Source organism: Microbacterium sp. NPDC055665, from assembly GCF_053618035.1.
This window is the reverse complement of the sequence record NZ_JBSHGY010000006.1, coordinates 109,917-160,804: the sequence shown is the minus strand read 5'-3', so window position 1 is coordinate 160,804 and position 50,888 is coordinate 109,917. Positions and strand designations below refer to the sequence as shown.

Genomic DNA, 50,888 nt, shown 5'->3' with positions numbered 1-50,888 from the left:
TCGCGGGCCTTGCGCTCCTCTTCGCGCACCGCTTCGACGGCCTCCTCTTCGCGAGCCTGCGCCTCGGCGACGTCGGCCGCCGCCTGCTTGAGCTGATTGCGAAGGGTCGCGAGTGCGGCGTCGACCTCGCCCTTGTCGTAGCCGCGGAAACCGACGGTGAACGCGCCCTGCTGGTCACGGGGTGAGGTCTCGATCAGCTGGTCGAAGAAGTCCGGCGAGCGCTCGCCGTCGCGGTCGGCGGTTCCGGAGGATTCGCTCATGAGGTTCATGCCTTTCTGGCGTGGCCACACGGCGGAGCTGCGGCTCCATCCCGATGGACGGGATCGTGCGACCGGAGGAGGAGGTCGTCTGGGCTCACGCCACGACCGTGACCCGGCGGAGGTCCGGCAGGGCGAGGCGCGCCTCCCAGCCTAGTTGCGACGGCCGGATATTGTGTGCTCGGTTTCTGAGGACGGGCGTCAGATCGGAGCGATGAGGTGGTCCAGGACCAGTTCGCCGGAGGCGTTGAGGGACTTCATCATCTCGGCGACCAGCCGGGCATCGACGGCGGGCGGCTCGGCGTCGTCGAACCCGAACTGCAGGGGGATCGCGGGATGGATCCACACCGTCGCCCGCTTGTCGGTTCCGCTCGAAGGCCGCCACGTCATCATGAAGCTCTCCTGGCGGCGGAGCTTGGTCGCGATCACGATCTTCAGGTGCGCGAGGGTCTCGTCCTCGATGAGGATCGGCTCCGACGTGCCGTCATACCTGAGTCTTCCCATGACTGCACGCTACACCGTGCGAGGGCGCGGATCCGCCTCTTTCCCGGCGGCGTTCGCGGAAGGATCCCGCAGCACTGGTACGGTGACGACGGAGGGCATCACGTCCCTGGGGCCGCCGAGCAAGAGAGAACTTCGAGATGAAGCGACCGTCCCGTGTGCGCCTCGCCCGCATCGGGATCGCCACCGTGCTCGCGGTCGTGATCGGAGCCGTGGCTCCCTCCCTGTCGGCAAGCACCTCCGCGACCGCAGCTGTCAACGACCAGATGGTGTATCCGTCCTCGGGCAACATCCAGTCGAAGGTCGGCGACGGCTGTCGGGGAAACTACCGCGCGCACGACGGCATCGACATCGGCGGTGGGGGCGGCACCCCGATCGTGGCCTCTTACGGCGGAGTGATCAAGTCCCGCACAGCCAACAGCGGTTACGGCAACTACACCGACGTCGAGCATCCCGGCGGTTACGTCACGCGGTATGCGCACATGGCCTCGCCCGGCAAGTACGCCCCCGGCACCCGGGTGTCCCGCGGGCAGCAGATCGGCGTCGTCGGCAACACCGGGAACTCCCCGGCGTACCATCTGCACTTCGAGGTGCGGCTGAACGGCGCGGTGTACACGGCGATCAACAACGGGTTCACCTGCCTGTCGAACGTGGCCCGCGGCGGTGTTCTCCCGCTCTACTTCCCCGGACTCGGTTCTGGACAGGCGCCGGGCGTCGCTTCGGCCGACTACTCGGGCGACAAGAAGGCCGATCTGCTGACGATCGCAGGCAATGGCGACCTGCGCCTACGCGCGGGGAATGGTTCCGGCGGCTTCTCGGCGGCGAAGACCGTGTTCGGCGGGTGGGGCGGATCCCGCAGGCACCTCACCCATACGGACTTCAACAACGACGGCAAGGCGGACATCCTCGTCACCAGATCCGACGGCGGGCTGGAGTTCTACGCGGGCAACGGCGCAGGGGGATTCGCACCGGCCGCTGGCATCGGCAAGTTCTGGTACAGCCTTCTTCACGTGACGTCGGGCGCCGACTACACCGGAGACGGCAAGCAGGACGTGCTCGGGGTCTCGGCAACCGGTCTGCTCACCATCTACCGGGGAAACGGCACCGGTGCCTTCGGCGGATCGCACATCCCCCTCGGCGGAGGATGGCAAGGGTTCCATTTCCTCGTCGGCGGCGACTTCGACAACGACGGCAGCGGGGACATCATCGCGGTTGACGTGGACGGCGCGCTCCGGTTCTATTCGGGAGTGCCCGGGGGATTCAGAGCGATGCGGGTGGTCGGGACCGGATGGGGTGAGTTCACCGCCCTGACCGGAGGGGTCGACTACAACGGCGACGGTCACGCCGACCTGCTCGCCCGCACCGCGTCGGGACAGCTCTATCTGTATCCCGGCCTCGGGAACGGCACGTTCGGCGGACGAACCCTGGTCAGCGCCGACTGGGCGGACCACCTCGCCATCGAGTAGCGGCGAGCACTCCGTGTCTCGTGAGGAGGCCCGGCGTATCGTTGGCGCATGGCCGACCCGACGTTCGAGGAGATCGCCGCCACGCTGTACAGCGGGCCGCCGGAGTCATTCGTGGCGTCGCGGAAAGCCCGCGCGGGGAGCGTCGACGATCATGAACTCGCGTCCAGGATCCTCGCGCTGCGAAAGCCGTCGGTCGCGGCCTGGGTGGTGAACGTGTTCGCGCAAGAGCGCGCCGGGCAGCTGGGGGAGGCGCTGCAGCTGGCCGCAGAGCTCCGCGAAGCGCAGGACGACCTGGATGCGCCGGCGCTGGCGAAGCTCGGCAGGGAGCGCCGTGCGCTCACGAGACGCCTTGCGGAGATGGCGGCCGAGCTGGCCGGTTCCCGCGGGGAGCGGATAACGCCTGCGACGCGGGATGCAGTCGAAGGCAGCATCTCCGCTGCCTTCTTCGATCCGGCGGCAGCGGGTGCTGTCGCCTCCGGCCGATTGGTTCGGACGATCGAGCCGACGGCGTCGACCGACGAAATCCGGGACGCCGTGGCGGGCGAGATCTCGGAGCTGGAGTCGGTGCCGCAGCGGCCACCGGATGAGCTGCAGGCGCGGCGCGCGCGCCGCGAGGCGGAGCGACTGCTCGCCACAGCCGAGAAGGAACAGACGGCTGCCGAGCGTGAGCTCGAGAAACGAGACGCGGCGCTTCGGGATCTGCAGGACAGGGCGACGGAACTCGCCGATCGGGTGTCGGAGCTCGAGGCCGAGCTCGCTCGCGCCCGCGCCGAGGCGGCTCGCGTGGGGGAGGATCTGCCCCCTGCGAAAGAGCGGCGTGCAGATGCCGCGAAGCGTGCGGAGACAGCGGCGGATGCCGCCGATCGCGCACGCCAGGCCGTCGACGCGCTGTAGCCCGGTCCGACGCCGGATCCTCGCCGTGGCTGCGGACGACACGTCCGGTGAACGGGTGAGAGGCAGGGTGAGAAGCCCTGGAACCTCGAGCGATATGCCCATATGCTGACCGCATCTCGGGCATGCTCAGGGGGGTCGCCATGGAACGGCAACGACGACGGTTCTTCGCGGGGTTCACCGTGGCCGCTCTGGCCGCTGCCTCGATACTCGCGGGCGCGGCGCCCGCGGCGTTCGCCGTCGCTGCGTTCTCGATGCAGAAGACAGCTGTCGAAACAGGACCGTTCGGTCCCGGTGATCCGGTGACCTACCAGATCACGGTCAACTGCTCCTCCACGAACGACCCGGGCTGTTTCAACACCGAGCTGAGCGACGATCTCCCGGAACCGCTCATCTTCAATCCCGCATTCCCGAATCCGGTCTCGGTGCAGATCAATCCGCCCGCGGGACAGCCGACCGGTGAGTACGACCTCCAGGTCGACGCTGCCGGCGGCAGTTTCACCGTCGCCCCCGGGCTCGACCCGGCGGCCGATCCTGTGGTGTGGCCGGCTGGATACAGCATGACGGTCACGGTCAACGCCCAGGTCGACCCCGCCGCCGACGGCACGTGGGACGGTGCGACCGTGACCAACACGGCTACCGCCACCGGTGATAACGCACCGACCACTCCCGCATCGGCCGACATCGTCCTCGATGTCGAGACGACGCTGGTTCCGAGCATCGCCAAAGCAGTCTCGCCTGCCAGCACCCTGCCGGCGCTCCCGGGTCAGCCTGTCGATTGGACGGTCACTCCCGGCAACGCCTCGAACCAGAACGTCGACACGATCGTCGTGCAGGATCCGGTGACGCCGCCCGGACCGTTCGGCGGCTATCTCGACGTGACGGGATACGACATCACGGCTCCTCCGGGAACGACGGACACCGTCACCGAGTACTTCGTCGATGGCGCATGGACGACGACCGAACCCGTTCCCATCTCGCAGGCCCAGGGCATTCGAGTGACCTTCACCGGCACGTTCGCCCCGGGCGCGACCGGCGAGGTCGTGACCCACACCGTGACGAACGACACCGTGACCACGATCCCCGACGGGACCGACGTGGTGGTGACGAACGACGCGTCTTCCGCGGTCGAGCGCGGCGACGACGCAAGCGATCCCGTGACCGCCGACGCCGCCATCACGATCGCGCAGCGGTTGCCGGACGTGGCGATCGCGAAGTCCTTCGACGACAACACCCTGGTGAGCGGTCAGAGCACGACGGCAGACGTCACCGCGACCGTGGGCGCGCAGGACGTGCAGACGCTCACGATCACGGAGCCCTCTGCGGGCAGCGCGACGTTCTCCGAGCAGGGCCTGTCCTTCGACGGCTTCGGCGACGGTGTCGCCTGGCCCGTGGCAGCGACCGCGGCGGAGATCACATACAGCTACAGCGACTGCCCGGCCAGCACGGACTCGACGACGACCGCCGACACCCTCCCCGCACCGGATGACGGCTGCACCGTCGAGGGATTCACCGTCGTCTATTCGGCCGACGCCGACGGCATCGTGTCCGGCGCGTATGCGACCATCCCGATCGAGGTGACGGCGCTGCCGACCGACGACGCCGTCACCGCCACGAACGTCGTCGATACGGCCGTGGAGAACACCGGTGGGCAGACCGGTACGGATGACGCGGAGGCGCCGTTCTCCATCGCCCCGCTGACCCTCGACACCTCGGTGACGAAGTCGATCGCGCCCGACACGATCTGGGGGGCCCCAGGGACGGACGCAGACGTGACGCTGACCGGCAACGTCACCCCCGACTCGACGACGGGGTCGGAGAGACTCGTGATCTCCGATCCCCCCTTCCCCCAGGTGGAGACGGAGTTCTGGAACGCGTTCACCGCCACCGAGATCTCGAACACCGACATCCCCGAGTGCACCACTCTCACGGTGCGGTACTGGCAGAAGACCGATGGGCCATGGACCGATTTCCCCGGAGCGACCGAGGTCCCGGGGCCGGAGTCGCTGTGGTCCTACCAGATCCCGAGCGATCTGCAGGACGATGTCGGCGGAATCCAATTCGAATACCTCCCGATGGACGCGGAAGGGTGCCCTGCACTCCTGCCGCCGGGCTTCACCGTCGCCGCGCATGTCGGAGTGGAGCTCACCGACCCGGTCGACGAGGAGACCACGTTCGACAACGCGGCGCAATCTCTCGTGGACAACCCGGACGCCGGTGGCGAGAAGACCGACATCGCGACCGACGACATCGATGTGCTGCCGATCGACGGCGGCGGGCCCGGCCCAGACTTCCTCGACAAGCAGTGGCTGGAGGACGACGTCCCCGCGCTGTCGGCGGAAGAACGGACAGTGCGCCTGCTGTGGTCGACCGACGGGCTCGAGCTGACCTCGATGACGTTGACCGATGTCTCCGAGACTCAGGATCCCGCGGACACGGCGGCGTCGGTGTACGACGCGTGGGATCTCGTCGGCATCGATCCGATCACGACGGCCACCGATCCGCTGATCGCCGGTGACGTGATCTCCGAAGTGTCGCTGTACCTCGAGGGCGACGGATGGACGGACATCACCGCCGATGCCTGCGCTGACGGGTGCGACGGTGGATTCGGCGGCTATCGCCTCACGGACGAGCAGAGCGCCGACGCCCTCGCCGTGCGCATCGTGATCGCCGAGGGCGCCGACGGCACCGGGGTGGGCTCTTCCTATGACCGGCGGCCGCTCGACCTCGACTTCCGCGTGCGGGACACGCTGCGCAGCGAACCGGGACAGCCGGTGCTCGGCAACTTCCACCCGTACGCGTACAACACCGGCCAGCCCGGCCTGGTCGACAACACCGCCAGTGCGCACGGCGTCAACGACGACACCGGAGTGGACAGCACGGACACGGCGGACGACACGATCCTGATCGTCGACCAGCCGATCAACGCCACCCTCACCAAGACCTTCGATCAGGATCAGCTCGGACTCCCCGCGGTCGACCCCGCCGTGGATCCCGGCGACTATCCGCTCATCAGTGCGACGCTGGTCGCGACCAACATCTCGGCCGCCCGGGTCTCGGGCATGGTGATCGACGATCCCACAGCGGGTCAGCCCCTCACAGACACCGCTTTCGACACACTCGACCTGCACGACATCGATTCCATCGAACTTCCGGCAGGCATCTCCGAGGAGGAGACCGTCGTCACGCTGTCCCGCGGCGGTGCGACCACCGGATACACCTACGCCGAAGCCCTGGCGCTCGCCCCCGCAGCCCTCGCCGACGTCACCGGCATCTCGGTCGCCTTCCGTTCCTCCGACGGGACGCCGTCGATCCCGACGGGCGCCGTGGGACGCGTGACACTCACCTGGCAGCTGCGCGACGCCCTGCGCTCCGACCCCGGACAGCCGGTGACCGTGACTCCCGCCGGCGAGTCGATCGCCAACGACGCCCACGTGCAGCTGGAGAGCCCCGTCCTCGACGACTGCGCTGAGAACCAGTGCGGGACCGGTATCGCCGACGCCGTCGATGAGTTCGCCATCGTCGACGCCAGCTACGCCATCGAGACCACGAAGTCCATCACTCCGTCGTCGGTCTACGAAGACGAGTCCGCGACCTACGTCACCGAGCTCGGCGGGCGCCCGGACGGCACCGCGAGGACGACATCCTTCACGCTGACCGACACCACGCCCACGTTCTGGAACGCGATGGATTTCGTCGCCGCGGAGATCGACGTGCCGGCCCCCGTCAACGAGGTCGCGATGGATGTCTTGGTCGATGACGACGACGGCAGTGACATCGAATACGCAGACGCCGCCGGCACACTCGTCGCCACCTGCAACGGGGTGCCCCTCGCGGGCGACTCCGACTGCTGGCGCGCCGGCGACTGGGTGTCCGCGCCGTCGCCCTCGAGCGTGACGCTGGATCCGCCCGCGTCGGTGGACGAGGAGACGATCGTGGGCGTGCGGTTCCGCGCCAGGCAGGTCGACGCCGACGGTGTCGTGCAGCAGTGGGAGCGGCCGTTCAACCCGCAGCTCGTCTTCGAGGTGACCACGGATCGCCGTGAGTTCCTGCGCAGCGATCCCGCTGTCCTCGTCGGGACCACCCGTCCCGACCTGCAGCCCAACCCGGGTGAGACCGAACTCGGTGTGATCAGCGACGACGTGCAGTCCGAGAGCACCGCCCAGTTCGGCCCTGACCAGACCTTCACACAGACCGGCGAGGCCGCCGACTCCACGATCGTGCTGCACCGACCGAACGAGGTCGAGGTCACGAAGACGCGCGGCGCCTCGTCTCTCATCAGCGCCTCCGGAACCATCCCGTATCGGATCACGGTCACCAACACCGGCGAATGGGACATGACCGGTTTCGAGATCACGGATCAGGTGGAGACGGATGCCGAGGGCTCCCTCCTCGTCGAGCCCGCACCGCCGGCCTACGTCTTCACCCTGAGCGGGTCGGGTGCTCCTTCCGATGACCCGGGGTTCGCGGCGGACCTCGATGAGAGCACCGGTGTGCTCACCATCACCGCTCCCGACGACTTCGTCTTCGAGGCAGGGTGGACCCTGACGGTCGACGCGCCGCTGCTCTTCCGCTCCGACGTCACGCCGGACACCACGGTCGGCAACGAGGTCACGGTGGCCTCGGACCGACTGTTCGAGACCTGCGCGGGCACCACCGTGGTGGACGGAACCGACCTCACACCCAAGGCCCCCGAGTCGGGCGTCGAAACCTGTTCGGCCGACACCGAGATCACGCCGCTGGCCAGCGCGACGATCGCCGCCAAGAAATACGTCAAGGGCGCGCTCGCCGGCGATCCGGCCACCTCCGACGACGACCTCGGCGTGCTGAACGTCGACGGAGACGCCGCAGCGTGCGACCCGAGCACCCCCGGCGTCGTCGACGACGGCTTCTACTCCTACCCGTGCGCCCCGGTGACGCGGCCGGGTGGCGAGGCGACGTGGCGAATCGACTTCACCAACAGCGGCAACACCAGTGCCAGGGTGGTGGCTGCCGTCGACACGCTGCCGACGGTGGGGGACCAGGGCGTGATCGTGCCGTCGGGACGGGGGTCGCAATTCGACGTGACGCTCTCCGGCTCCCTCGCAGCCAACTTCGCGGAGCTTCAGGACAGCGAATACGCGACGTACGGCATCTATCTCTCCCCCGTCCAGCTGAGCCAGTCGTGCAACGACAATGCGATCAAGGTGTTCACGGAGGACGCCGCGCCTGATCCCGCATGCGACTTCGACTGGCAGCTGGCCGACAGCACCACTGCCCCGTCGGTGCTCGCCGCCGCACGCAGCATGCTCTTGATGCTCGAGTACGCCAATCCGGACGCCCTCTCCCCGGCGCCGGGTCTCCGGCCCAACGAGACCCTGCGCTTCACGTACGAGACCCAGACGCCGTTCGTCCTTCCCGCGGCCTCGGCCGTGCCCTCGGGGCTTCCCGTCGCCTACAACTCCTTCGCGACCGCGACCCGCTCGAACGCGACCGTGACCCAGCCCGAGCGTCCGTCCCTCGTGGTCGAGCCTCAGAAGGTGGGTGTGGCAGCTGCGACAGGGCAACTGCTCCTGTCGAAAGACGTCACCGCTCCCGATTACTCCGCCGACATCCAGTTGCCCGACAGCTACCCGCTTCTGGTCAGCTGCACTTCGGGTGGCGAGGACGTGACGCTGTTGCGCGCGGACGGGAGTGACGCGAGCCGGCCGTCGGTCGACGCCGACGGCACCGTGCTCGAGTACAACAGCGTCACGGGCCCGGTGAACCTTCCGCTGTTCTCCACCTGCACGGTGGTGGAAGATCCCGTCATCCCGGGCGTTACGGTGGAGATCGACCCCGTCGACGGCGTGACCGCGGATCGCGACTGGAGCGAGGAGCCCTCGGTCTGGAACGCGTACACCGGTGACCCCGAACAGGCATCCATCCTGATCTCCAACGAATTCGCCGCGGGCGGCTTCGAGGTGACGAAGGTCGTCGACAACGGCGGGGCGGAGACCGCGGACGGTGAGCCGATCGTCTACGACCGCAGCTATGCGTTCGAGGCCAGTTGCGCATACCTCGGTCAAGAGGCGATCCCGGAAGCCGACCGTTCCTTCACTCTTCAAGATGGCGACACGAAGGTGTTCTCGGGCCTGCCTGCGGGCGCCGAGTGCACGGTCGCCGAGACCGACGCGGACGGTGCGGAGGAGACGAACATCGTCGTGACCGAAGACGGCATCGCGGGCGACCCGACCGCCGGAACCGAAGCCTCCTTCGCGATCCTGCCGTACGAGGACGGCTCGACCACGGCGCTGACGCTTCTCACGGTGGAGAACACGTTCGCGACCGGCGCCGTGGAAGTCACCAAGTTCGTCGCCGGCTCCGGGGCGGATCTCTGGGGCGACGGTCCCTTCACCGTCGAGATGACGTGCACGCTCGACGGTGCCAGCCCCGACCCGGTGTTCGAGGATTCTGCGACGCTCACTCGAGATGACCCGACGTGGCTGGTCGACGACCTGCCCACCGGCGCGGAGTGCATCGTGACCGAGACGGCCGATGGCGGCGCGAACTCCTCCAGCGGCACGGTGACGGTCGTCGTCGGCGATGACCCCACGGCGCCGGTGGCAGCCGATGTGACGAACACTTTCACGATCGGCGCACTCGAGGTGCGGAAGGCGCTCGAGGGAGACCCGGCGGCGAGCCTGGCGCCGGCGCTCGAGACCGACTACGAGGTCAGTCTCTCGTGCACGCGCGAGATCGATGGGCAGACCGTCCCCGTGGCGGTGCCCGGCGGCGCGACGCGCACGATCACCGGCGCCGGCACGGCTCTTTACGGCGGGCTTCCCACGGGAGCATCGTGCACGGTCACGGAGACGGATGCGGGACACGCGACCGGAGTCACGATCAGCCCCGACCAACCCGTCACGATCGGCGAGGGGACGACGCCCGTCGAGGTGACGGTGACGAACGAGTTCGCGAACGGCGCGCTGTCCGTCGTGAAGGCGATCGACGCGCCGGATGGGTTCCCCGTGCCCACGTCCTTCACCGCAACGGTGTCGTGCACCTGGTTCGGTGCCGATGTGCCCCTGGCGGACGACGGTGTCGTGACGATCACCCCCGGCGGCCCGCCCGCGGTCGTCTCCGGGATTCCCGTCGGATCGGTCTGCACCGTCGAGGAGGAAGACGCCGGCCAGACCGGGACGACCGTCGATCCCGCGTCGATCACGATCGAGGATGCCGACCAGACCTTCCTCCTGGAGATCGAGAACACCTACGAGTGGGCCGCGCTCGAAGTCGGCAAGGTGGTCGAATCGGACAGCCCGTTCACGCCCACCGACTTCGAGTTCGACGTCGTCTGCACCTTCCAGGGCGAGACCGTGGTCGATGAGACCTTCCTGCTCGACGGCGGTGAGACCGAGACGATCGCTCCCATCCCCGCGCGATCGGAGTGCACGGTCACCGAGACGGATGATCGTGGAGCGGACGACACGGTCACCGAGGCCGAGGTCATCGGAGCGGACGGCGCGCTGGCGCCCCAGGTCGACCAGGCGACGCGCACGGTGGTGATCCCCGAACTGCAGCCGGGCACCGACACGGTCGTGAACACGGTGACCTACACCAACCTCTACGACGCGACCGCCCTCCTTCTGGTGAAGGAGTTCGAAGGCGGCGGCGCCGAACAGTTCGGCATCGACGAGACCTTCACGTTCACGGTCACCTGCCGGTTCGAAGGCGAGGTGGTGCTGTCGGCGCAGGTCGAGCTGAACGCCGAGAACGGGTGGTCCTCGCCGATCACCGACGTCGTCGCCGGATCCGAGTGCACGGTCGTCGAGGACGACCTGAACGGTGCGGATGCCGTCGTGATCGAGCCGAACGATGGGCAGGACACCGCGACCGGCATCGGGATCGTCCCGGCCGACGGTGGACTGGTCACGGTGACCGCCACGAACTGGTACCTCACCGGCTCGCTGGAGGTGACGAAGTCGTTCGCGGGCGATGGAGCCGAGAAGTTCGGCACCGCGGCCTACGAGTTGCGGCTGATCTGTGTCAGGGACGGCGAGGTGGTCGACCTCGAGGGTGGCGGCGTGCGCGTGGTCAGTGCCGATACCCCGACTGCGCTGTGGGAGACCCTGCCCTCCGGATCCGAATGCCGTCTGAGCGAAGTGGATGACGGCGGCGCGAGCACGACCGAGATCCTCGACGCCGATGGAGACGTCGTCGCCGGGGACGGAGAGGCCTACACGTTCACGGTGGAGACCGACCCGGAAATCCTGAGTGTCGATGACCAGCCGCAGCCGGGGCTGGAGGTGCGCAACACGTTCGACTTCGCTCAGGTGTCCGTGACCAAGGCCGTCGATGACGGTGGCGCCGTGGACCAGGACGGCGATCCGATCACCTATGGACCGTTCGAGGTGACGCTCTCGTGCCTGTGGAACCAGGAACGGGTGGAGGCGCTCGAACCCATGACGCAGTCGATCGCCGACGGCGAGACGGTCACCTGGACGGAGCTGCCCGAGGGCGCCGAGTGCACCGTGACCGAGACGGATACGGCGGGCGCGGAGTCAACCACCATGGTCGTGACCGAGGGCGGCACGGAGGCCGAGGCCTCAGCGGGGACCACGACCGTGCTCGCACCGCTGCCCGACACGAGCGCGCCCGACCAGAGTTCCGTGACGATCACGAACTCGTACGGCGCGGGCGACCTGCGCATCTCGAAGATCGTCGACGGCACGGGGGCCTCCGCGGTGACGCGCACGTTCCCTGTCGAGGTGGTCTGCCTTCTCGTCGACCCGTCGCATCCCGACCCCGGCCTCGTCGTCCACGATGCGGCGTACGAGATCGGAGGTCCGGACGGGCTCACGGCCGAGATCGACGATCTGCCTGCCGGGAGCTCGTGCACGGTCAGCGAAACCGATCAGGGAGACGCGACCAGGACGACGATGACCGTCGACGGGCAGGAGCAGCCGGGTGCGGCGGGCACTGTCACGATCAGCGCGGGATCGGTCGGAATCGTCTTCACGAACACGTTCGTCGCACCGCTTCCCACCACCGGCGCGGATCCGGGGGCGATCGGGCTCACGCTGCTCCTGGGCCTCGGCATCCTCGGCGGCGGTGCGCTGCTGGTGGTCGCGGCCAGAAGGCGTCGTCTCGTGCGATGAGGTCTGGTGGCCCGGGGGAGCAGCGGAGAATCCCGCTCTCTCCCGGGCAAAGCAAAACCCCCGCCATGTAGAAGCTAGGCGAGGGTTTCTGGGCTGATTGTAATGATCAGCCTTGTGGCTCCGACCGGCATCGATCCGGTGACCTTTCGATTTTCAGTCGAACGCTCTACCAACTGAGCTACAGAGCCGCGCGACCGGCGAACCTGTCGCGTCCTAGACGAGAGCCCTCTCCGAAGAAAGAGCTCATCGCACGGAGCGACCCTGACGGGACTTGAACCCGCGACCTCCGCCGTGACAGGGCGGCACGCTAACCAACTGCGCTACAGGGCCATACTTGTTTTCAATTGTATCGGAAGGTGTGACCCCAACGGGATTCGAACCCGTGCTACCGCCGTGAAAGGGCGGCGTCCTAGGCCGCTAAACGATGGGGCCGAGTCAGTCCCGGGGGACTTCCTTGCCGACGCTCAAGCATAAGGGATGTTTCGGGCAAATCGCGAATCGAGGGCGCGGCGGCTTCCCCCGGGCGTGTTTCGGGGGGACGATGGACCTGTCCGGCGTGCGTCGTCGACCGTGCGGTCGACCTGGTGCTGATGTGAAGGTTGTTGTTAGTGTGGCATTTGTGAAACCGGCGGAAGGGGCCGTGTGAACGACGACCAGAACACTCTGGACGCTGCGGTCGCCGCGGCTTCAGACGATTGCGGCTGCGCGCCCAGCCCGACCGAACGCCGTGCGTTCAGCAAAGACGGCCTCAGCCGCCGTGGTGCACTCGGTCTCGGCGTGCTCAGCGTCGTGGCACTCAGTGCCTTCGGCATCTCCAACGGGGTCTCTGCCGCCTATGCCGCTTCGTATCCGAGCTGGGACGACGTGCAGCGCGCGAAGAGCAGCGAAGCCGCCAAGGCCGCCGAGGTCACCCGCATCGAGGGGCTCATCCAGTCGCTGACCCAGAAGGTCGCCGAGACGCAGGCGGTGGCGAAGGCCACTGCCGACGAGTTCTACGAGGCGCAGCAGAAGTACTTCGCTGCGGCCACCGAGGCCGATTCGCTTCAGGCCAAGGCCGACGAGCAGTCGGCGAAGGCGGACGAGTCCGCGAAGAAGGCCGGTCAGGTCGCCGCGCAGCTCTACCGCAACGGCGGTGACGACACCTCCCTCGAGCTGCTCTTCACCGGTTCTGCCGACAACGCCGACGAGTTGCTCGCTCGGCTCGGCACGATGGACAAGCTCTTCGAGTACAACCAGTCGGTGTACGACGATGCGGTCGCCGCCCGGAACTCCGCGCAGTCGATGAGCGACCAGGCAGTGGTCGCCCGCGACGAGCGCGATCGGCTGCAGAAGATCGCCGAAGAGAAGATGGTCGTGGCGCAGCAGGCCGCCGACGCCGCTCAGGCCGCGCTCGACGAGCAGTCCGCGAATCTCGCCACGATGCAGGCTCAGCTCGCGGCGCTCAAGGACGCGACGGCGAAGACGGTCGAGGCATACAAGGTCGGCGTCGCCATCGAGGAGAAGAAGCGCAAGGAGCGCGAGGCCCGTGAGGCCGCAGCGGCCGCCGCCGGAAACGGTGGCGGTGGTGGCGGTGGCGGCGGTGGATCCCAGGGCAGCGGCGGCTGGTGCCGTCCGCACGGTGGGGGCAAGAGCTCGGGCTACGGTCCCCGCTCGCAGCAGTGCGGTCCGCAGGGCTGCTCCTCGAGCTTCCACTACGGCACCGACTTCGCGAACGGCTGCGGAGCCGCGATCTACGCCGCACAGTCCGGCACCGTCGACTACGCGGGCTACAACGGCGGCTACGGCAACTACATCCGCATCCAGCACGGCGGCGGGATCGGCACCGGCTACGCCCACATCCGCAACGGCGGCATCGTGGTGAGGTCCGGCCAGTGGGTCCGCTCCGGTCAGGTCATCGCCTACGCGGGCAACACAGGTCGCTCGTTCGGATGCCACCTGCACTTCGAGGTCTACCAGAACGGCAACGCCGTCAACCCGGTGCAGTTCCTCGCCCGGCGAGGCGTCTCCGCCTGATCTCAGGCTCACCTCTGACGAAAAGACCCCCGGACCGCTTCTGCGGGACCGGGGGTCTTTCGTGTCTGGCGATGCAGCGGGTCAGTGACCCTGCTCGCCGAAGCGGACGATCGCCTCGTCGAGGATGCGCTGCGCCTCGGCGGCGTTACCCCACTCGTCGACCTTGACCCACTTGTTGGGCTCGAGGTCCTTGTAGTGCTCGAAGAAGTGCTCGATCTCCTTCTTCGTGAAGTCGGCCACGTCGTCGATGTCCTGGATGTGCGCCCAGCGCGGGTCCTTCGACAGGACGGCGACGAGCTTGTCGTCTCCGCCGGCCTCGTCGCTCATCTTGAGCACGGCCACGGGACGGACCTCGACGACGACGCCCGGGTAGATGGCGTGGTCGAGCAGCACGAGCACGTCGAGCGGGTCGCCGTCCTCGCCGAGCGTGTTGTCGAAGTAGCCGTAGTCGGCCGGGTAGCCGAAGGTCGTGTAGAGCACGCGGTCGAGGTGCACTCGTCCGGTCTCGTGGTCGACCTCGTACTTCACGCGGCTGCCGCGCGGGATCTCGATGACGGCGTCGTGTGCGCCCATGCGTGTGCTCCTCAGGAAAAGTTCGGTTGGATGCCGCGGACTAGCCTACCCGCGGCTCGCTCGGCGCTTTCGGAAGAGGCGATTCAGCAGGCGGCTCATCGGGTCGCTCAGCAGCAGCAGGAACAGTCCCGCGTATCCGTTCGGTGAAGCCGCGACGGCGATCGCGAGCGCCGCGGCGAACAGGATGATCGCGGCGATGTCGCCGATCGCCCCCAGGCGGATGGTCTCGTTGGACACGGTGCCGAGCTCGGGGTGGCGTGCCAGGTAGAGCCATCCGGCGAGGGTCGTCACCTGCGTCATGATCAGCGTGCCGATGTACACCACCGCCTGCAGAGGGTCGGTGTCCATCTGCCCGATCATCGCGGTCGGAACCGGCAGCCACACGATGGTCGCCATCCACGCGACGTTGATCCACAGCAGGGGACCCGTGACGAATTCCACGTCGCGGTACTGGCGGTGGTGCCCCATCCAGAACGTCGCGATCAGGAGGAAGCTCAGCCCGAAGCTCAGCAGCTGACCGGAGTGCTCGTGCAAGAAGTCGGCCGTGCTCATGTGGCCGGATGCGGCTTCGGACACCGACTCCATCAGGGGGAGTATGAGCAGCGTCATGGCGATCGCCACCACGGCGTCGACGAACGCCTTGAATCGCTCGGTCCGGAACGGCCGCGTGCGCGGGATATCGGTCACGGCGTCAGGATAGACCTGTCGTCGTGCCGCCCGCACGGGCGTGGGCGAGAGCCGGAGCGTGCCCTAGCGTGGAACCGTGCCATCACTCTCTCCCGCCATCGCCGAGATCCGCCTGGCCGTGCGCACAGCGCTCGCCGACCTGCCCGAGGGGTCGACCGTGATCGTTGCCCTCTCCGGGGGTGCCGACTCGCTTGCTCTCACCGCCGCCACGGTGTTCGAGGCGCGAGGCCGCGGGATCCGGGTGCTCAGCCTGACCGTCGATCACGGTCTGCAGGAGGGGTCGGCCCTCATCGCCGGCACGGCGGCGGTCGTGGCAGAGGGCATCGGAGTCGATGACGCGCTGCAGACCCGCGTCGATGTCGACAGGTTGTCCGGCGCGGGGATAGAGGCTGCCGCCCGTGATGCCCGCTATGCGGCGCTCGCTGGCACCGCACGCGCCGAAGGAGCGGCCGCCGTGCTGCTCGGACATACTCTCGATGATCAGGCGGAGACCGTGCTCCTGGGGCTCGCGCGCGGCTCGGGTGCCACGAGCCTGCAGGGAATGGCACCCTCGCGCGAGGACGACGACGGGCTCCGCTGGGTCCGTCCGCTGCTCGGCGTCCGTCGCGAGACCACACGGGCGTTCTGCGCGGCATCCGATCTCGAGGTCTGGGACGACCCCCACAATCTCGACGAGCGTTTCGCCAGGGTTCGGGTGCGCGAGCGCGTGCTCCCCGTGCTCGAGGCTGAGCTCGGTCCCGGCATCGCGACGGCGCTCGCCCGAACCGCGGAGCAGCTGCGGGAAGACGCCGAGGCCTTCGACGAGATGATCCACGAGACGATCGAGGACATCGTCGAGCACGCGGAGGCGGGCATCTCGGTGAGCGTCGCGGCGCTCGCCGCCAACCCCGCGGCACTGCGCAACCGCATCATCCGCCTCGTCGTCGACAGCGAGTTCGGGGTGAGCCTCACGAGGACGCAGACCGTCGAGGTCGCGCGGCTGGCCACCGATTGGCGCGGTCAGGGGCCGATCGATCTGCCCGGGTGCTCGGCTGTGCGCCAGGGCGGACGCATCGTCTTCACCGCATCCGGCCGCTGAAGACCCTCCGCCGCAGCGCCTTCGCCTCGCGACCGGATGCGTCGGGCGACGTCCTACTTCTTGCCGCCGAAGAGGCCGCCCAGGATGCCGCCGAGGTCGATGCCCCCGCCCGAGCCACCGCTGTTGCCGCCGCCGAGCAGCCCGCCGATCACGTCGCCGATTCCGCCTCCGCCGGATGAGCCACCGCTGTTGCCGCCGCCGAGGATCCCGCCGATGACGTCGCCGATGCCGCCCGAGCGCTCGGCTCCGGGATCCGCCTTCGCCGTCTTGTCCTTGGTCGCGTTCGCGATGAGGCCCATCACGATCGGGGCGAGGATCGGGAGGAGTTTGCCGAAGTCGATGCCGGGAGTCGCCTTCGACTCGGTGAGCTCCTTCGTGACCTCCGCCTTCTTGGAGCCGAGGATGTGCGAGACGATCTTGTCGCCGTCGGCCTGATCGATGTCGTCGACCTTCGAAGCGCCGGCCCTGCCCTCGTGCTTCTTCAGCGCGTTCTGGATGGCCGCGGAGCCTTCGTCGGTCTCTGCGTTCTTCGCGAGCCCGCCCAGCAGCACGGCGCCGCCCTGCTCGACAGCGACCTTCGCCTCGTCTCGCGAGACCCCCAGCTTCTCGGCGATGTCGTCGATCGGAACCTGCGTGAGGATGTCGTCAAGAGCCATGGTGAATCCTTCCGTCCGGGGCGTCCGCCCACATCACCGCTCACAGTAGTGCGGATGCGGTGGGGATGGGGAGATCAGGAGAACCTTGACCGGAGCACAGGGTTCCGTCACCTAAAATCGATCCATGCGCGCCGCGGAGATCCAGGACGACCTTGCTCAGATCCTCGTCACAGAGGAGGAGATCCTCGCCAAGCTCGATGAGCTGGCGACGCAGGTCGCCCAGGACTACGAGGGCAAGGACCTCGTGCTCGTCGGCGTCCTCAAGGGGGCCGTCATGGTCATGGCCGACTTCGCGCGGGCCCTGCCGTTCCACGCCCCGATGGACTGGATGGCGGTGTCGAGCTACGGCGCCAGCACCAAGTCGAGCGGTGTCGTGCAGATCCGCAAAGACCTCGACACCGACCTCAACGGCAAGCACGTCCTGATCGTCGAGGACATCATCGACTCGGGTCTGACCCTCAGCTGGCTGCTGGAGAACTTCGGATCGCGTGGCGCCGAGTCGATCGAGGTGCTCGCTCTCCTGCGCAAGCCCGAGGCCGCGAAGGTCCACATCGACTGCAAGTACGTCGGCTTCGACATCCCCACCGACTTCGTGGTCGGATACGGCCTCGACTACGACGAGCGCTACCGCAACCTGCGCGACGTCGCAGTGCTCGCCCCGCACGTCTACTCCTGACGCGCGGCACGCTACGCCGTGGGTGAACGTACAGCGACCCCCTAGGGCGCGCGCGATACGCTGATCCGATCATGGATGTGAAGAAGCTCACCCGGAATCCGCTGATCTACGTCGCGCTGATCGGCCTGCTGCTGTTCGGCGGCTTCCTGCTGATCTCGAATCTGGGTGCGCCCAAGCAGATCACGACGCAGGAGGGACTCAAGCTCCTCTCCGGCACCACGGTCACCGAGGTCGTCAACACCGACGGTGACCAGCGCGTCGACATGACCCTCTCCAAGGCGTTCGAGGGCTCCGAGAACGTGCAGTTCTACTACGTCGATGCCCGCGCCGACGAGGTCGTCACCGCGATCAACGAGGCAGCTCCCAAGGACGGCTTCAACGACGCCGTGCCGCGTGCGACCTGGTTCGACGGCTTCCTCTCGCTCCTCCTCCCGCTCGTGCTGCTGGGCCTGCTGTTCTGGTGGCTGCTGTCGTCCATGCAGGGCGGTGGCGGCAAGGTCATGCAGTTCGGCAAGTCGAAGGCCAAGCTCGTCAACAAGGAGACGCCGACCGTCACCTTCGCCGACGTCGCCGGTGCCGACGAGGCCATCGAAGAGCTCCACGAGATCAAGGAGTTCCTGCAGGACCCCGCCAAGTTCCAGGCCATCGGCGCCCGCATCCCGAAGGGCGTGCTGCTGTACGGCCCTCCCGGAACCGGCAAGACGCTCCTCGCCCGCGCCGTCGCCGGTGAGGCAGGAGCCCCGTTCTACTCGATCTCCGGATCGGACTTCGTCGAGATGTTCGTCGGTGTCGGCGCCTCTCGTGTGCGCGACCTCTTCGGTCAGGCCAAGGAGAACGCCCCGGCCATCATCTTCATCGACGAGATCGACGCCGTCGGCCGCCACCGCGGCGCCGGCATGGGCGGCGGAAACGACGAGCGCGAGCAGACCCTCAACCAGATGCTGGTCGAGATGGACGGCTTCGACCCGAACGCGAACGTCATCGTGATCGCCGCGACGAACCGCCCCGACATCCTCGACCCGGCACTGCTGCGCCCCGGCCGCTTCGACCGCCAGATCGGCGTCGACGCTCCCGACCTCAAGGGCCGTCAGAAGATCCTCGAAGTGCACAGCAAGGGCAAGCCGCTCTCGAAGAACGTCGACCTCGAGGTCGTCGCCCGCAAGACCCCCGGCTTCACCGGCGCCGACCTGGCCAACGTGCTCAACGAGGCAGCTCTCCTCACCGCCCGCTCGAACGCGCAGCTGGTCGACAACCGTGCCCTCGACGAGGCCATCGATCGCGTGATCGCCGGACCGCAGCGTCGCACCCGCGTGATGCGCGACAAGGAGAAGCTGATCACGGCGTACCACGAGGGTGGACACGCACTCGCAGCGGCGGCGATGAACTACACCGACCCGGTCACCAAGATCACGATCCTGCCCCGCGGCAAGGCCCTCGGCTACACGATGGTGCTGCCGCTGGACGACAAGTACTCGGTCACCCGCAACGAGCTGCAGGACCAGCTGACCTACGCCATGGGCGGACGCGTCGCGGAGGAGATCATCTTCCACGACCCGACCACCGGTGCCTCGAACGACATCGAGAAGGCGACCTCGATCGCCCGCAAGATGGTGCTCGAGTACGGCATGACCACGCAGGTCGGTCCGGTCAAGCTCGGCAGTGAGGGCGGTGAGCCCTTCGCCGGTCGCGACATGGGTCGTGGCCGCGAGTACTCCGAGCGGGTCGCCGAGCGGGTGGATGCCGAAGTGCGCGCGCTCATCGAGCAGGCGCACAACGAGGCCTACGAGGTCATCAGCGCGAACCGCGACATCCTCGACAAGCTCGCGCTGGCGCTCCTCGAGGAGGAGACCCTCGACCACAACCAGATCGCCGAGATCTTCACCGAGGTGAAGAAGCTTCCGGAGCGTCCGCTGTGGCTCTCGAGTGAAGACCGTCCGGTGTCGGAGCGACCCCCGATCGAGGTGCCCAAGAAGGACGTCTCGCTCGCGGCATCCGTCGAAGCCCCCGCCACCACGCCGCGTGCGCAGCAGGGTTCGGCGGGAGCCGGGAACCCGCGACCCGCGACGGCGTGACGTGACCGTCGACAGGCACCGTGTCGAGCGACTCACCCGCGAGCTGCTCGAGGCCATCGGCGAAGATCCTGATCGACCGGGGCTGAAGCAGACGCCGTCGCGCATGGCCGAGCTGTACTCCGAGTTCTTCGCGGGGGTCGGCGAGGATGCCGCCGAGCCCCTCGCACGCACCATCAGCGTCTCGCGCGGACCCGCGCCCGACACGCTGCCCTCCGGGGCCGTGCTGCTGCGCGACATCCGCTTCCGTTCCGTCTGCGAGCACCACCTGCTGCCGTTCGCCGGGCACGCCCACATCGCGTACCTCCCGGGTGAGCAGGTCGTCGGTCTCGGCGCGCTCGTGCGTGTGGTCGAGATCCTCGCCGCCCGTCCGCAGGTGCAGGAGCGCCTCGGCGAGCAGATCGCCGACACGATCGCGGAGCACCTCGACACCCGGGGAGTGCTCGTCGTGCTCGACGCTTCGCACGGCTGCGTCACGATGCGCGGCGGACGCCAGAGCGAAGCGTCGACGCTCACGATCGCGGCGCGCGGGGAGTACACGGATCCCGTCGCCAGGACGGAGCTGATCACGCTGATCGGCGCGTCGGCGGGGTCCGGAGCAGCGCGCTGATGACCAGCATCTGGGGCATCGTCAACGTCACGCCCGACTCCTTCAGCGACGGTGGCCGTTACCTCGACGTCGATCGGGCGGTCGCCCACGGCATGCGGTTGCGGGCCGAAGGCGCTGCGGTGCTCGACGTCGGCGGCGAGTCGACCAGGCCCGGCGCCGAACGCGTGGGTGCCGACATCGAACAGCAGCGCGTGATCCCGGTGATCGAGCAGCTGGCGTCGGCGGGCGTGCCCGTCAGCATCGACACGCTCAACGCGGCGACCGCCGCCGCAGCTGTGCGGGCCGGCGCGCGGATCGTGAACGACGTCTCCGGAGGGCTCGCGGATCCCGAGATGCGGGCGGCCGTCGCGGAGTCCGGCGCCGACTATGCGATCGGGCACTGGCGCGGATTCTCCGCCGACATGTATGCGAAGGCCGAGTACCGTCGCGTCGCGCGCGAGGTGGCGGGGGAGCTGCAGGAGCGCATGGGCGAAGCCGCGGCATCCGGGATCGCGCCGTCTCGGCTGATCCTCGACCCGGGTATCGGATTCGCGAAAGCCGGCGCGCAGAACTGGGACGTGCTGCGGGGACTCGACGAGATCGTCGCCCTGGGGCCTCGCGTGCTCATCGGCACCTCACGCAAGCGCTTCCTGGCGGAGGCACTTCGTCGGGAAGCCGGCGCGGACGACGAGGTCTCCGAGTCACGCCGCGATCTCGCGACGGCCGTCACCAGCGCCCTGGCGGCCCGCGCCGGAGTGTGGGCCGTGCGCGTGCACGACGTCGCCGGCACCCGCGACGCGCTCGCGATCGCGCACGCCTGGGCCGGCTGAACTCCCGCCCAGCCGATGTGGTGGGTCCCCCGTACGCTAGAGGCATGGATTTCCTCGATGAGATCGTCCTCTCCGGTCTGACCGTCTTCGGCCGCCACGGCGTCTACACGCACGAGCGGGAAGAGGGCCAGGACTTCACGATCGACCTTCGCCTGCGCCTGTCGCTGGATCAGGCGGCGGCCTCCGACGACGTGACCGACACCGTGCACTACGGCGAGCTCGCCGAGAAGGTGGCGGCCGTCGTCGCGGGCGCGCCGGTGAACCTGATCGAGACGCTCGCGGAGCGCATCGCCTCGGTGGCTCTCGAGGACGAGCGGGTGCAGAACGTGACGGTGACCGTGCACAAGCCGCACGCGCCGATCCCGCTGAACTTCGCCGATGTGGCGGTCACCGTGAATCGCAGCCGCCCGCCGCAGGCGCTCGAGGACATCACGATATGAGCCGCGACCTCGCGAAGGCGCCGAAGGTGCCCGGTGCCCGCCCGGCCCGCCCGGAGACCGTGGCGGTCGTCGCCCTCGGCGCGAATCTCGGCGATCGGCAAGAGACGATCCGCGCGGCGGCGCAGCGGATCGCACGCCTGCCGTTGGTGAGCGACGTGCGTCTGTCCGAACTGTTCGAGACCGTCGCCCTCCGCCTCGACGGACCGGATCCGGAGGCACCGGGGTACGTGAACGCGGTCGCACTGGTCACCACGCGTCTCGCCCCGGAGATCCTCCTCGGGATGCTGCATGCCATCGAAGACGAGAACGGTCGGGAGCGCCGGGAGCGGTGGGGCGATCGCACGCTCGACCTCGACCTCATCGCTTACGGAGACGTCGTCTCGGACGAACCGCGTCTGCGGCTGCCGCACCCGCGCGCCGCCGAGCGGCTGTTCGTGCTCGACCCGTGGCTCGACGTCGACCCGGATGCGGAGCTTCTCGGACGAGGGCGGGTGGCCGACCTCGCGGCCGAGCTGCGCAGCCAGGGCGAAGGATGAGGCGCACCTCTGCAGGGCTCCTGCTCCTCCTCGCCCTGCTCGCGGCCGGCGGCGGCTTCCTGCTCGATCATCTGCTCACAGCGGCGGGGCGCATAACGTTCACGCCTTCGCTGCTCCTCCCGGTGCTGCTCGTGCTGATCGCGGCCGCCTCACTGGGCGTCGCCTGGCCGGTGCGGCGCAGTGTGCGCTCGGGCGTGCGCATCGACCCGTTCCGCGCACTGAGAGCGGCGACGCTCGCCCGCGCGTCCAGCCTGCTCGGCGCCATCATGGCGGGTTTCGGGGCGGGACTGCTGACATTCCTCCTCTCACGGCCCGTCGATCCACAGGTAGGGTCGACTGTGGCCATGCTGGCCCTCATCGGCAGCGCGATCGTCCTCACGATCGCCGCGCTCGTCGCCGAACAGTTCTGCACCCTGCCGAAGGATCCTGATGACTCAGAACCCAGAGACCGCGCCCCTGAACCCGGCGGAGGGCACTGACCTCGCCGCCCTCGACCAGGGCACGTACTCCGAGCTGCGGACGGCTCGGAACGAGGCCCGGCTCGAGCTCGACGGCGCGTGGCACCAGATCTCGCCGCGCTACGTGGTCTCGCAGATCGTGCAGAACGTGATCTTCATCGTGATCGTCGCCGCCGCGGCGCTCGTGCTCAGCCTGGTGCTGGACCAGCAGTGGGTGTGGATCCCCGCCGGCATCATCCTCCTCATCACGGTGATCGCGCTCATCATCCTTCCCCGGCAGGCGAAGGCGATCGGCTACATGCTGCGCGCCGACGACATCGTGTTCCGCAAGGGGATCCTGTGGCAGCGCATGATCGCGGTGCCCTACGGCCGCATGCAGCTGGTGGACATCACCCAGGGCCCGCTCGACCGCGGCTTCGGCATCGCACAGCTCAAGATGGTGACGGCCGCGGCGACCACCGGTGTGCAGATCCCCGGTCTCACGCAGGAGGCCGCGGAGGCACTGCGCGACACCCTCATCCACGTCGCCGAGACCCGCCGGACCGGCCTGTGAGCGAGCCGCAGCTCCCGCCGTCTCCGCCCGCGCAGGCGGGCGGCGACCCGTCGACGACTCTCGCCAACGGCGAGTGGCACCGCATGCACCCCCTCACCCCGCTCTTCAAGGGCGGACTGGCGTTGATCATCATCGCGGGCATCGTGATCGCCAACATGCGCGATCGCCTCATCGGGTGGGCAGTCGACCTCTTCGCGCCGGATGAGGTGAACTACGGCGACTACTCCGGAGGGGACCCCGTCGACTGGGTCCTCTCCAACAACCTGATCCTCGTCGCGCTGCTGAGCGTGCTGGGACTGGTGATCGTGCTCGTGCTGATCTTCTGGTTCGTCTGGCGATTCCAGCAGTTCCGGATCACGGGCGACCACGTCGAGGTTCGCAAGGGCATCATCTTCCGCTCGCACCGCCGGGCTCCGCTCGATCGGGTGCAGGGCGTCAACCTCACCCGACCGTTCCCGGCGCGCATCATCGGACTCGCGAAGCTGGAGGTCGTCGGAGCCGGAAACGATGCGAACGTCGAACTCGAGTACCTCGCGACGTCGCGCGCCGAGTCCGTGCGTGCAGACATCCTTCGCCTCGCCTCGGGTGCCAGGGCGGCGCGCAACGCCGCGCTGAACCCCGGATCGGCGGGTGCGCCTGCGACGGCCGCGCCGGCATCCGCACGCGCGCAGCTGGTCGGATCCGTGAACGCCGGTGTCAACGACCTCCTCGCGGGCGTCGACCTCGCCGACGTCGTCCCCGAGAGCGTCGTCAAGATCCCGACCGGTCGACTCGTGGGATCGCAGTTGATCTCGGGCCTGTTGTGGTTCGTGTTCTTCGGCGCGATCTTCGCGATCGCGTTCGGCAGTGCGCTGATCGGGTTGCTGATCGACGGCGATACCGACGGCGGAGTCGTGCTTCTCGGCCTGGGTCTGGGCATGGGCGTGCCGATCGTGATCGCGGTGGTCGGCATCACCTGGGCGCAGATCTCGAAGTCGCTCCGCTACTCGATCGCCCCCACCCCCGATGGTGTGCGCATCACCTACGGACTCCTCACCACCGTGACCGAGACGCTCCCGCCGGGGCGCATCTTCGCCGTCGAGGTGACGCAGTCGCTGCTGTGGCGCCCGTTCGGCTGGTGGACGATCAAGATCAACCGGATGAGCGGCAAGAGCGCGGCTCAGCAGTCCTCCGGCAGTGGGCAGCAGTTCAACGTGGTGCTGCCGGTCGGCAAGCGCGCCGATGTCGAGCGCGTGCTCGCGCTGGTGCTGCCCGATGTGCCCGTCGAGAGCATCCCCTCGCTCTGGGAGCACGGTGTCGTCGGACCGGTCGAAGGCGACGCGTATCGCTCGATGCCGCGGCGTGCGTGGTGGCGGCGTCCGTTCTCATGGAAGCGTCACGGATACCTGGTGGAGGAGTTCGGCCTCGTGCTGCGTCGGGGGATCGTCTGGCGCAAGCTCGCCGTGTTCCCGCTCGCGCGCCTGCAGGGCGTCTCGCTCAGCCAGGGGCCGATCGATCGGATGCAGCGGGTCTCCGGCGCGCAGGTGCACACTGTTCCGGGCCCCATCACGGGGTACCTCTCGGGTCTTGAGCGCGCCGATGCACTGGCGCTGCTCGACGACGTCAGCCGCGCAGCCGCCGAGGCCGCGTCGCGCGACACGACCCACAGGTGGAGTGAGCGGGCGGCCGCCGCGCCGGACGTCCAGCCCGTGGGGCCGCCCGCGTACGCAGGCACGCCCTCCGTGACCACCCCGCCGCCGTTCGTGCCGAACCTCGCACCGCCGGCTCCCGGTGCGCGACCGGCTCCGTTCGCCCCGCCGGCACAGGCTTTCACGCAGCCCGCACCCGCGGCGCCGCCGGCTGCGCCTCCCGCACCGCCCACGGCACCGCCGGTCGCGCCTCCCGCACCGCCGGTCGCGCCTCCCGCACCGGCTGCCGCACCGCCGGCACCTGCCGCTGCCCCGTCTTCACCTGCGCCCGCGCCGGCCGCGACGCAACCACCAGCTCCTCCCGCAGAGCCGCAGCTCCGGCGTCGGAGGACGCCTCCGCCCGCACCGTCGGATCAGCCGGAGGAGTGACCGTGGCGCGGGACGGACGCCTCGGCGTCGGCATCATCGGCGCGGGACGTGTCGGTCCGGTGCTCGGTGCGGCGCTCGGCGGGGCGGGGCACGCCGTGATCGGGATCACGAGCGGCTCCGATGACGAGCGCGCCTCTGCCGTGCTGCCGGATGTGCCCGTGCTCGACGCGCTGGAGGTCGTGCGTCGAGCCGAGCTCGTGGTCATCGCGGTGCCTTCCGAGCAACTGCCGTCGCTGGTCGCCGGCATCGCCGAGGTCGGGGGCTGGCAGATCGGACAGCTCGTGCTGCACACCGATCCCGTGTACGGGATCGACGTGCTGCGGCCGGCCGCAGAGCGAGGCGCGATCCCGCTCGCCGTGCATCCCGCCATCACCTTCACCGGAACCTCGATCGACCTGCGTCAGCTGCAGGCGGGTTTCGCCGCGGTCACAGCTCCCGCCGCGGTGCTGCCGATCGCCCAGGCGCTCGCCGTGGAGATCGGGTGCGAGCCGGTCGTGATCGCCGAGGCGGATCGAGCGGCCTATGCCGACGCGATCGCGACGGCCACCGAGTTCTCGCGGTCGATCATCGGTCAGTCGACTGCCCGGTTGCGCGAGCTCGGCGTGGAGAACCCGGGCGGCTACCTGTCGGCGCTGGTGCAGTCGACGGTCGAGCGGGCGCTGCGCGAAGCATCCGACTCCCCTCCCATGCTCTGAGAGTGCCGGCGGCTCATCGTCCGCCTGAGAAGCCTCCGCCTCCTCCACCCCCGGAGAATCCGCCGCCGAACGATCCTCCGGCGCTCGACGAGGAGCCCGTCGACGGTGCGGAGTACGTCGCCGCGGACTGCGACGAGGCCATGAACGAAGCCAGCTGCATGCGAAGAGCGAACGAGGCCGGGTCGCCGATCCAGGAAGCGCCTCGCTGAGCCTGCGCGTACGCACGCTCGAGCACGTCGCCCCACTCGTCTTCCAAGCCGAAGAGGATCGCGTAGGGGAGGAGCCGTTCGTAGACGTGGATGACGTCCGCCGTGCCCTCCGGCCGGCGCTCGGCGCCGCTGTACGACTGCAGCATCTGCAGACGGTCGGCGTCTGCGACGCGGATGAACTCCTTCACACCCTGCAGGTACTCGGAGACGCGCGCTCCCTCGGCCGTGAGGACGGTGTGCTTCGAGAAGGCGTACACGCTCGACAGGAACACGAGGAAGGCCACGATCGACATCACGACGAGCGCGGGGATCGCGGAGAGGCGGCCGCTGGTGGCCGCCCAGATTCCGAGGCCCAGTCCGATCAGGGCGACACCGATCGCGCACCACTGCAGGATCACGGCGCCGCGACTGCGCACCCTCTCGGTGAAGCCTCGGGATGCGGCAGCCGTCGTCCCGCTCTGCTGCAGGGCGGTCATGCGAGCGGCGAATGCCTCATCGGCGGCCGGCAGGTCGACCACGCCTTCGGCATCGGCGTCGAGGAACAGCGCTTCCAGCGCCTCCGCGTCGAGCTCGTCCGGTCCCGTCACCTCCGGCAGGCGGCGCAAGCGCGGCTCTTCGGCCTCCAGGCCTTCTTCGATGCGCAGGGCTCCGCGCACGGCGAGGTGCACGATCTCTGCGGGGATCACGTCCTTCGCCCCGGCGATGGCCGTCGCCGCGATGAGTGGGGGCAGGGAATCCGGCACGTCATACTGAGCCACGACGATTCCGGTGGCCACCCGGCGTCTCCGAGTGAATGCCGACACCGCGAACCAGCTGCCGACCGACAGCCCCGCGGCTCCCGCGGCTGCGACGAACGGGGCGACGTCGCCGACCGGGTCGGGTGTGCGCGCGAGGGGCTGGGTGACCGTGCCCGACTCGAACCCGATCGCCACAGTGACGCCGTCGCCGGCCGGACGCTCTCCCGACTCGACGCCGAACACCGTCACGCGGCCATCGGTCTGGGGGCCCCGCAGCTCGCACTCCGCCCGGGATCCCGATGGCCCGGTGTAGCAGCGCGTCGATCCGGTGAGCGCTGCGCCCAGCTCTTCATCGAACGCGATGTCGGTGCGGAACCGCTCGATCGGCTGCGTGCTGTCGAGGGGGAGCACATTCCAGTAGAACTCGTCCACCGCCGGGGTCGAGGACCCCGCAGCCGGCTTCGTCGCGAGGACCACATCGCGCATCTCGTACTCGATCACGTACGTGGTGAGCCCGTGCACGTAGTTGTCGTCGTCGCCGGTGAGAACGTACAGCAGCCCGTCTTCCTCGTCGGTCTCATAGGGCACCTCCTGGCCATCCTCATCGGTCACGGAAAGCACTCGCGTCTCGGTGCTCGCCCCCTCGTAAGCGGTCGTGAGTCCGCGGACGATGCCGTGATTCTGGTCTGCTTCCGGGAAGCGGGCGACCAAGGTCTCGGTCACGTGCATCCGCGCGCGGCCCTCGTCATCGAGCCCGACTTCGTACACGGCATCCCACGAGGCGTAGGAGAAGTCGTTCACGTCGTCTGACGCCGCCACCGCGCGCACGTGCGGCCCGAGTCCCGATCCGGCGTCGGCGGCGGCCGTGGTGTCGGCGGCGGCCGTGGCGGGAGTGGCGACCGCGGCAAACGCGAGCGAGAGGGCGGCGAACGCGCGGAGGATCCGTGGATGGGCCATTCTTCGAGGCTACCCAGCGCGTGCCCTGGGGTCGCGCGCCGCCTCGGTAAACTGGGAAGGACTTCCAAGGAGCCCCCACATGACTGACGCGTCTGCCGCGCCCGAATCGGCCTCGACCGACCCTTCTCCCGAAGAGGACGTCCACGAGCAGAAGGCCGTGCGCCTCGCAAAGCGCGAGCGTCTGATCGAGAAGCGGACGGATGCGGGCGGCGGAGCGTTCCCGGTCGGCGTGCCGGTCACGCACACGATCCCGGCGCTGCGCGCGGAGTACGGCGAGCTCGAGGCCGGCGCCGAGACGGGCGTCGTCGTCGGTATCGCGGGTCGTGTCGTGTTCAGCCGCAACACGGGGAAGCTGTGCTTCGCCACTCTGCAGGCCGGCGACGGCTCGCGCATCCAGGCGATGATCTCGCTCGCGAACGTCGGCGAGGAGTCGCTCGCGGACTGGAAGGAGTACGTCGACCTCGGCGACCACGTCTTCGTCCACGGTGAAGTCATCTCCAGCCGCCGCGGGGAGCTGTCGGTCATGGCCGACGGCTGGGCGATCGCCTCCAAGGCGATCCTCCCGCTTCCCAACGCGTACTCCGAGCTCAGTGAGGAAGGGCGCGTGCGCAGCCGCTACCTCGACCTCATCGTCCGTGAGCAGGCGCGAACCACCGTGCGTGCCCGTGCCGCGGTGAACGCCAGCCTGCGTGCGACGTTCACGAGCCACGACTACCTCGAGGTCGAGACCCCGATGCTGCAGGTGCAGCACGGCGGCGCCTCCGCTCGCCCCTTCGTCACCCACTCGAATGCGTTCGACACCGAGCTCTACCTGCGCATCGCGCCCGAGCTCTACCTGAAGCGCGCGGTCGTCGGCGGCATCGAGCGCGTGTACGAGATCAACCGGAACTTCCGCAACGAGGGAGCCGACTCCACGCACAGCCCCGAGTTCGCGATGCTCGAGGCCTACCAGGCGTACGGCGACTACAACCAGATGGCCGCGCTCACGCAGGAACTCGTGCAGAAGGCGGCGATCGCCGTCGCCGGTTCGACGACGGTGACCTGGGCCGACGGCACCGAGTACGACCTCGGCGGTGAGTGGGACCGCATCTCGATGTACGAATCGCTCTCTGCGGCAGTCGGTCGCACGATCACGCCGCAGGATTCGGTCGAGGACCTCATCGCGTTCGCCGAGGCGAACGACGTCGACCTGCCACCGCAGGCCACCCACGGCAAGCTCGTCGAGGAGCTGTGGGAGCACTTCGTGAAGGGTGATCTTGTTCGCCCGACCTTCGTGATGGACTTCCCGGTCGACACGTCCCCCCTCGTGCGCGAGCACCGCTCGATCTCCGGCGTCGTGGAGAAGTGGGACCTGTACATCCGGGGCTTCGAGCTGGCGACCGGGTACTCCGAGCTCGTCGATCCCGTGATCCAGCGCGAGCGGTTCGAGGCGCAGGCGAAGCTCGCCGCGCGCGGCGACGTGGAGGCGATGCCGGTCGACGACGAGTTCCTGCGGGCGCTCGAGCACGGTATGCCACCGTCCGGTGGGATGGGTATGGGGATCGATCGTCTGCTGATGGCGATCACCGGCCTCGGCATCCGCGAGACCATCCTCTTCCCGCTGGTCAAGTAGGTCTCGATGCTCGACGGTCATGCCGCCGAGCTTCTGCGGAACGCCCACTCCGGAAGCATCGCGCCGGCGATCATGGTCTCCAGCAGGGCGGCGAGCGAGTATCGAGGGTCGATCTCGCGCACGAGCTCCAGATAGCGAGCGGCGTGGCTGGCTCGGCCGAGAGCCCACGACAGCCACGCCGCCGCGGTCAGTGGTGCCGGTCGGGCAGCGCGCGGTGCCCGTGCGGCCGCCTCGCGGACGACGGCGAGCGCGAGGCGGAGCCGATCGAAGTCCGGAGCCGGGCCCTGGCCAAGGAACAGTCGCCCGAGCTCATCCGGGACCATCTCGCCCGATTTCGCGAACGCGGTCTGCGCGTCGAGCGCGCGGACGCCTCCCGCGAGGTCACTCGCCCACTGCGCGATCGCGACATCTCGGAGCAACGGTCGCTCCATGCACCACAGCAGCGTCGCAGTCGCATACGGCGGGAGGGCATCGGGTGCCGAGAGCACCGATTCGAAGAACGCGGGCACGTCTTCGAGCAGCACGAGCGCGGCGATCAGCTGCGGATTCTCCCGCCCGGTCACCCGCCCCTTTGCCTCTCCGTCTTCGTCGAGCAGCGCCGCGAGCTCGAGTGCCGCTCTTCCCACCCTTTCCTTCTCGGCGAGATCCACATCCGGAAGGCGGGCCCCCGCAGCCTGATCCTCCGAGATGCCGGGTGCATCCGGACCCTCGGATGGGCAGCAGATCTCTGCGAGCGGGTGGAGGTCCGGGTCACGCTCCACGTAGCTCGACCACCCCGACGGTGTCACGCAGAGCGCGTCGACGATGCGGAGCCCGGCGTCTTCCGCGCAGCCGAGCAGTTCGTCGACGGCCACGGCATGTGGGAGGACGAGACCGTCGCGGGTGGCCTCTGGCTCCTCGTCGGTGTATACGACCACGGCGACGGCATCCGTTCCCCGGACGCGAGCGAGGAGGCTGACCGCAGCGTCGGCATATGCCTCGATATCGGCACCGTCAGGGGGCAGATCGAGTCGCATGGCCCCGTCGGTGCGCGTGCCGTGGAAAGGCAGCAGCACGATGCTCCGACGAGGAGTGAAACCCGCGAGAGCGGGGACGATGCCGAGGAATGCGGCGGAATCGGTGGCGCGAAGCAGTGTTGTCATCCCGAGAGTGTCTCGGAGCCACGAGCCCGCGGGGTCGGAAAAGCGGCGTTGTGGATGCAGAACCTGAACGCGCGGCGATGTGCACGAGGGGTGGCTCGCGTACCATGGGGTGATGGACAACTTCTGGCTCGCCGCGGCCTGGTCGCTTCTGCCGACCATCGGGGTGAGCGTCGTGTTCGTCTTCGTGCTCCGCGGGATCCTCCGCTTCGACCGCACGGAGCGCAAGGTCCACGCCCAGATCGAGGCGGAGGAGCGCGCGGCCCGGGGTCTTCCGCCGCGCGTCTGAGTCCCACCCATCCGCTACTGTGAAGCCAGCGCGCCGGCATGGGCGCGCTCCCGAGGTGATCGTCACCGCGGTGGGGAGGGTGCACGATGACGGCAGAGACCTGGGGCTGGTGGTTCGCCGCCTTCCTGTTGGTGCTCGACATCGTCATCCGCGTCACGGCGATCATCGTCATCCCGCGCAATCGTCGCCCGACCGCCGCGATGGCCTGGCTCCTCGCCGTGTTCTTCATCCCGTTCGTCGGAGTCTTCCTTTTCCTGTTGATCGGAAACCCGCGACTGCCGCGCGCGCGTCGACGCAAACAGGACCAGATCAACGAGTACATCGCCGAGACGAGCGAGCACCTGCACTTCGGGACGCTGCGCCCGAACGCTCCCGCCTGGTTCGGTCCGATCGTCCAGATGAATCAGAGGCTCGGGGCGCTTCCACTCTCGGGTGACAACGGCGCGCACCTGATATCCGACTACCAGGAGTCCCTCGACGAGATGGCCGAAGCCATCCGCACCGCCCAGGACTACGTGCACGTCGAGTTCTACATCCTCCAGTCCGACACGTCGACGGACAACTTCTTCCGCGCCCTCGAAGAGGTCTCGGCTCGAGGAGTCGAGGTGCGGGTGCTTCTGGATCACTGGGCGAACCGAGGCAAACCGCGCTACAAGCAGACCATCGCCCGACTCAACGCGATGGGCGCGGACTGGCATCTGATGCTGCCCGTGCAGCCGCTCAAGGGCAAGATGCAGCGTCCCGATCTGCGCAATCACCGCAAGCTGCTCGTCGTCGACGGCAACATCGCCTTCCTCGGATCGCAGAACATCACCGACTCGACGTACAACCTGCCGAAGAACATCAAGCGCGGGCTGCACTGGGTCGACCTCATGGTCCGCCTCGACGGCCCTGTGGTGCTGAGCGTGAATGCGATCTTCGTCGCCGACTGGTACAGCGAGACCGACACGGTGCTCGAGGGGATCGACATCGCCCACGCGAACATCGGCTCCGGCGACCTCGACTGCCAGGTCGTGCCGTCGGGCCCGGGGTTCGAGGTCGAGAACAACCTGCGCCTCTTCCTCGGGCTGCTGTATGCGGCGAAGAAGAAGATCATGATCGTCAGCCCCTACTTCGTCCCCGACGAGGCGCTGCTGCTCGCCGTGACCGCGGCCGTCGATCGCGGCGTCCACGTCGAGCTCTTCGTCTCGGAAGAGGGCGACCAGGCGATGGTGTACCACGCCCAGCGCAGCTACTACGAGGTGCTGCTGAAAGCCGGCGTCCGCATCTGGATGTACCGCAAACCGTACATCCTGCACACCAAGACCCTCACGATCGACGACGAAGTCGCGGTCATCGGCTCCAGCAACATGGACATGCGCTCCTTCGGTCTGAACCTCGAGGTCTCGATGCTGGTGCGCGGCGAGGAGTTCGTGAAGGAGATGCGCGAGGTCGAGGACAAGTATCGCTCGCTCAGCCGCGAACTGACGCTCGAGGAGTGGATGCAGCAGCCGCTGCGCTCGACCGTGCTCGATAACCTCGCCCGCCTGACCTCCGCCTTGCAGTAGTCGGCACGGCGCGTCCGGGCTACCGGGGCGATCTGCCCGCGGGCTACCCTGTGAGCATGACCTCTGCGCTTCGTCCCCTCGCCTCCGCCGTCGGCCTCATCGCCGCAGCGTTCCTCGTCGCGGGATGCACTGCAGGCCCCGGTTCCGACGCCCCGTCGAGTTCGCCGGCTCCCGGTGCGGGAGACGTCGACGACCAGAACGACTTCGAGGGCGCGCTGCTCGACGACGGCCGCATGTTCGCCGTCATCACCGTGGGCTCGTCGACGTGCGTGCCGCAGGTCGATCAGATCACGGCCGAGGGGCAGACCGTCACCGTGACGCTCGTCGACCCCGAGGGCGAATCGCCGAAGCCGTGCACGAAGGATCTCGCTCCGCGGGCGAGCCTCGGCGCGCTGCCGGAGGGCGTCGACCCGAAGTCGGACATCACCCTGAACGTGACATACGGCGACCTCACCGACGACGTCGACCTCGACGGTGACCCGGCCGCCACCGGCACCCCGGGAACCACGACCGAGTTCCAGCCCTCCGCCGCCTGGCTCGACGACGACGGCCTCGTGCTGCTCACCTGGGGATCTTCGACCTGCCTGCCGCAGATCGAGTCTCTCGAGGGCGCGGGAAACACCGGAACCGCGTACTTCGTTACCGACGAGAATCAGGTCTGCACGATGGACATGGCACCCCGCGCGACCCTGCTCGCGTTCGGGGAGGACACGGTCGACGACGACGGCACCTTCACGCTGACGCTGGTCGGCGGTGGACTCGACGGCACGGTCGAGGTTCGCTGACCCCTGCGGGTAACCGTGGTGATCTTCTGGGCCACGCTCATCTTCTTGGCCGTGATCAGCGTGATGATGGTGATCAAGCGACGCAAGCGCTGACGGGCGCCACCCGCCTCACAGCATGTGCACCGGGTGGCCGGGCGGCAGCGCGAGCAGGAGTGCGCCGGGGTCGGCCCAGCACGTGATGCGCACGGCGGCGCCGAACTCGTCGCCGTCGAGCTCGATCGGGATCGGTGCGGGAGCGGCGGCCTCGGCCGCGGCTCCATGGAAGTAGTGCACCGACGCGTTCTTGCCACGACGTTCGAGCACACGGCGACCTGCGCGGAAGCGCCGCAGCACGGAGTTGTCCCACCAGATCTTGCGCCACACGGCAAACCAGCCGAGCACTCCGGTGGGCTGGATGACGGCGACGTCGAGAGCGGCATCCGTGATCGACGCGTCCGGGATGAGGGCGATGCCGGCGGGAAGCGTGCCGCAGTTCGCGAAGAGCAGACTGTAGGCGCGGTGCGAATGCAGTCGCCCTTCATCGATCTGGTACACGGCGCGGAACGGCTTCGCGCGGGGGAGGGAGCGGGCTGCACCGTCGACGTAGGCGATCCACCCCACCGACTTCTTCAGGTCGGAGCGCGTGTTCGCGATCATGTCGGCGTCCAGCCCCATGCCGGCAAGCACCACGAACGCGTGCTCCTCCTCGTCGCCGTTCTCACGGGTCAGCCGCGCGCGACCGATGTCGATCGGATGCCGGAAGTCTCCGAGCGCCGCTCGGATCATCTCCGCCGGGTCGGCGAGTGGCAGGCCCAGATTGCGCGCGAGCAGGTTCCCGGTGCCGCTCGGCAGGATCGCCAATGCCACTCCGGAGTTGGCGATCGCCTCCGAGACCGCGCGCACGGTCCCGTCGCCGCCGGCGACCAGCACGACATCGACGTTGCGCGCGAGTGCCTGCGCGGTCGCGCCCTGCCCGGCGTCCTCGATCGTCGTCGGATAGAAGGCCGGGTGGTCCCATCCGGCCTCGCGCGACAGATCGCGAACGGTCTCGCGCAGATGCTTGCCGTCGACCTTGATCGGGTTGTAGATGAGCGCCGCCTGTCGGAGAACGGGGGCGCTGGTGGTCATGGCGCTACTCTAAACCGCGACGCGGCCGGGTCGCGCACCCTGATGGGGTGAGGCGGAGGGGCCGCTCGGCGCGGCGGCACCGCACCGTAGACTTGGGAGATGATCGACCTCGCACTCCTCCGCGAAAACCCGGAGATCGTCCGCCGTTCACAGGCTGCCCGTGGAAACGACCAGAGCACCGTCGACGTCGCACTCGAGGCCGATCGATCGCGCCGGGCCGCACTCTCCGCGTTCGAGGAGCTGCGTGCCGAGCAGAACGCGTTCGGCAAGCAGGTCGCGAAGGCTCCCAAGGAGGAGAAGGCCGCCCTCGTCGCGCAGGCGAAGGACCTCGCCGAGCGCGTGAAGCAGGCGCAGCACGCGTCGAACGAGGCGGCGGAGGCGGCATCCGCAGCTCTCGCCCGCATCGAGAACGTCGTCATCGACGGCGTCCCCGCCGGCGGCGAGGCCGACTTCGTCGAGCTGCGTCGGGTGGGCGAGGTTCCCGCATTCGACTTCGAGCCGCGTGACCACCTCGAGCTCGGTGAGCTCCTCGGAGCGATCGACATGGAGCGCGGTGCGAAGGTCTCGGGCGCGCGCTTCTACTTCCTGCGCGGCATCGGCGCACGCCTCGAGATCGCCCTCATGAACCTCGCGCTCGACAAGGCGCTGCAGAACGGGTTCGTGCCGCTGATCACGCCGACCCTCGTGCGCCCCGAGATCATGCAGGGCACCGGGTTCCTCGGCGAGCACGCCGACGAGGTCTACCACCTCGACAAGGATGACGACCTGTACCTCGTCGGAACCAGCGAGGTCGCGCTCGCCGGCTACCACAAGGACGAGATTGTCGACCTGGCCGACGGCGCCCTCCGCTACGCGGGCTGGTCGACCTGCTACCGCCGCGAAGCGGGTTCGCACGGGAAGGACACCCGCGGCATCATCCGGGTGCACCAGTTCAACAAGCTCGAGATGTTCGTCTATACGACCGCAGAAGAGGCCGAGGCAGAGCACCTGCGACTCGTCGCGCTGCAGGAGGAGATGCTCACCTCCCTCGGGCTCGCCTACCGCGTGATCGACGTCGCCGCGGGTGATCTCGGCTCGAGCGCGGCACGCAAGTACGACATCGAGGCGTGGGTGCCGACGCAGGGGGCGTTCCGTGAGCTCACCTCCACGTCGAACTGCACGACCTTCCAGGCGCGCCGCCTCGACGTGCGGCATCGTCCCGCGGTCGATGCGGCGGATGCTGCCGCTCAGGGCGCCGCGAAGACACAGCACGTCGCCACTCTGAACGGAACGCTGGCCACGACGCGCTGGATCGTCGCCCTGCTCGAGACCCACCAGCAGGCCGACGGATCGGTGCGCGTGCCCGAGGTGCTGCGCCCGTACCTCGGCGGGCTCGAAGTGATCCAGCCCCTCGGCGACGGGCGGGCAGCTCGGTGACGGGCCCCTGGCTGGTCGGGCTCGACGTCGACGGCACCATCCTGCTGCAGGACGAGACGATGAGTCCGGGTGTGCCCGAGGCGGTCGCGCGCGCGCGCGATGCCGGACACGTGGTGACGATCGCGACCGGGCGCAGCTGGATGGCCACGCGACGCTACGTCGAGGAGCTCGGCCTCACCGCCGACTACGTCGTGTGCTCCAACGGCGCCGTGACGATGCGCCGTCACGGCGACGACTGGGAGCGCTGGAACGTCGAGACCTTCGACCCGACTCCCGTGCTCGGACTGCTGCGCGACCGTCTTCCGGACGCCCGGTACATGGTCGAACTCGCCTCGGGGCAGCGGCTGTTCACCGAGCAGCTCGACGACTGGACGCTCGACGGCGGCCGGCAGGTCGACTTCGAAGAACTCGGCGCGCTGCCGGTCTCCCGCATCGTGGTCGTCTCGCCCGGCCATGACGAAGACGACTTCCACCGCCTCGTGGCGGACGCCGGCCTCAACGAGGTCTCCTACGCGATCGGCTGGACCGCGTGGTTGGACATCGCCCCGCAGGGCGTCGACAAGGGCACCGCGTTGGAGCAGGTGCGCACCGAGCTCGGGCTCGACGGCGGGCGCATCCTGGTCGCCGGCGACGGGCGCAACGACATCGGCATGTTCGGCTGGGCGCGCGCACTCGAGGGGCGCGCCGTGGCGATGGGGCAGGCTCCCGACGAGGTGAAGGACGCCGCGAGCGAGGTCACCGCCGACGTCGAGGACGGCGGGCTGGCGCAGGCGCTCGACACGCTTCCAGCACCCGCCCAGGTCAGCGCGGGAGAATAGAACTCGGCTAGACTCACGCCTTGTCGACAGATGCGTCTGTCGAGGAGGGTTGTCCGAGCGGCCGATGGAGCTGGTCTTGAAAACCAGTGGGCAGAGATGTCTCGTGGGTTCGAATCCCACACCCTCCGCACAGCGAGCACGGTGACCCCGCACCGGTGCTGAATCCGAAAGGGTACGAGTGAGCGACAACACGCGACGCCGCCGCACCATCGCACGGCACGGTCAACTGGAGACGCCCAGCTCGCTCAGCCAGCTGCTGAAGTTCATCGCGATCGGCCTGGCCGTGGTGCTCGTCAGCGGATTCGGCGTCGGCGTCTACATCGCGTACGACTTCTCGAGCACCGTCGCGGCGAACGCCGTCGATCTGGAGGGCCAGGAGGTCGTCCCGCCGGACATCGGCGAATACGAGAGCGGCTTCAACCTCGTCCTCACGGGAGTGGACACCTGCGAGGAGAAGTACAAGGACCTCTTCGGTGACCGGTGCACCGGGGGCGACGCCGAGGGCACGCTCAACGACGTCAACCTGCTGGTGCACGTCTCTCAGGAGCCCCGCCGGATCACCGTCGTCAGCTTCCCGCGCGACCTGATGCTCCCGATCCCGGAGTGCACCGACGACGAGGGCAACGTCCACTCGGCGATGAGCAAGCAGCCACTCAACACGGCGTACACGGACGGCGGCCTGAACTGCGTCGTCAAGACGATCTCCGAGCTCACCGGCCAGGAGGTCCAGTTCGCGGCATCCGTGACCTTCGGCGGCGTGATCGAGATCACCAACGCCATCGGCGGTGTCGACGTGTGCCTGGCGAACCCGATCAAGGACCGCTACACCGGCCTGGACATGGCCGCGGGAACGCACACGGTCGAGGGTCTTCAGGCGTTGCAGTTCCTTCGCACCCGTCACGGTGTCGGCGACGGCAGTGACCTCGGCCGTATCGGCAACCAGCAGCAGTACATGTCGAGCCTCGCGCGCAAGATGATCAGCGGCGAGGTGCTGGGCAACGTGCCGGTCATGCTCAAGCTGGCGAACACCGCGCTGAGCAACCTCGAGGCCAGCACGTCGCTGGCGAACAACCCGATGACGCTCGTCCAGATCGCGCTCGCCGTGAAGTCCGTCCCGTTCGAGGACATCGTCTTCGTGCAGTACCCGACGGGTGCCGATTACGCCGACCCGAACAAGGTCGTCCCCAACGAGGAGGCGGCCGCGGCGCTCTGGGACGCGATCGAGGCGAACGCGCAGCTGCAGATCACGCACGAGAACAACAGCAACGACGGTGTCGTCGTGCAGGAGCCGACGGAGCCGACCGCGCCGACCGAAGAGGCGACGCCCGATCCCTCCGCCACCCCGGAGAACGTCGTGGCGCTGCCCGACTCGATCAAGGGCAACTCGGCTGCTCAGGAGACCTGCTCCAACGGCAACGTCCGCTGAGACCAGACCGCAACGGCGCAACCCGCTTGCGCAGTCTTGCAAGAACTTGCGTACACTGACCCCATGTCGAAGCGACTCGCCGAGGTGGCGCGCAAGGTCGGTGTGAGCGAGGCCACGGTCAGCCGGGTGCTGAACGACAAGCCCGGCGTCTCCGATGCCACCCGCCAGGCGGTGCTGACCGCGCTCGATGTGCTCGGCTATGAGCGCCCGACGAAGCTGCGCGGCGAACGCGCCCGCCTGGTCGGCCTGGTGCTGCCCGAGCTGCAGAACCCGATCTTCCCCGCGTTCGCCGAGATCGTCGGCGGCGCGCTCACTCAGAACGGATACACCCCGCTGCTGTGCACGCAGAACGCCGGCGGGGTGACCGAGTCGGACTACGTCGACCTGCTCCTCGCGCAGCAGGTGTCTGGCGTGATCTTCCTCGGCGGAAACTACACGCAGGCGGACGCCGCGCACGAGCACTACGAGCGGCTGCGCCAGGTGAACCTGCCGACCGTGCTCGTCAACGCCCGCGTCCCCGAGCTGCAGTTCGCGACCGTCTCGACCGACGATGCGGCCGCGGCCGAGCAGGCGGTCCTGCACATGCACCAGCTGGGGCACCGCCGCATCGGCCTGCTGCTGGGGCCGGCGGACCACGTGCCTTCGCAGCGCAAGCTCGACGCTGCCCGCCGACTGCTCGAGAAGCTCGGAGCGCCGCTGTCGGACGACCTCGTCGTGCGGGGCATGTACTCGCTCGAGTCGGGGCAGGCCGGTGCGGCGCGACTCTTCGCCGCCGGGGCCACGGCCATCGTGTGTGCGAGTGATCCGATGGCACTCGGCGCCGTGCGGGCCGCACGTCGCGCGGGGCTGTCGGTGCCGGGGGATGTGAGCATCGTCGGGTTCGACGACTCGGCGCTGATGAGCTGCACCGAACCGCCGCTGACCACGGTGCGGCAGCCGATCGAGTCGATGGGGCGCGCGATCATCGCTCTGCTGCTCGCGCAGATCGCCGGCACCTCCCAGCCGAGCGACGAGCTGCTGTTCGAGCCCGAGCTGGTGCTGCGCTCCTCGACGGGTCCGCTGGCCTGACCGGATCCCGATGGGCGAGGGCTTCTGTGCGCCTGCAAGACATTGCAAAATTCCAACAATCTGTTTAGTTCTTGCGTCAATCACTTGGAAAAGCTACATTCGACTCATCGCCACCGACGACGAGGAGATCCGTGGACACCGACGTTCTGCGCACGGCTGCACCCGCACGCACGCTGACCATGCCCGCGGGCGAGGGATGGTGGCGCACGGCGGTGATCTACCAGGTGTACGTGCGCAGCTTCTCGGACGGCAACGGCGACGGGATCGGCGATCTCGCCGGCGTGCGCTCTCGGCTGCCCTACTTGAAGAGCCTCGGTGTCGACGCCCTCTGGTTCACGCCCTGGTATGAGAGCCCTCTCGCCGATGGCGGGTACGACGTGCAGGACTACCGGCGGATCGACCCGCGCTTCGGTTCGCTGGAGGAAGCGGAGCAGCTGATCGCCGAGGCACTCGAGTACGGCATCCGCACGATCGTCGACATCGTGCCGAACCACATCTCCGACCGGCACGAGTGGTTCCGGCAGGCACTGGCGGCGGAGCCGGGGAGCCCGGAGCGCGAGCGCTTCTGGTTCCACCCCGGGCGGGGCGCGGACGGCGAGGAGATGCCGACGAACTGGGTGTCGAGCTTCCAGGGCGAGACATGGACGCGCACGCGGAACGCGGACGGCGCGCCGGGGGAGTGGTACCTGCACCTGTTCACACCCCAGCAGCCCGATCTCAACTGGAACCACCCGGACGTGCGCCGCGAGCACGAGGACGTCTTGCGCTTCTGGTTCGACCGCGGAGTGGCCGGCGTGCGCATCGACTCGGCCGCCCTCCCGGTCAAGGACCCGGCGCTGCCCGACCTCCCCGCAGGAACGGCGCCGACGTCAGGGCATCCGCACATCGACCGCGACGAGCTGCACGACATCTACCGCGAATGGCGTGCCGTCGCCGACGAGTACGACGGCGAGCGCGTGCTGGTCGGCGAAGTCTGGATCGACGACGCGGAGCGCTTCGCCCGCTACCTGCGCCCTGGCGAGATGCACACCGCCTTCAACTTCGGATTCATGACGCAGCCGTGGAGCGCCCAGGCGATGCGTGACTCCATCACGCGCACTCTGTCCGAGCACGCCCCCGTCGGCGCTCCGGCGACCTGGGTGCTGTCGAATCACGATGTCACCCGGCCGGTCACCCGCTACGGGCAGGCCGATTCGTCGTTCGCGTTCGAGCGCAAGCGGTTCGGCACCGCGACGGATGCCGTTCGAGGCGCGCGTCGTGCCCGGGCGGCGTCGTTGCTCGTCGCCGCCCTCCCCGGCAGTCTCTACATCTACCAGGGCGACGAGCTCGGACTCCCCGAGGTCGAGCTGCCGCTCGACGCGATCGAGGATCCCATGCATTTCCGCTCCGGGGGCGTCGATCCGGGGCGCGACGGATGCCGGGTTCCCCTGCCCTGGGCGGGAGCGGCGACCCCGTACGGTTTCGGCGGCACCCCGTGGCTCCCGCAGCCGGACGACTGGGCGACGCTCACCGTCGAGGCGCAGGACGCCGACCCCTCCTCGACCTTGAACCTCTACCGCGCGGCGATCGCGCTGCGCAAGCGGACCGCCGACTTCGCCGGCAGCGACCTGGAGTGGTTGGAACTCGGAGCGGACGTCCTCGCGTTCCGCCGTGGCGACGGAACCGTCAGCATCACCAACCTGGGCGCCGTGCCCGTGCCGCTTCCTGCCCACCACGAGGTGCTCCTCTCCAGCGCTCCGCTCGACGGCGTGCTGCCCCCGGACTCCACTGCCTGGCTCGCGCTCCGCATCGCCCCAGGGCGCTCGCCGAGAGCGACCGACTAGCCCTGCACCACTGATCAGCACCACATGGAAGGACACAGACAATGAAGTCACCGATGAAGGCCCTCGTCGCCGGCGTCGCCGTGCTCACGGCGGTCGGCGCTCTTGCCGGCTGCACGTCGAGCGGAGGCGACGACAGTGCCGACGGCAAGACCGAGCTGCGGGTCGCGACGTTCCCCCCGGGAGCGGACGCGGCCGCGTATGAGGCATTCGCCGAACAGGAGAAGCAGTTCGAGAAGGAACACCCCGACATCGACATCGTGGGCGTCGAGTACGAGTGGGAGGGGCCGACCTTCGCCGTGCAGCTCGCCGGCGGAAGCCTGCCAGACGTCTTCACCGTGCCGTTCACCGACTCCAAGACCCTGCTCGAGAACGGCCAGCTGATGGACGTGACCGATGCGGTCGACGAACTCGGCTACACCGACAAGTTCAACCCGATCATCCTCGACGGCGTCACGGGCGACGACGGCAAGATCTACGGCTTCCCGCGCCAGGCGTACGCTGCCGCGCTGCACTACAACCGCGACCTGTTCACGCAGGCAGGGCTCGACCCGGACAACCCGCCGGAGACGTGGGACGAGATCCGCGAAGCGGCCAAGGCCATCACGGATGCCACGGGCAAGGCCGGCTACGCGCAGATGGCGATCAACAACACCGGCGGGTGGCAGCTGACGTCCCAGACGGTGGCGCGCGGCGGTCGGACGCAGACCGACAACGGCGACGGCACCGCCGAGTCCACGATCGACAACGACGCCACCAAGGCCGCGCTGCAGTTCCTGCACGACGTCAAGTGGGAGGACAACGCCTTCGGCTCCAAGGTCGACCTGGACTGGGGAACCATCAACCAGGAGTTCGCGGCCGGCAACATCGGCATGTACACCTCCGGTTCCGACATCTACACCGCGCTCGTGCGCGACTTCGGCATGGACTCGGCGATCTACGGGATGACGGTCGTCCCGATGGAGGGCGACGACCCCGGCACGCTCGGCGGCGGTGACATCGCCGTGATCAGCCCCACCGTCGACGAGGCGACGAAGGCCGCCGGCGTCACCTGGATCGACTGGTACTACATGCAGAAGCTCATGGACGAGGACGCGGCGGTGCTCGACGCGAAGACCCTGAACGAGTCCGGTCAGGCCGTCGGCACCCCGCTGCTTCCGGTGCTCAGCCGCGAGCTGTACGACGAGTCGCAGGAGTGGATCGCCGACTACATCAACGTGCCCGTCGACCAGATGGCGCCGTTCAGCGACCGCATCTGGGACCAGACGCCGGTCGGTGAGCCGAAGGTGAAGACCCAGGAGGTCTACGCGCTCCTCGACACCGTCGTGCAGAAGGTTCTCACCGATCAGAACGCAGACATCGACGCGCTGCTCGCCCAGGTGCAGACCGACGCGCAGGCGAAGCTCGACGAGTAACGCTTCATGACGATGACGCTCCCCGAGCAGCGGGCGGCGGTGGAGGACTCTCCGCCGCCCGCTGTGCGCACCTCTCGCCGCCGCTCACCGCTCACGTGGTTCCGCGGCGGCGGGCTCGCGAACCTCCTGTTCGTGCTCCCCATGCTGTTCGTGTTCGTGTTCTTCTCCTGGTCGCCGATCGTGCAGTCCGTGATCATGAGCCTGCAGAAGACGAACCTGATCGTCTCCGAATGGGTCGGGTTCGACAACTACCTCGCCGTGATCGGCGACCCCGAGCTCGGCCGCGCCGTGATCAACACGCTGTGGTTCGCCGTGCTCGCGCTGCTCTTCGGGTTCCCGCTGCCGCTGCTGATGGCAGTGCTGATGAGCGAGGTGCGCCGCGGCAAGGGCATCTACTCGGCCCTCGCCTACCTCCCGGTCGTGATCCCGCCCGTGGTGGCGGTGCTGCTGTGGAAGTTCTTCTACAGCGCCGACCCGTCCGGCGTGTTCAACACTGTGCTCGGTTTCGTCGGCATCCCGCCGCAGCCGTGGATCCAGGACGCGGTGCAGGCCATGCCGTCGCTCGTGCTCGAAGCCACATGGGCCGGAGCCGGCGGGTCGATCATCATCTACCTCGCCGCTCTCCTGGGTGTGCCGCCTGAGCTCTATGACGCGGCCGAGGTCGACGGTGCCGGCATCTGGAAGAAGGTCTGGCACGTCACGCTGCCGCAGCTGCGCGGCATCCTCTTCATCATGCTGATCCTGCAGGTGATCGCCACCGCGCAGGTCTTCCTCGAACCGTTCCTGTTCACCGGGGGCGGGCCCGCCGGAGCGACCAAGACCGTGCTGCTGTACATCTACGACAAGGCCTTCCGCAACAGCCTGGGTGGCGACTACGGCGAGGCGACGGCCGTCTCGGTGCTGCTCGCGGTCGTGCTCGCCCTGCTCTCCTGGCTGTACTTCAAACTGACCGACCGTTGGAGCACGACGTGAGCCTCACCACCCGCCTCTCGACCCGTGCCGCAGAGAAGGCGGCGGAGAAGGCCGCCGACACCGTCGGTGATCGCACGGTCATCTCCGACTCGGAGCGCCGTCGCCCCGGCATCCGCGTCGGGATGTCCCTCACGCACGTGTTCCTCGCGGTCGGTCTGGTCGTCGCCGGTCTCGGCCCGATCCTGTGGCTGGCGAAGTCGGCGATCACGCCGACGCAGGACACTCTGCAGCAGCCGTTCGCGCTGTGGCCGAACGGCGTGGACTGGGAGAACCTGTCGACCGCGTGGAACGACATCCACATCGACCAGTACTTCTTCAACACGGTGATCATCGCGCTCGGCGCCTGGTTCGTGCAGCTGTTCATCGCGACGACGGCGGGCTACGCGCTCTCGGTGCTGCAGCCGAAGTACGCGCCGATCCTGAACGCCCTGGTGCTGGCGACCCTGTTCATCCCGGGGATCGTGCTGCTGGTGCCGCTGTATCTGACGATCGTGCACCCGCCGCTGCTCGGAGACGTGAGCCTGCTCAACAACTACCTCGCGGTGTGGCTGCCGATGGGGGCGAACGCCTTCAACATCCTGCTGGTCAAGCGCTTCTTCGATTCGCTTCCCCGCGAGGTGTTCGAGGCCGCGCGCACCGATGGCGCCGGGCCCTTCCGGCTCTTCTGGTCGATCGTGCTGCCGATGTCGAAGCCGATCCTCGGCGTGGTGTCGGTGTTCGCGATCATCGCCGCCTGGAAGGACTACCTCTGGCCCATGCTCGTGCTGCCGGATCCGTCGGTGCAACCGCTGTCGGTGCGGCTGCCCGCCGTGCAGTCGCAGACCGAGCTCGATGTGTTCCTCGCGGCCCTCGCGATCGCCACACTGATCCCCATCGCGATGTTCCTGCTCTTCCAGTCGGTGTTCCTGCGTTCGGCCGGCCTCGGGGGAGCGGTGAAGGGGTAACGCCCTCGCGAGACCCCCGACTCGCGTCGAGACCCCGCCTTTTCTGCGCAGACAGGGCGGGGTCTCGACGCGAAAGCGGGGTCTCGGCTCAGCCGGTGGTCGAGCGCCGCACGATCAGCTCGGGCGGGAAGACGGTCTGCCGGGGGATGCTCTCGGGGTCGGACGCCTCTTCGAGCACGATGCGCAGGGCCGTGCGCCCGATCATCCGGCTGGGCTGTCGGATCGACGAGAGCGGCACCGCGGCCGCCGCCGCGAAGGGGATGTCGTCGAACCCGATGAGCGCGATCTCGTCGGGGACGAGCACCCGACCGCCGGCGACGAGTGACTGCAGCAGGCCGAGCGCCAGCAGGTCGTTCGCGGCGAACAGGGCGTCCGGCCATTCGCGGCGCGGGCGGGTGAGCAGCTTCGCGCCGGCGGACGCCCCCTCCTCCACCGTCATGGCGGAGGTGGGCACGACTTCGAGGTCGACGTGCACCGACGCGTTCTCGGCGGCGGCGCGCGCCCCGGCGAGCCGGTCGGTGACCTGGCGCATGTCGAAGGGGCCGCCGACGAAGGCGATGCGTCGTCGTCCCGCCTCGATCAGGTGCTCGACCGCCAGCCGCCCTCCCGCGACGCTGTCGACGGAGACCGAGGAGAATCCGCTGTCGGCGCTGAATCTGTCGACGAGCACCGTCGCGATGCCGCTGGCGCGGAAACGGCGCAGCTGCGTCATGACGTCGCCGTACGGGGCGATCAGCAGACCGCGCACCTGCTGTTCGCGGAAGAGGTCGAGGTACACCTTCTCGCGAGACGGGTCGTCGTCGGTGTTGCCGTAGAGGATCGCGATGCCGTGGCTGGACGCCTCGTCTTCGGCTCCGCGCACCACGTCGCTGTAGAACGGGTTCTGCCCGTCGAGGACCACGAAGCCGACGGTCGTGCTGATGCCGGCGCGCAGCTTCCGCGCGGCGTCGTTGCGCACGTACCCGAGTTCCTCGATGGCCCGGCTCACGCGTGCCACCGAATCGCTGGAGACCTCTTCCGGACGGTTGAGGACGTTTGAAACGGTGCCGACGGACACCCCGGCGCGGAGGGCGACATCGCGGATACTGAACGGCACGTCCGTCCTCTCGTCGTCGGGTGGATCACGGTTCGGGCATCAGGGGTTGACCTGCGGCCCGCATCACATACACTAGCCTGAAACCCACCTGAATCGATTCAGGTAGATTCATTCCGAACATCATCCCCCTCAACGGAGAGGAAAGCCAGTGGTCGACGAAGCACCCGTCCGCAGTGCTCCCCCCACAGCGCTCGAGCTGCACCGCGTCGTGAAGTCCTTCGGACCCGTCATCGCACTGCGCTCCGGAAGTCTCACTCTGCGGTCGCGGTCCATCCACGCCCTCATCGGCGAGAACGGCGCCGGCAAGTCGACGCTCGTGAAGATCATGGCCGGGCTCTACCGCCGCGACTCGGGCGACTTCCGTCTGCACGGCGAAGAAGTCGACTTCACGAGCACCGCCCAGTCGAAGGCAGCGGGCATCGCGGTGATCTACCAGGAGCCGACGCTCTTCCCCGACCTCTCGGTCACCGAGAACATCTTCATGGGCCGCCAGCCCACAGGGGCTCTCGGCCGTATCGACCGCAAGGCCATGCGCACCGAGGTCGACCAGATCTTCCGCCGCCTCGGCGTCGCGCTCGACCCCGATCGCATCACCGAGGGCCTCTCGATCGCCGACCAGCAGATCATCGAGATCGCGAAGGCCATCTCCCTCGATGCCAGCGTGCTGATCATGGACGAGCCCACCGCGGCGCTCAGCGGGGTGGAGGTCGATCGGCTGTTCGCGGTCGCGCGGAGCCTGCGCGACGAGGGCCGCGCGATCCTGTTCATCTCGCACCGTTTCGACGAGGTGTTCGACCTGTGCGACACCGTCACCGTGATGCGCGACGGCGCCTACATCGACACGACGCCCATCGCCGAGACCACGGTCGACGACCTTGTTCGGCAGATGGTCGGCCGCGACGTGACCGAACTCTTCCCGAAGCAGGAGGCCGAGATCGGCGATGCGCTCCTCGAGGTGCGCGGGCTCACCAGCCCCGGTGTCTTCCACGACATCTCCTTCACGGTCCGCGCGGGCGAGATCGTCGCCCTCGCCGGACTCGTCGGTGCCGGCCGCAGCGAGGTCGCCCGCGCCGTCTTCGGCGTGGACGGCTACCGCGAGGGAGAGGTGCGGATGCTCGGTGCGGCCGTCCCGCGCCGCAGTCCGACCGCCGCGATGCGCAACGGCCTCGCCCTCGTCCCGGAGGATCGTCGCAAACAGGGCCTCGTGATCGATGCGAGCGTCGGCGGCAACATCACCCTCGCCATCCGCCGCAATCTCGCCAAGTGGGGCCTGATCACCACCGGCATGGAGAACCGAGCGGCGAAGGTCTGGGCGTCTCGCCTCGAGGTCAAGACGCACGCCCTCGACACGGTGTCATCGACGCTCTCCGGTGGCAACCAGCAGAAGGTCGTTCTGGCCAAGTGGCTGGCCACCGATCCGCGAGTGCTCATCATCGACGAGCCGACCCGAGGGATCGACGTCGGCACCAAGTCCGAGGTGCACCGGCTGCTCTCGCAGTTGGCGGGTCAGGGGATGGGGATCCTGATGATCTCGTCAGAGCTCCCCGAGGTGCTCGGGATGGCCGACCGGGTGCTCGTCATGCGCGAGGGCCGGATCACCGCCGAACTCGACCGTGACGACGCCACCAGCGAGAACGTCATGTTCGCCGCCACGCACGCATCGGAGCAGCACGCATGAGCACCACGGCGCTGGCGACACCGGCCCCCACCTTCGCGAAGAAGCCCGGCGGCATCGGTCGCGCGCGCGAACTCGGAATCTTCGCCGCCCTCGTGCTGGTGGTCATCGCGGCCACCGTGAAGAACCCGAACTTCCTGTTCAGCGCCGACGGCTGGCGCGACCTGCTGCTGACTCCGTCGATCCTCGTGCTCGTCGCGGTCGGACAGGCGATCGTCATCATCACCCGCAACGTCGACCTCTCGGTCGGCTCGGTCATGGGGCTCACCGCCTTCCTGACGGGACGGCTCTTCATCGACGTCCCCGGCATCCCGATCCCGATCGTGGTCATCGCCGCCGTGATCTTCGGAGCCCTTCTGGGCCTGGTCAACGGTGCGCTGGTGGCCTTCGCCAAGGTGCCGGCGATGGTGATCACGCTCGGCACGCTGTATGCCTATCGCGGCATCAACGTGCTGTGGACCGGCAGCGACCAGGTGCACCCCTCCGATCTGCCGAAGGACTTCCTGCGCCTGGGTACCCAGCAGATCCTCACGATCCCGGTGCTCTCCATCGTCGCCATCATCGTCCTCGCGCTCGCCGCCTGGTACATGCGCAACACGAGAGGCGGCCGCGAGTACTACGCCATCGGCTCCGACCCGGGAGCCGCCGAGCTCTACGGCCTGAAGACCACTCGCCGGGTGCTCAGCGCATTCGTCCTCTCCGGGGCTCTGGCGGGACTCGCCGGTGTCTTCTACGTGACGCGGTACGGCTCCGTGAGCTCGCAGGTGGGATCGGGCTGGGAGCTGGATGCCGTCGGCGCGGCCGTCATCGGCGGCATCGCGATCACCGGCGGTGTCGGCTCCGTCTGGGGTGCGGCGATCGGCGCGATGTTGCTGATGACCATCAACCGGGCCCTGCCCATCCTCGGCATCCCCGACTTCTGGCAGCGCGCCGTGGTGGGTGTGCTCATCATCGGAGCGATCGTGCTCGACCGGCTGCTCGCCGTACGACAGAGACGGCAGCTCATCGAGGCAAGGGACGAATCATGACCACGACCACCACCACCTCGGGGGTCCGCGTGATCCGGGACTACGACCAGCCCCTGTGGCGGCGCATCCTCATCAACCGCGAGTTCGCGATCATCGGCCTGCTCGTGCTGGTCGTGCTCGTGTCCGCTGTGTCGATCCGCGGGTTCGCGCAGCCCATCACGGTCAACTACCTGCTGCTGGACGTGGCGCCGATCCTGCTGATCGCGCTGCCGATGACCCTGGTCATGATCACGGGGGAGATCGACCTCTCGGTCGGCTCGATGGTCGGCCTCGCCAGCGTCGTCACGGGTGTGCTCACCGAATCGGGTGCGCCGTTCGAGGTCGCCGCGCTGGCCGCGCTCGCGGTCGGCGTCATCGGCGGAGCTTTCAACGGCTTCCTCGTCACGGTCGTCGGGCTGCCATCGCTCGCCGTCACCATCGGCACCCTGGCGCTGTTCCGCGGGCTGGCCGTCGGCTTGCTCGGGACCACTGCCGTGACCGACTTCCCGGAGATGTGGACGGCACTGGCGAAGGCCAAGATCGCCGGCACCACGATCCCCTACATCGTGATCCCGTTCCTGATCCTGCTCGCGATCTTCGTCGTGATGCTGCACTTCACTCCGTTCGGCCGGGGCATCTACGCGATCGGACTCTCGAAGGACGCGGCCCGATTCTCCGGAGTGCACGTGGAGCGGACGAAGTTCATCCTCTTCATGCTCTCGGGTGTGGTCGCGGCGTTCGCCGGCATCTTCTACACGCTCCGTTTCGGCAGTGCCCGCGGCGACAACGCCACCGGGCTCGAGCTCCAGGTGATCGCCGCCGTGGTCCTCGGCGGGGTGTCGGTGTTCGGCGGACGTGGGCATCTGCACGGCGTCGTCGCGGCGGTGCTCCTGATCGGGGTGCTCGGCAGCGGGCTCCGTCTCGCCGGCGTCACCTCCGACGTCATCAACATCATCACCGGTGGCCTGCTGATCTTCTCGGTCGTCGCAGCCAGCGTCCTCGCCTGGGCGCAGCGCGTCCGTGCGAAGGCCGGACCACCACCCCGCGTCGCAGCCTCTCCCGCACCATGAGGCAGCCTCTCGCCGTCGGCATCCGCCCGCGGTGATCATCACGAAAGGAAGAACAATGACGTTTGCACGCAAGAGGGTCTCGGCGTTCGCCGCCGTGGCCGTCGCCGCAGCGCTCGTGCTGACCGGCTGCGCCGACACCGGCAGCGGGTCGGGCGACGCAGGCTCCGGAGAGGGCGGCGGATCCGACAACCTGTCGATCACGTTCCTGCCCAAGAACCTCGGCAACCCGTACTTCGACACCTCCAGCGAGGGCGGCAAGAAGGCCGTCGAGGAGTTCGGCGGCACGTTCGCCGAGGTCGGCCCGGCCGAGGCCACCCCCGACGCCCAGGTGAGCTACATCAACACCGCCACGCAGCAGGCGGTCGGCGCGCTCGTCGTCTCGGCGAACGACCCGAAGGCCATCTGCGACGCGCTCAACGAGGCACGGGATGCGGGAGTGAAGGTCGTCACCTTCGACTCCGACACCAACCCGGAATGCCGCGACCTGTTCATCAACCAGGCCGACTCCGAGGGCATCGCCAAGGTGCAGATCGACCAGATCGCCGAGCAGATCGGCGGCGCGGGTGAGATCGCCGTCCTGTCGGCATCGGCCAACGCCACCAACCAGAACGCCTGGATCGAGCTCATGAAGGAGTACGTCGCGAGCGACTACCCCGACATCACGATCGTCGAGACGGTCTACGGCGACGACGACGACCAGACCTCGTTCGACAAGACGGCGGCTCTGCTGCAGAGCCACCCGGAGCTGAAGGGCATCGTCTCGCCGACCACGGTCGGCATCGCCGCCGCGGCACGCTACCTCTCCACGTCGGACTACAAGGGCAAGGTTGCACTGACCGGACTCGGCACGCCGAACCAGATGCGCGAATACGTCGAGGACGGCACCGTCACCTCGTTCGCGCTGTGGAACCCGGCCGACCTCGGCTACCTGTCGGCCTTCGCGGCCAAGGCGCTGGTCGAGGGCGAGATCACGGGCAAGGAAGGCGACACGTTCGAGGCGGGTGACCTCGGCGAGTACGAGGTCGGCGCCGACGGCGTTGTCCTGCTGGGCGACCCGTTCGTATTCGACGCGGACAACATCGGCGACTTCGACTTCTGAGTCGCGTCGCAAGAGGGCGTCGGGGCTTCGGCTCCGGCGCCCTCTTCGTGTACGGGTCGGGGTCTCTTTGCGCACGCCTCGGGGTGGGGCGGACTTCTCGGCGATGGGCGGATGCGTGTCCCGCGATCGTCCGCCCGACGGCGAGATTTCCGCCCGAGGCGTGGACCACGCGCAGCGCGAACGCGGGTCGGCGCGGGTCGGCGCGGGTCGGCGGGGAGCGCGAGCGCGGACCGGTGCGGGTCAGCGGGGGTCGAAGCGAGCCGGCGTGTGCGTCGCCGCGACCACGGCGCGCAGTTCCTCGAGCGATGCGGGCGCGGCGCCGAGAGCGCGCGCCTGGGCGAGCACGTTGCCCAGGGCCGTCGCCTCGACCGGGCCCGCGAGCACCGGCAGGCCCGTGCGGTCGGCAGTGGCCTGGCACAGCAGCCGGTTGAGAGATCCGCCGCCCACGAGATGGATGCTGTCGAGCTCGCGGCCCGACAGATCGGCGGCCGTCCGGACCGCGCGAGCGAACGCCGCGGCGATCGACTCGACGATGG

The 50,888-nt window shown here is 68.6% G+C and carries 41 protein-coding genes and 4 tRNA genes (1 of these 45 only partly in view); 32 read left to right on the top strand and 13 right to left on the bottom strand.

Annotated features, from left to right (window positions below):
- The coding region (locus ACWGO6_RS14865; protein ID WP_452327084.1) for a DivIVA domain-containing protein at window positions 1–260 on the bottom strand (260 nt) is incomplete at its 3' end.
- A gap of 198 nt (window positions 261–458) precedes the next feature.
- A complete protein-coding gene (locus ACWGO6_RS14860; protein ID WP_136040973.1) occupies window positions 459–761 on the bottom strand; it encodes a DUF7882 family protein in 303 nt (100 codons plus the stop codon).
- Window positions 762–898: 137 nt separating this feature from the next.
- Between ACWGO6_RS14860 and ACWGO6_RS14855 the strand changes: the two genes are divergently transcribed.
- The 3 genes from ACWGO6_RS14855 (at window position 899) to ACWGO6_RS14845 (ending at window position 12,234) form a co-directional block, all read left to right on the top strand.
- A complete protein-coding gene (locus ACWGO6_RS14855; RefSeq protein WP_452327083.1) occupies window positions 899–2,224 on the top strand; it encodes an FG-GAP-like repeat-containing protein in 1,326 nt (441 codons plus the stop codon).
- A 48-nt stretch (window positions 2,225–2,272) separates the two neighbouring features.
- Window positions 2,273–3,118: a transposase gene (locus ACWGO6_RS14850; protein ID WP_452327082.1), complete on the top strand. Its 846-nt coding sequence runs from the start codon at window positions 2,273–2,275 to the stop codon at window positions 3,116–3,118.
- A gap of 140 nt (window positions 3,119–3,258) precedes the next feature.
- A complete protein-coding gene (locus ACWGO6_RS14845) occupies window positions 3,259–12,234 on the top strand; it encodes a DUF5979 domain-containing protein (RefSeq protein WP_452327081.1) in 8,976 nt (2,991 codons plus the stop codon).
- A 115-nt stretch (window positions 12,235–12,349) separates the two neighbouring features.
- On the opposite strand, the gene ACWGO6_RS14840 is transcribed toward ACWGO6_RS14845, so the two are convergent.
- The 3 genes from ACWGO6_RS14840 to ACWGO6_RS14830 form a co-directional block, all read right to left on the bottom strand.
- A tRNA-Phe gene (locus tag ACWGO6_RS14840) sits at window positions 12,350–12,422 on the bottom strand.
- Between the two features lie 68 nt (window positions 12,423–12,490).
- A tRNA-Asp gene (locus ACWGO6_RS14835) sits at window positions 12,491–12,564 on the bottom strand.
- A gap of 29 nt (window positions 12,565–12,593) precedes the next feature.
- A tRNA-Glu gene (locus ACWGO6_RS14830) sits at window positions 12,594–12,666 on the bottom strand.
- Between the two features lie 210 nt (window positions 12,667–12,876).
- Between ACWGO6_RS14830 and ACWGO6_RS14825 the strand changes: the two genes are divergently transcribed.
- Window positions 12,877–14,247: a peptidoglycan DD-metalloendopeptidase family protein gene (locus tag ACWGO6_RS14825; RefSeq protein ID WP_452327080.1), complete on the top strand. Its 1,371-nt coding sequence runs from the start codon at window positions 12,877–12,879 to the stop codon at window positions 14,245–14,247.
- Window positions 14,248–14,328: 81 nt separating this feature from the next.
- On the opposite strand, the gene ACWGO6_RS14820 is transcribed toward ACWGO6_RS14825, so the two are convergent.
- Together ACWGO6_RS14820 and ACWGO6_RS14815 are read right to left on the bottom strand one after the other, a co-directional pair.
- On the bottom strand, window positions 14,329–14,820 hold the full coding sequence (locus ACWGO6_RS14820) for an inorganic diphosphatase (protein WP_376103100.1): 492 nt from the start codon (window positions 14,818–14,820) through the stop codon (window positions 14,329–14,331).
- Window positions 14,821–14,865: 45 nt separating this feature from the next.
- Window positions 14,866–15,507, bottom strand: coding sequence for a TMEM175 family protein (locus ACWGO6_RS14815; RefSeq protein WP_452327079.1), 642 nt, complete (start codon window positions 15,505–15,507; stop codon window positions 14,866–14,868).
- A 76-nt stretch (window positions 15,508–15,583) separates the two neighbouring features.
- Between ACWGO6_RS14815 and tilS the strand changes: the two genes are divergently transcribed.
- Window positions 15,584–16,585: a tRNA lysidine(34) synthetase TilS gene (gene tilS / locus ACWGO6_RS14810; RefSeq protein ID WP_452327078.1), complete on the top strand. Its 1,002-nt coding sequence runs from the start codon at window positions 15,584–15,586 to the stop codon at window positions 16,583–16,585.
- A 53-nt stretch (window positions 16,586–16,638) separates the two neighbouring features.
- On the opposite strand, the gene ACWGO6_RS14805 is transcribed toward tilS, so the two are convergent.
- Window positions 16,639–17,241, bottom strand: coding sequence for a DUF937 domain-containing protein (locus ACWGO6_RS14805; RefSeq protein ID WP_452327077.1), 603 nt, complete (start codon window positions 17,239–17,241; stop codon window positions 16,639–16,641).
- 124 nt (window positions 17,242–17,365) lie between these two features.
- Here ACWGO6_RS14805 and hpt point away from each other — a divergent pair, with 124 nt between their 5' ends.
- From hpt to ACWGO6_RS14755, 10 genes are all read left to right on the top strand, one after another.
- Entirely contained in the window at window positions 17,366–17,917 is a 552-nt protein-coding gene (gene hpt / locus ACWGO6_RS14800; protein ID WP_029262844.1) for a hypoxanthine phosphoribosyltransferase, read from the top strand.
- A 71-nt stretch (window positions 17,918–17,988) separates the two neighbouring features.
- Window positions 17,989–19,989 (top strand): ATP-dependent zinc metalloprotease FtsH, encoded by a 2,001-nt coding sequence (gene ftsH, locus ACWGO6_RS14795; RefSeq protein ID WP_376103126.1) that lies wholly within the window; start codon window positions 17,989–17,991, stop codon window positions 19,987–19,989.
- A 1-nt stretch (window position 19,990) separates the two neighbouring features.
- Window positions 19,991–20,596, top strand: a complete 606-nt coding sequence (gene folE, locus ACWGO6_RS14790) for a GTP cyclohydrolase I (protein ID WP_452327076.1) — start codon at window positions 19,991–19,993, stop codon at window positions 20,594–20,596.
- Entirely contained in the window at window positions 20,596–21,405 is an 810-nt protein-coding gene (folP, locus tag ACWGO6_RS14785; protein ID WP_136040962.1) for a dihydropteroate synthase, read from the top strand. Before folE ends, folP begins: the two co-directional genes overlap by 1 nt.
- 44 nt (window positions 21,406–21,449) lie before the next feature.
- Complete coding sequence (folB, locus tag ACWGO6_RS14780; RefSeq protein WP_136040961.1) at window positions 21,450–21,845, top strand: dihydroneopterin aldolase; 396 nt, start codon at window positions 21,450–21,452, stop codon at window positions 21,843–21,845.
- Complete coding sequence (folK, locus tag ACWGO6_RS14775; protein WP_452327075.1) at window positions 21,842–22,381, top strand: 2-amino-4-hydroxy-6-hydroxymethyldihydropteridine diphosphokinase; 540 nt, start codon at window positions 21,842–21,844, stop codon at window positions 22,379–22,381. Before folB ends, folK begins: the two co-directional genes overlap by 4 nt.
- Window positions 22,378–22,860, top strand: a complete 483-nt coding sequence (locus tag ACWGO6_RS14770; protein WP_452327074.1) for a DUF3180 domain-containing protein — start codon at window positions 22,378–22,380, stop codon at window positions 22,858–22,860. The genes folK and ACWGO6_RS14770 overlap by 4 nt, the downstream gene beginning before the upstream one ends.
- Complete coding sequence (locus ACWGO6_RS14765; RefSeq protein WP_136040958.1) at window positions 22,811–23,392, top strand: PH domain-containing protein; 582 nt, start codon at window positions 22,811–22,813, stop codon at window positions 23,390–23,392. Before ACWGO6_RS14770 ends, ACWGO6_RS14765 begins: the two co-directional genes overlap by 50 nt.
- A complete protein-coding gene (locus ACWGO6_RS14760; protein WP_452327073.1) occupies window positions 23,389–25,449 on the top strand; it encodes a PH domain-containing protein in 2,061 nt (686 codons plus the stop codon). The genes ACWGO6_RS14765 and ACWGO6_RS14760 overlap by 4 nt, the downstream gene beginning before the upstream one ends.
- A 2-nt stretch (window positions 25,450–25,451) precedes the next feature.
- Window positions 25,452–26,144 carry a DUF2520 domain-containing protein gene (locus ACWGO6_RS14755; RefSeq protein WP_452327072.1) on the top strand — a complete coding sequence of 231 codons (693 nt, stop codon included), beginning with the start codon at window positions 25,452–25,454 and terminating at the stop codon, window positions 26,142–26,144.
- Window positions 26,145–26,157: 13 nt separating this feature from the next.
- Here ACWGO6_RS14755 and ACWGO6_RS14750 read toward each other — a convergent pair whose 3' ends face one another.
- Window positions 26,158–28,047 carry a DUF2207 domain-containing protein gene (locus ACWGO6_RS14750; RefSeq protein ID WP_136040938.1) on the bottom strand — a complete coding sequence of 630 codons (1,890 nt, stop codon included), beginning with the start codon at window positions 28,045–28,047 and terminating at the stop codon, window positions 26,158–26,160.
- A 79-nt stretch (window positions 28,048–28,126) separates the two neighbouring features.
- Between ACWGO6_RS14750 and lysS the strand changes: the two genes are divergently transcribed.
- The gene (gene lysS / locus ACWGO6_RS14745; protein WP_136040939.1) at window positions 28,127–29,659 is read left to right on the top strand and encodes a lysine--tRNA ligase; all 1,533 of its coding nucleotides are present in this window, start codon (window positions 28,127–28,129) and stop codon (window positions 29,657–29,659) included.
- Window positions 29,660–29,676: 17 nt separating this feature from the next.
- Here lysS and ACWGO6_RS14740 read toward each other — a convergent pair whose 3' ends face one another.
- Window positions 29,677–30,801 carry a DUF4192 family protein gene (locus ACWGO6_RS14740; protein ID WP_452327071.1) on the bottom strand — a complete coding sequence of 375 codons (1,125 nt, stop codon included), beginning with the start codon at window positions 30,799–30,801 and terminating at the stop codon, window positions 29,677–29,679.
- Window positions 30,802–30,913: 112 nt separating this feature from the next.
- Here ACWGO6_RS14740 and ACWGO6_RS14735 point away from each other — a divergent pair, with 112 nt between their 5' ends.
- The 3 genes from ACWGO6_RS14735 (at window position 30,914) to ACWGO6_RS14725 (ending at window position 33,419) form a co-directional block, all read left to right on the top strand.
- Window positions 30,914–31,087, top strand: a complete 174-nt coding sequence (locus ACWGO6_RS14735; protein WP_167381640.1) for a hypothetical protein — start codon at window positions 30,914–30,916, stop codon at window positions 31,085–31,087.
- A gap of 86 nt (window positions 31,088–31,173) precedes the next feature.
- Entirely contained in the window at window positions 31,174–32,634 is a 1,461-nt protein-coding gene (gene cls, locus ACWGO6_RS14730) for a cardiolipin synthase (RefSeq protein WP_136040941.1), read from the top strand.
- A 56-nt stretch (window positions 32,635–32,690) separates the two neighbouring features.
- The gene (locus ACWGO6_RS14725; RefSeq protein WP_452327070.1) at window positions 32,691–33,419 is read left to right on the top strand and encodes a hypothetical protein; all 729 of its coding nucleotides are present in this window, start codon (window positions 32,691–32,693) and stop codon (window positions 33,417–33,419) included.
- 108 nt (window positions 33,420–33,527) lie between these two features.
- Here ACWGO6_RS14725 and ACWGO6_RS14720 read toward each other — a convergent pair whose 3' ends face one another.
- Window positions 33,528–34,526, bottom strand: a complete 999-nt coding sequence (locus ACWGO6_RS14720) for a diacylglycerol/lipid kinase family protein (protein ID WP_452327069.1) — start codon at window positions 34,524–34,526, stop codon at window positions 33,528–33,530.
- A 99-nt stretch (window positions 34,527–34,625) separates the two neighbouring features.
- Between ACWGO6_RS14720 and serS the strand changes: the two genes are divergently transcribed.
- The 9 genes from serS to ACWGO6_RS14675 all read left to right on the top strand — a co-directional run bounded on the left by serS (window position 34,626) and on the right by ACWGO6_RS14675 (window position 44,405).
- Complete coding sequence (gene serS, locus ACWGO6_RS14715; RefSeq protein ID WP_452327068.1) at window positions 34,626–35,942, top strand: serine--tRNA ligase; 1,317 nt, start codon at window positions 34,626–34,628, stop codon at window positions 35,940–35,942.
- The gene (locus ACWGO6_RS14710) at window positions 35,939–36,760 is read left to right on the top strand and encodes an HAD family hydrolase (RefSeq protein ID WP_452327067.1); all 822 of its coding nucleotides are present in this window, start codon (window positions 35,939–35,941) and stop codon (window positions 36,758–36,760) included. Before serS ends, ACWGO6_RS14710 begins: the two co-directional genes overlap by 4 nt.
- Window positions 36,761–36,803: 43 nt before the next feature.
- A tRNA-Ser gene (locus ACWGO6_RS14705) sits at window positions 36,804–36,888 on the top strand.
- A gap of 50 nt (window positions 36,889–36,938) precedes the next feature.
- On the top strand, window positions 36,939–38,186 hold the full coding sequence (locus ACWGO6_RS14700) for an LCP family protein (protein WP_136040946.1): 1,248 nt from the start codon (window positions 36,939–36,941) through the stop codon (window positions 38,184–38,186).
- A gap of 63 nt (window positions 38,187–38,249) precedes the next feature.
- Window positions 38,250–39,254 (top strand): LacI family DNA-binding transcriptional regulator, encoded by a 1,005-nt coding sequence (locus ACWGO6_RS14695; RefSeq protein ID WP_136040947.1) that lies wholly within the window; start codon window positions 38,250–38,252, stop codon window positions 39,252–39,254.
- 179 nt (window positions 39,255–39,433) lie between these two features.
- Window positions 39,434–41,077: a glycoside hydrolase family 13 protein gene (locus ACWGO6_RS14690; RefSeq protein ID WP_452327087.1), complete on the top strand. Its 1,644-nt coding sequence runs from the start codon at window positions 39,434–39,436 to the stop codon at window positions 41,075–41,077.
- 41 nt (window positions 41,078–41,118) lie between these two features.
- The gene (locus tag ACWGO6_RS14685; RefSeq protein WP_136040949.1) at window positions 41,119–42,489 is read left to right on the top strand and encodes an ABC transporter substrate-binding protein; all 1,371 of its coding nucleotides are present in this window, start codon (window positions 41,119–41,121) and stop codon (window positions 42,487–42,489) included.
- A gap of 6 nt (window positions 42,490–42,495) precedes the next feature.
- Entirely contained in the window at window positions 42,496–43,461 is a 966-nt protein-coding gene (locus tag ACWGO6_RS14680) for a carbohydrate ABC transporter permease (RefSeq protein ID WP_205820230.1), read from the top strand.
- On the top strand, window positions 43,458–44,405 hold the full coding sequence (locus tag ACWGO6_RS14675) for a carbohydrate ABC transporter permease (protein ID WP_452327066.1): 948 nt from the start codon (window positions 43,458–43,460) through the stop codon (window positions 44,403–44,405). Before ACWGO6_RS14680 ends, ACWGO6_RS14675 begins: the two co-directional genes overlap by 4 nt.
- An 88-nt stretch (window positions 44,406–44,493) precedes the next feature.
- Here ACWGO6_RS14675 and ACWGO6_RS14670 read toward each other — a convergent pair whose 3' ends face one another.
- Window positions 44,494–45,501 (bottom strand): LacI family DNA-binding transcriptional regulator, encoded by a 1,008-nt coding sequence (locus tag ACWGO6_RS14670; protein ID WP_452327065.1) that lies wholly within the window; start codon window positions 45,499–45,501, stop codon window positions 44,494–44,496.
- Window positions 45,502–45,649: 148 nt separating this feature from the next.
- Here ACWGO6_RS14670 and ACWGO6_RS14665 point away from each other — a divergent pair, with 148 nt between their 5' ends.
- The 4 genes from ACWGO6_RS14665 to rhaS are packed head-to-tail and all read left to right on the top strand — an operon-like array spanning window position 45,650 to window position 50,352.
- The gene (locus ACWGO6_RS14665) at window positions 45,650–47,179 is read left to right on the top strand and encodes a sugar ABC transporter ATP-binding protein (RefSeq protein WP_452327064.1); all 1,530 of its coding nucleotides are present in this window, start codon (window positions 45,650–45,652) and stop codon (window positions 47,177–47,179) included.
- Window positions 47,176–48,204 carry an ABC transporter permease gene (locus ACWGO6_RS14660; RefSeq protein WP_136040953.1) on the top strand — a complete coding sequence of 343 codons (1,029 nt, stop codon included), beginning with the start codon at window positions 47,176–47,178 and terminating at the stop codon, window positions 48,202–48,204. Before ACWGO6_RS14665 ends, ACWGO6_RS14660 begins: the two co-directional genes overlap by 4 nt.
- Entirely contained in the window at window positions 48,201–49,253 is a 1,053-nt protein-coding gene (locus ACWGO6_RS14655; protein WP_136040954.1) for an ABC transporter permease, read from the top strand. Before ACWGO6_RS14660 ends, ACWGO6_RS14655 begins: the two co-directional genes overlap by 4 nt.
- 55 nt (window positions 49,254–49,308) lie before the next feature.
- Window positions 49,309–50,352 (top strand): rhamnose ABC transporter substrate-binding protein, encoded by a 1,044-nt coding sequence (gene rhaS, locus ACWGO6_RS14650; protein WP_376103186.1) that lies wholly within the window; start codon window positions 49,309–49,311, stop codon window positions 50,350–50,352.
- Between the two features lie 240 nt (window positions 50,353–50,592).
- On the opposite strand, the gene ACWGO6_RS14645 is transcribed toward rhaS, so the two are convergent.
- Window positions 50,593–50,888 carry the final stretch of a rhamnulokinase gene (locus ACWGO6_RS14645; RefSeq protein ID WP_452327063.1) on the bottom strand. Its footprint extends 1,102 nt past the window's final position, so only the last 296 of its 1,398 coding nucleotides appear in the window; its start codon lies off the right edge, out of view — the gene reads right to left on this strand; its stop codon occupies window positions 50,593–50,595.

Coding starts and splice junctions, on each gene's coding strand:
- ACWGO6_RS14860 (WP_136040973.1), bottom strand. CDS start 761: ATGGGAAGACTCAGGTATGACGGCACGTCGGAGCCGATCCTCATCGAG.
- ACWGO6_RS14855 (WP_452327083.1), top strand. CDS start 899: ATGAAGCGACCGTCCCGTGTGCGCCTCGCCCGCATCGGGATCGCCACC.
- ACWGO6_RS14850 (WP_452327082.1), top strand. CDS start 2,273: ATGGCCGACCCGACGTTCGAGGAGATCGCCGCCACGCTGTACAGCGGG.
- ACWGO6_RS14845 (WP_452327081.1), top strand. CDS start 3,259: ATGGAACGGCAACGACGACGGTTCTTCGCGGGGTTCACCGTGGCCGCT.
- ACWGO6_RS14820 (WP_376103100.1), bottom strand. CDS start 14,820: ATGGGCGCACACGACGCCGTCATCGAGATCCCGCGCGGCAGCCGCGTG.
- ACWGO6_RS14805 (WP_452327077.1), bottom strand. CDS start 17,241: ATGGCTCTTGACGACATCCTCACGCAGGTTCCGATCGACGACATCGCC.
- hpt (WP_029262844.1), top strand. CDS start 17,366: ATGCGCGCCGCGGAGATCCAGGACGACCTTGCTCAGATCCTCGTCACA.
- ftsH (WP_376103126.1), top strand. CDS start 17,989: ATGGATGTGAAGAAGCTCACCCGGAATCCGCTGATCTACGTCGCGCTG.
- folP (WP_136040962.1), top strand. CDS start 20,596: ATGACCAGCATCTGGGGCATCGTCAACGTCACGCCCGACTCCTTCAGC.
- folB (WP_136040961.1), top strand. CDS start 21,450: ATGGATTTCCTCGATGAGATCGTCCTCTCCGGTCTGACCGTCTTCGGC.
- folK (WP_452327075.1), top strand. CDS start 21,842: ATGAGCCGCGACCTCGCGAAGGCGCCGAAGGTGCCCGGTGCCCGCCCG.
- ACWGO6_RS14770 (WP_452327074.1), top strand. CDS start 22,378: ATGAGGCGCACCTCTGCAGGGCTCCTGCTCCTCCTCGCCCTGCTCGCG.
- ACWGO6_RS14765 (WP_136040958.1), top strand. CDS start 22,811: ATGACTCAGAACCCAGAGACCGCGCCCCTGAACCCGGCGGAGGGCACT.
- ACWGO6_RS14750 (WP_136040938.1), bottom strand. CDS start 28,047: ATGGCCCATCCACGGATCCTCCGCGCGTTCGCCGCCCTCTCGCTCGCG.
- lysS (WP_136040939.1), top strand. CDS start 28,127: ATGACTGACGCGTCTGCCGCGCCCGAATCGGCCTCGACCGACCCTTCT.
- ACWGO6_RS14740 (WP_452327071.1), bottom strand. CDS start 30,801: ATGACAACACTGCTTCGCGCCACCGATTCCGCCGCATTCCTCGGCATC.
- ACWGO6_RS14735 (WP_167381640.1), top strand. CDS start 30,914: ATGGACAACTTCTGGCTCGCCGCGGCCTGGTCGCTTCTGCCGACCATC.
- cls (WP_136040941.1), top strand. CDS start 31,174: ATGACGGCAGAGACCTGGGGCTGGTGGTTCGCCGCCTTCCTGTTGGTG.
- ACWGO6_RS14725 (WP_452327070.1), top strand. CDS start 32,691: ATGACCTCTGCGCTTCGTCCCCTCGCCTCCGCCGTCGGCCTCATCGCC.
- ACWGO6_RS14720 (WP_452327069.1), bottom strand. CDS start 34,526: ATGACCACCAGCGCCCCCGTTCTCCGACAGGCGGCGCTCATCTACAAC.
- serS (WP_452327068.1), top strand. CDS start 34,626: ATGATCGACCTCGCACTCCTCCGCGAAAACCCGGAGATCGTCCGCCGT.
- ACWGO6_RS14695 (WP_136040947.1), top strand. CDS start 38,250: ATGTCGAAGCGACTCGCCGAGGTGGCGCGCAAGGTCGGTGTGAGCGAG.
- ACWGO6_RS14690 (WP_452327087.1), top strand. CDS start 39,434: ATGCCCGCGGGCGAGGGATGGTGGCGCACGGCGGTGATCTACCAGGTG.
- ACWGO6_RS14685 (WP_136040949.1), top strand. CDS start 41,119: ATGAAGTCACCGATGAAGGCCCTCGTCGCCGGCGTCGCCGTGCTCACG.
- ACWGO6_RS14680 (WP_205820230.1), top strand. CDS start 42,496: ATGACGATGACGCTCCCCGAGCAGCGGGCGGCGGTGGAGGACTCTCCG.
- ACWGO6_RS14660 (WP_136040953.1), top strand. CDS start 47,176: ATGAGCACCACGGCGCTGGCGACACCGGCCCCCACCTTCGCGAAGAAG.
- ACWGO6_RS14655 (WP_136040954.1), top strand. CDS start 48,201: ATGACCACGACCACCACCACCTCGGGGGTCCGCGTGATCCGGGACTAC.
- rhaS (WP_376103186.1), top strand. CDS start 49,309: ATGACGTTTGCACGCAAGAGGGTCTCGGCGTTCGCCGCCGTGGCCGTC.